Source organism: Sunxiuqinia sp. sy24 (assembly GCF_052677165.1).
Window position 1 is genome coordinate 1 of sequence record NZ_JBQYLH010000005.1, and the last position, 57,671, is coordinate 57,671.

At 44.7% G+C, this 57,671-nt stretch carries 41 protein-coding genes and 1 tRNA gene (1 of these 42 running past the window's edge); 17 read left to right on the forward strand and 25 right to left on the reverse strand.

Annotation, left to right across the window (positions count from 1 at the left end; translation table 11 throughout):
* Positions 1 to 503: 503 nt before the first annotated feature.
* On the reverse strand, positions 504 to 692 hold the full coding sequence (locus ACUNWA_RS05895; protein WP_445590964.1) for a hypothetical protein: 189 nt from the start codon (positions 690 to 692) through the stop codon (positions 504 to 506).
* 611 nt (positions 693 to 1,303) lie between these two features.
* Here ACUNWA_RS05895 and ACUNWA_RS05900 point away from each other — a divergent pair.
* The gene (locus tag ACUNWA_RS05900; protein ID WP_445590965.1) at positions 1,304 to 2,344 is read left to right on the forward strand and encodes a CNNM domain-containing protein; all 1,041 of its coding nucleotides are present in this window, start codon (positions 1,304 to 1,306) and stop codon (positions 2,342 to 2,344) included.
* 76 nt (positions 2,345 to 2,420) lie between these two features.
* Here the strand turns inward: ACUNWA_RS05900 and ACUNWA_RS05905 are convergent, their stop codons facing one another.
* From ACUNWA_RS05905 to ACUNWA_RS05935, 7 genes are all read right to left on the reverse strand, one after another.
* Complete coding sequence (locus ACUNWA_RS05905) at positions 2,421 to 4,349, reverse strand: peptide-N-glycosidase F-related protein (protein ID WP_445590966.1); 1,929 nt, start codon at positions 4,347 to 4,349, stop codon at positions 2,421 to 2,423.
* 83 nt (positions 4,350 to 4,432) lie between these two features.
* Positions 4,433 to 5,932: an alpha-L-fucosidase gene (locus ACUNWA_RS05910; RefSeq protein WP_445590967.1), complete on the reverse strand. Its 1,500-nt coding sequence runs from the start codon at positions 5,930 to 5,932 to the stop codon at positions 4,433 to 4,435.
* A gap of 39 nt (positions 5,933 to 5,971) precedes the next feature.
* Entirely contained in the window at positions 5,972 to 6,652 is a 681-nt protein-coding gene (locus ACUNWA_RS05915) for a TonB-dependent receptor plug domain-containing protein (protein ID WP_445590968.1), read from the reverse strand.
* A 126-nt stretch (positions 6,653 to 6,778) separates the two neighbouring features.
* The gene (locus ACUNWA_RS05920) at positions 6,779 to 8,620 is read right to left on the reverse strand and encodes a SusD/RagB family nutrient-binding outer membrane lipoprotein (protein WP_445590969.1); all 1,842 of its coding nucleotides are present in this window, start codon (positions 8,618 to 8,620) and stop codon (positions 6,779 to 6,781) included.
* Positions 8,621 to 8,640: 20 nt separating this feature from the next.
* The gene (locus ACUNWA_RS05925; RefSeq protein WP_445590970.1) at positions 8,641 to 12,018 is read right to left on the reverse strand and encodes a SusC/RagA family TonB-linked outer membrane protein; all 3,378 of its coding nucleotides are present in this window, start codon (positions 12,016 to 12,018) and stop codon (positions 8,641 to 8,643) included.
* A 49-nt stretch (positions 12,019 to 12,067) separates the two neighbouring features.
* Positions 12,068 to 13,318 (reverse strand): ROK family transcriptional regulator, encoded by a 1,251-nt coding sequence (locus ACUNWA_RS05930; protein ID WP_445590971.1) that lies wholly within the window; start codon positions 13,316 to 13,318, stop codon positions 12,068 to 12,070.
* 547 nt (positions 13,319 to 13,865) lie between these two features.
* Positions 13,866 to 16,328: a TonB-dependent receptor domain-containing protein gene (locus tag ACUNWA_RS05935; protein ID WP_445590972.1), complete on the reverse strand. Its 2,463-nt coding sequence runs from the start codon at positions 16,326 to 16,328 to the stop codon at positions 13,866 to 13,868.
* 216 nt (positions 16,329 to 16,544) lie between these two features.
* Between ACUNWA_RS05935 and ACUNWA_RS05940 the strand changes: the two genes are divergently transcribed.
* Positions 16,545 to 17,423 carry a sugar phosphate isomerase/epimerase family protein gene (locus tag ACUNWA_RS05940; protein WP_445590973.1) on the forward strand — a complete coding sequence of 293 codons (879 nt, stop codon included), beginning with the start codon at positions 16,545 to 16,547 and terminating at the stop codon, positions 17,421 to 17,423.
* 65 nt (positions 17,424 to 17,488) lie between these two features.
* Here ACUNWA_RS05940 and ACUNWA_RS05945 read toward each other — a convergent pair whose 3' ends face one another.
* The 7 genes from ACUNWA_RS05945 to ACUNWA_RS05975 all read right to left on the reverse strand — a co-directional run bounded on the left by ACUNWA_RS05945 (position 17,489) and on the right by ACUNWA_RS05975 (position 26,022).
* Positions 17,489 to 18,766 (reverse strand): AmpG family muropeptide MFS transporter, encoded by a 1,278-nt coding sequence (locus ACUNWA_RS05945; RefSeq protein WP_445590974.1) that lies wholly within the window; start codon positions 18,764 to 18,766, stop codon positions 17,489 to 17,491.
* A gap of 197 nt (positions 18,767 to 18,963) precedes the next feature.
* Positions 18,964 to 20,301, reverse strand: coding sequence for a SpoIID/LytB domain-containing protein (locus tag ACUNWA_RS05950; RefSeq protein WP_445590975.1), 1,338 nt, complete (start codon positions 20,299 to 20,301; stop codon positions 18,964 to 18,966).
* A gap of 22 nt (positions 20,302 to 20,323) precedes the next feature.
* Positions 20,324 to 21,283: a DUF4922 domain-containing protein gene (locus ACUNWA_RS05955; protein WP_445590976.1), complete on the reverse strand. Its 960-nt coding sequence runs from the start codon at positions 21,281 to 21,283 to the stop codon at positions 20,324 to 20,326.
* 14 nt (positions 21,284 to 21,297) lie between these two features.
* Entirely contained in the window at positions 21,298 to 22,746 is a 1,449-nt protein-coding gene (locus tag ACUNWA_RS05960; RefSeq protein ID WP_445590977.1) for a glycosyltransferase family 2 protein, read from the reverse strand.
* Between the two features lie 5 nt (positions 22,747 to 22,751).
* On the reverse strand, positions 22,752 to 24,251 hold the full coding sequence (locus ACUNWA_RS05965; RefSeq protein WP_445590978.1) for a glycoside hydrolase family 10 protein: 1,500 nt from the start codon (positions 24,249 to 24,251) through the stop codon (positions 22,752 to 22,754).
* A 742-nt stretch (positions 24,252 to 24,993) separates the two neighbouring features.
* Positions 24,994 to 25,067 (reverse strand) — tRNA-Asn (locus ACUNWA_RS05970).
* A 190-nt stretch (positions 25,068 to 25,257) separates the two neighbouring features.
* A complete protein-coding gene (locus ACUNWA_RS05975) occupies positions 25,258 to 26,022 on the reverse strand; it encodes a hypothetical protein (protein WP_445590979.1) in 765 nt (254 codons plus the stop codon).
* Between the two features lie 331 nt (positions 26,023 to 26,353).
* On the opposite strand from ACUNWA_RS05975, the gene ACUNWA_RS05980 reads away from it, so the two are divergent.
* The 5 genes from ACUNWA_RS05980 to ACUNWA_RS06000 all read left to right on the forward strand — a co-directional run bounded on the left by ACUNWA_RS05980 (position 26,354) and on the right by ACUNWA_RS06000 (position 32,615).
* Complete coding sequence (locus tag ACUNWA_RS05980) at positions 26,354 to 28,684, forward strand: efflux RND transporter permease subunit (protein ID WP_445590980.1); 2,331 nt, start codon at positions 26,354 to 26,356, stop codon at positions 28,682 to 28,684.
* 2 nt (positions 28,685 to 28,686) lie between these two features.
* Positions 28,687 to 29,679, forward strand: coding sequence for a polyprenyl synthetase family protein (locus ACUNWA_RS05985; protein ID WP_445590981.1), 993 nt, complete (start codon positions 28,687 to 28,689; stop codon positions 29,677 to 29,679).
* A gap of 116 nt (positions 29,680 to 29,795) precedes the next feature.
* A complete protein-coding gene (gene atpD, locus ACUNWA_RS05990) occupies positions 29,796 to 31,310 on the forward strand; it encodes a F0F1 ATP synthase subunit beta (RefSeq protein ID WP_445590982.1) in 1,515 nt (504 codons plus the stop codon).
* A gap of 11 nt (positions 31,311 to 31,321) precedes the next feature.
* Positions 31,322 to 31,564: an ATP synthase F1 subunit epsilon gene (atpC, locus tag ACUNWA_RS05995; RefSeq protein ID WP_445590983.1), complete on the forward strand. Its 243-nt coding sequence runs from the start codon at positions 31,322 to 31,324 to the stop codon at positions 31,562 to 31,564.
* Between the two features lie 67 nt (positions 31,565 to 31,631).
* Positions 31,632 to 32,615, forward strand: coding sequence for a glycosyltransferase family 9 protein (locus ACUNWA_RS06000; RefSeq protein ID WP_445590984.1), 984 nt, complete (start codon positions 31,632 to 31,634; stop codon positions 32,613 to 32,615).
* Here the strand turns inward: ACUNWA_RS06000 and ACUNWA_RS06005 are convergent.
* A complete protein-coding gene (locus ACUNWA_RS06005) occupies positions 32,612 to 33,796 on the reverse strand; it encodes a MalY/PatB family protein (protein WP_445590985.1) in 1,185 nt (394 codons plus the stop codon). The genes ACUNWA_RS06000 and ACUNWA_RS06005 overlap by 4 nt on opposite strands.
* A gap of 110 nt (positions 33,797 to 33,906) precedes the next feature.
* Positions 33,907 to 34,596 (reverse strand): 2-phosphosulfolactate phosphatase, encoded by a 690-nt coding sequence (locus ACUNWA_RS06010; RefSeq protein ID WP_445590986.1) that lies wholly within the window; start codon positions 34,594 to 34,596, stop codon positions 33,907 to 33,909.
* A gap of 214 nt (positions 34,597 to 34,810) precedes the next feature.
* Between ACUNWA_RS06010 and ACUNWA_RS06015 the strand changes: the two genes are divergently transcribed.
* Both ACUNWA_RS06015 and ACUNWA_RS06020 read left to right on the forward strand, forming a co-directional pair.
* Positions 34,811 to 35,401 carry a hypothetical protein gene (locus tag ACUNWA_RS06015; protein WP_445590987.1) on the forward strand — a complete coding sequence of 197 codons (591 nt, stop codon included), beginning with the start codon at positions 34,811 to 34,813 and terminating at the stop codon, positions 35,399 to 35,401.
* 94 nt (positions 35,402 to 35,495) lie between these two features.
* Positions 35,496 to 35,957, forward strand: a complete 462-nt coding sequence (locus ACUNWA_RS06020) for a GIY-YIG nuclease family protein (protein WP_445590988.1) — start codon at positions 35,496 to 35,498, stop codon at positions 35,955 to 35,957.
* Positions 35,958 to 36,083: 126 nt separating this feature from the next.
* Here the strand turns inward: ACUNWA_RS06020 and scpA are convergent, their stop codons facing one another.
* The 3 genes from scpA to mutA are packed head-to-tail and all read right to left on the reverse strand — an operon-like array spanning position 36,084 to position 40,553.
* Complete coding sequence (scpA, locus tag ACUNWA_RS06025; RefSeq protein ID WP_445590989.1) at positions 36,084 to 38,237, reverse strand: methylmalonyl-CoA mutase; 2,154 nt, start codon at positions 38,235 to 38,237, stop codon at positions 36,084 to 36,086.
* Positions 38,238 to 38,276: 39 nt separating this feature from the next.
* Positions 38,277 to 38,630, reverse strand: coding sequence for a four helix bundle protein (locus ACUNWA_RS06030; protein ID WP_445590990.1), 354 nt, complete (start codon positions 38,628 to 38,630; stop codon positions 38,277 to 38,279).
* Between the two features lie 42 nt (positions 38,631 to 38,672).
* Complete coding sequence (gene mutA, locus ACUNWA_RS06035) at positions 38,673 to 40,553, reverse strand: methylmalonyl-CoA mutase small subunit (RefSeq protein WP_445590991.1); 1,881 nt, start codon at positions 40,551 to 40,553, stop codon at positions 38,673 to 38,675.
* 630 nt (positions 40,554 to 41,183) lie between these two features.
* Between mutA and ACUNWA_RS06040 the strand changes: the two genes are divergently transcribed.
* Both ACUNWA_RS06040 and ACUNWA_RS06045 read left to right on the forward strand, forming a co-directional pair.
* A complete protein-coding gene (locus ACUNWA_RS06040) occupies positions 41,184 to 42,059 on the forward strand; it encodes an SDR family NAD(P)-dependent oxidoreductase (RefSeq protein ID WP_445590992.1) in 876 nt (291 codons plus the stop codon).
* Positions 41,989 to 42,978: an NAD-dependent epimerase/dehydratase family protein gene (locus ACUNWA_RS06045; protein ID WP_445590993.1), complete on the forward strand. Its 990-nt coding sequence runs from the start codon at positions 41,989 to 41,991 to the stop codon at positions 42,976 to 42,978. Before ACUNWA_RS06040 ends, ACUNWA_RS06045 begins: the two co-directional genes overlap by 71 nt.
* Before the next feature lie 127 nt (positions 42,979 to 43,105).
* Here the strand turns inward: ACUNWA_RS06045 and ACUNWA_RS06050 are convergent, their stop codons facing one another.
* The 3 genes from ACUNWA_RS06050 to ACUNWA_RS06060 form a co-directional block, all read right to left on the reverse strand.
* Complete coding sequence (locus ACUNWA_RS06050; protein WP_445590994.1) at positions 43,106 to 43,603, reverse strand: GtrA family protein; 498 nt, start codon at positions 43,601 to 43,603, stop codon at positions 43,106 to 43,108.
* Between the two features lie 233 nt (positions 43,604 to 43,836).
* A complete protein-coding gene (locus ACUNWA_RS06055; RefSeq protein WP_445590995.1) occupies positions 43,837 to 44,664 on the reverse strand; it encodes an MBL fold metallo-hydrolase in 828 nt (275 codons plus the stop codon).
* A 14-nt stretch (positions 44,665 to 44,678) separates the two neighbouring features.
* Entirely contained in the window at positions 44,679 to 45,779 is a 1,101-nt protein-coding gene (locus ACUNWA_RS06060) for a DUF3810 domain-containing protein (protein ID WP_445590996.1), read from the reverse strand.
* 130 nt (positions 45,780 to 45,909) lie between these two features.
* On the opposite strand from ACUNWA_RS06060, the gene ACUNWA_RS06065 reads away from it, so the two are divergent.
* Positions 45,910 to 47,328 carry a UDP-N-acetylmuramate--L-alanine ligase gene (locus tag ACUNWA_RS06065; RefSeq protein ID WP_445590997.1) on the forward strand — a complete coding sequence of 473 codons (1,419 nt, stop codon included), beginning with the start codon at positions 45,910 to 45,912 and terminating at the stop codon, positions 47,326 to 47,328.
* 16 nt (positions 47,329 to 47,344) lie between these two features.
* Positions 47,345 to 48,577: a dipeptidase gene (locus ACUNWA_RS06070; protein WP_445590998.1), complete on the forward strand. Its 1,233-nt coding sequence runs from the start codon at positions 47,345 to 47,347 to the stop codon at positions 48,575 to 48,577.
* Here the strand turns inward: ACUNWA_RS06070 and ACUNWA_RS06075 are convergent.
* Positions 48,574 to 48,774, reverse strand: a complete 201-nt coding sequence (locus tag ACUNWA_RS06075) for a hypothetical protein (RefSeq protein ID WP_445590999.1) — start codon at positions 48,772 to 48,774, stop codon at positions 48,574 to 48,576. The genes ACUNWA_RS06070 and ACUNWA_RS06075 overlap by 4 nt on opposite strands.
* Before the next feature lie 144 nt (positions 48,775 to 48,918).
* On the opposite strand from ACUNWA_RS06075, the gene ACUNWA_RS06080 reads away from it, so the two are divergent.
* The 3 genes from ACUNWA_RS06080 to ACUNWA_RS06090 all read left to right on the forward strand — a co-directional run bounded on the left by ACUNWA_RS06080 (position 48,919) and on the right by ACUNWA_RS06090 (position 56,223).
* Positions 48,919 to 51,210, forward strand: coding sequence for a LamG-like jellyroll fold domain-containing protein (locus ACUNWA_RS06080; RefSeq protein WP_445591000.1), 2,292 nt, complete (start codon positions 48,919 to 48,921; stop codon positions 51,208 to 51,210).
* 273 nt (positions 51,211 to 51,483) lie between these two features.
* Positions 51,484 to 52,752 (forward strand): Gfo/Idh/MocA family oxidoreductase, encoded by a 1,269-nt coding sequence (locus ACUNWA_RS06085; RefSeq protein WP_445591001.1) that lies wholly within the window; start codon positions 51,484 to 51,486, stop codon positions 52,750 to 52,752.
* Between the two features lie 81 nt (positions 52,753 to 52,833).
* Positions 52,834 to 56,223: a family 16 glycoside hydrolase gene (locus tag ACUNWA_RS06090; RefSeq protein WP_445591002.1), complete on the forward strand. Its 3,390-nt coding sequence runs from the start codon at positions 52,834 to 52,836 to the stop codon at positions 56,221 to 56,223.
* 295 nt (positions 56,224 to 56,518) lie between these two features.
* On the opposite strand, the gene ACUNWA_RS06095 is transcribed toward ACUNWA_RS06090, so the two are convergent.
* Positions 56,519 to 56,959 (reverse strand): DUF4395 domain-containing protein, encoded by a 441-nt coding sequence (locus ACUNWA_RS06095; protein WP_445591003.1) that lies wholly within the window; start codon positions 56,957 to 56,959, stop codon positions 56,519 to 56,521.
* Between the two features lie 325 nt (positions 56,960 to 57,284).
* On the opposite strand from ACUNWA_RS06095, the gene ACUNWA_RS06100 reads away from it, so the two are divergent.
* Positions 57,285 to 57,671, forward strand: the start of a protein-coding gene (locus tag ACUNWA_RS06100; RefSeq protein ID WP_445591004.1) for a glycyl-radical enzyme activating protein. The gene runs 411 nt beyond the window's last position; the window shows 387 of its 798 coding nt (coding positions 1-387); it begins with the start codon at positions 57,285 to 57,287; the stop codon falls past the right edge of the window.

The following is a 57,671-nucleotide window of genomic DNA, read 5'->3' on the forward strand; positions in this document are numbered from 1 at the left end:
TTCTTGCGGCTCTTCTATTTCTTGTTCAGTATGTCTTGTGTTGAACTCCCTCGCTCCCCTACTCCGGCAAGCCGTTTTAGTAGTTCGGGGCGGCAAAGATAGAAAGCTTTTCTGGCTTCTCAAAATTTTCAAAGCCTTTTTTCTATTCTTTTTTTTATGCCCTAAACCAGCTTTTCTTATTACGAAAACATCCCCTTAAGGTTGCCTGCTGATTTAATCAATCTGTCGATGAACTTGTCGCTCTTAAAGCGGCTGCAAAGCAAGGTCTTTTTTCTGAAACCAACAAAGCTTTTTTAGCTTTTATTTTTTTTATCTCAGATTGCTCGAAACCCTTTAAGAACGCGGCTTTTAGAGATTCCGACATGTGCCGTATTTCTCTCAAAGCGGGTGCAAATATAGGGAGCTTTTTTGTTCCCGCAAGCGCTTTGGGGTTTTATTTTTGGCCTTTTCTACCAAGTCAAAACAGAACCCCTTATTAACAACCACTTAACAACAAATAAAATTCACACCAAACTTGAGCAAAAGAGACGATCGCCCCACTCGCCTCCATTTAAGACCATCCGTTCTCTCAAAATACGGGCGTTTCGAATGAATAAGGGAGAACCGACATCAACCAGACAAAGACCTTGTCTTTCCACTTCCTTTAATATATTATACAACTCCCGCGCCTCCCAAAGCTGAGTTCGGCTCATTCCTGTCTAGACCAGTTTCTGGAAAGCATAATGTTTAAAGTCCCTCTTTTTGATCAGGATTCAACTGCAGATCAACCAATAAACAACAGGCAAACACAGCACTGGTCGTAATAAGAGATAGCCACTCCACCCATCACCTCAACATGCTGGTCACACAAACAGAGGGCATCACACTCCTCTTTTCAATCACGCACAGACCTGGCTATCAAACAGAAGACCAACTCATAGGAGTCACCACTCCTTTCAATAAATCCATATATCGGGCAAATTAGTCCATGAGCATATTCTAAATAGAGTGGCAGACAATCAAATTGCGAAACGGCATTTCCCAGGAGCCTCAATCAAATATGGTATTATAATATATCGTAAGCGCTAATCGAGTATTGCGAATGAAGCATCCAACATCACCCTCCTTAAGAATTCAGCAGCGCACCCCCAAGGAGCACCCATTGACTTTCATCCTGCGAACAGTGATCCAACTTCGTATCAAGCAAATACGGAGTCCCAAATAAATCAGTCATCGCCTCGATTTATATTTGTTTTAACTTTAGCGGTTGATCCCTCACTTTCTCCACGACAATTACTATCTTTTCGAAATCAAACTTTAAATCATGGGCATGCTACTCTTTTATCTTATTTTGGCGCTAGGAATATCATTCTTGTGTTCCGTTCTGGAATCCGTCTTATTATCCGTAAACTTTTCATTTATCTACTTAAAGGAAGAAGAAGGTAGCCATACCGCCACGAATCTGAAAAAAATCAAAAATCAAATCGACCGCCCCCTGGCAGCCATCCTCACCCTAAACACTGTTGCACATACGATTGGAGCAGCCGGCGTAGGAGCTGAAGCCACCAAGCTATTTGGCGAAGCATATTTTGGAATCATCTCTGCCATCCTCACTATTCTAATACTGGTGCTTTCTGAAATCATCCCAAAAACCATTGGAGCCCAATACTGGCGCAAGCTCGCCCTCCCTTCAACCCGCATCATTCAGGGGCTAATTTTCATTACCTATCCCTTGGTTCTCCTTAGCGAATACATTACACGTGCTATTTCAAAAAAACGCCCTCAACAGTCGGTTAGCCGCGAAGAAGTTGCCATGCTGGCTTCGCTCGGGCTAGACGAAGGTATTTTCAAAGAGACTGAAAGCAAGATCATTATCAATCTTATTCGCCTTCGGGATATTAAGGTAAGAGACATCATGACCCCACGAACCGTCATGCTTGCAGCACCTGAAGCCATGACTTTAGCTGATTTCTTTGGACAGGAAAGCTTCTTCCAGTTTTCACGGATTCCGATTTACCAGGAGAGTATTGACAAAATAACCGGATACATTTTAAAGCAGGATGTTATGGAAAAGCTGGCAGCCGGAGCCACACAAGATTTGCTTGAAACTCAGAAGCGCGAAATCATCGTTTGTTATGAAAGTGTAACCGTTCCGGTTCTGTTCGAGAAATTGCTTTTCAAGAAAGAACACATTGCTTTGATTATTAACGAATACGGCGGAACGGAAGGACTGGTGACGATGGAAGATGTTATCGAAACCATTCTTGGACTGGAAATTACCGACGAGAAAGATATCCAGACCGACATGCAACAACTGGCCCGCGACCGATGGAGCAAACGAACAAAAAACATCAACATCAAATAAAAAAAACAGCTATCGCATTTATATCGATAGCTGTTTTTTTAAAGGTAATATCTCCGGTAATTACCGGAGAAGCCATTTAATCATAGCTTCTGGAAGTCTTATTTACCCGAAGTTTCAGCTTGCTTTCTCCTTCAACAAACAGCTCAACCACATAGCGTCCATCTTCAAAATCAGCAAAATCAATATCGAATGTCTTATGTTCCACCTGTTTAAATGGGATCGTCTTAACAAGATCACCATCTGCCAAAATATGAATCTCACCATCCGAAGGCTTTTCGGTATTCACCATCAATTCTGTTTTTGACTTGAACATACGTGGATGAAGGATGTACAATTCTTGCTCAACGTTTTCGTCAATACGAGGCGTTTTCGAAGTTGTAAAATCCAGCTTCTCGCCAACTCCACAGTCACTTTCAAAACGATGCAGTACCTTCCCATCCAAATCGGACAAATATAGGTAACCATAGCCTTGCTTCGGCATAAACCAAAATTCCAACCCGTTATGAGCCGTATCCTGCAAGGCCAAACGGTATTTCCCTTCGGACAAGAATAAGGTATCGGAGTATAGCATGTTTGCTTCCGATCGCTCGGGCGTGCGTTCAAACACAACTTCTTGCTGATTATTGATTACCCGAATGGTATTGTCGCCAGGCGCATTGTTGGATTTATACGTCAGCACCATCTTTTCGGGCATTTCTTTGGGAGACACAAATTGCGCCTGCCGGCTATTATCTGCATCCCACTCATCTGTTGCGCCGCCAGCCAGGCTAACCTCTACTGCAAACACATTCTCGCCAAAGTTAAAATCAATTACTCCCGGCAACACAATCACCTGTTCCTCGTAAAAACCAAGTTCTCCGATCCAGGTAAAAGTTTTAAAATCGAATCCTTCGGTTCCATAAACAATATCCAAGGCCTGCACGGGCTCACTTCCCAAATTACGCACAACAATGCGCGGCTCAAAACACGAAGGATTCAAACGATTAAGCTCAACCGATTTGTTCGGCACCAGGATTTCTTCAATGGCCACATCATGCCGACTGTTTGGCTGTTTGTATTGAAAAAGCATGCTCTGAATCGACTCATTCGCCTGCACATTCCGCTGAGCCGTGTAAGGCTCCAACTCCAAATCAAGCGTATGGCTTGTTTGGGTAATTGGAAAATCAATCAAATCGGCTTTCTGCAAATCACCCGGACACCAATAGGCACGATCAAAAATCCAGGTTCCTCCTTGAGGATAAAGCGCATTGTCGGCACATTCTTTCCACATGTCGCGACGATCAATCACCGTTCCGTCTAAGACCACTTCGCGCCAACGGCTGCAAAACTCACTACATCCCCGCGGACGATCCATTCCATGCCCGGTATGCTGAATACGCAAGCGTCCCAACTTGGCTTCGGGATGCATTTCCATCTCAATTGGAGCCAAAGACTCAGTAATTGGTTTTGTGCTATCGCCATAGGCATAATTTCCGGCAAACACCTTATCGTAACGAACCAACTCCGCTACTGGCTTTCCAATGCTGATTTCAAAATCAATTGTCAATTCCCAGCCAACCTCTTTACTCTCATAACCAGAGTGCATATACTCTACCTCAACACTATCGCGCAATAAACTGGCAAAATCAGTTACGTCAACCCGCCATTTCCATTGCCAATCCTTTTTAAAGTTACTTCCATAGGGAGTTAACATCCGGCCAATTTCCAGGTCAAGCGATTCACCATTTACACCCCCAGCACGTCGAAGGGTGATGTGATCCAGGTAATCCCAATGCGCAATGTTAATAGAATCCGGATGTCCTAAAGTAACATCCATAAATACGCGCCGAACAGGCTCTTCCGCTCCCGGAAATACAGCCCATTGCTTAAAATAGCTACTCCCACTGGGCTCACACACAATGGTCTCCTGATCGTGAGAAGTGACCACGAGTGTTTGCGGTTCGATCTTTTGCGAACAACTCGCCAAGGCAATCAATCCTACATAAAGTAAAAAGCGATAAAACATATTTTTCTGTTTTTTAGTTGATGTTAATGGTAGCTTATCAGAGCAACACAAATGCCGACTCTGCTGCTAAGAGTATTCAGTTTCTATCGAAGCTTTTCTTCCGACATCTCAAACTGCAACACCCAGGCATAATCAATTGGTGGATTTTCACGCAGTTTTTCAGGAATTTGCACTAACATTCCATTTCCTGATGTCTTCCAAGTCAAACTCTCACCATCCCCTAAAAGGCTCACGTTACTCCCTTTTTGGGGCTGAAAAGCGTGTACGTAAATTTCAGCTGGCAATTGTTTTTGTCCTTCGGCCGGCAAATATATGGCATTAATTGTATTCGAGTCCTGTTTCCGTGTAAAACAAATGTTAGCTTCTTTGTATGGTGCAATTGCACGGGTATTGTAAATCGCTTCACCATTCACGTCAATCCAGTCACCCATTTGCTCCAACAACTCATAAGCTTCGGCATGCCAGGTTCCATCCGGCCCGGGAGCAATGTTGTAAAGCAAATTACCTCCTTTGGCAACGATATCAACCAACATGTGAATGGCTTTTCGTGGGCTCATATACTGAGCATCGGGTACATACGACCAGCCGCCTCCGGCAATAATGCACGATTCCCACGGAAAGGGCAACGCTTCTTCCGGAACTTTGTTTTCCGGAGTCAGGTAGTTTTGGTTCTTGCCTTCCACCGCACGGTCAACCACAATTAAGCCGGGTTGCTTCTCGCGCGCTTTTACGACTAGCTCATCCATTTTGATATCCTGATTAACAGCAAACGATTTCAAGAATCCGGATGAGGCTCGCATTCCTTTCCGAATCAGCGAATGCTGCATCTCCTCTTTGGATGACTTGGCGACCCAGCCACCATCTAACCACAGAATATCTATCTTGCCATAGTCGGTTAGTAGTTCCATAATTTGATTGTGGGTGAAGTCTACAAACTTCTGCCATTTCTCCGGATAGGCTTCCGGATCGTAGTTAACATTGCGGTTAAAGGGAGGGAAGTAAGGATCCCAATAATGGTCCGAATGCCAGTCGGGCTTTGAAAAGTACGCTCCAGCCCATAATCCCTGGCCTCTGAAAGCATCAAAAATTTCTTTGGCAATATTAGCTTTCGGATTGGTGTGGAACGCACACGCTTCATCCGTTACTTTGTAGTCGGTGTATTTTGAATCGAACATGCAAAAGCCATCATGATGCTTGGTTGTAAAAACAACATACTTCATGCCGGCATTGCTAGCCGCTTGAGCCCATTTTTCAGGATTGAAGTCCACCGGATTAAAGGTGTTTTTCAAGCCTTCGTATTCTTCTACATACTCGTAGTAGTTTTGTGGATTACTGCCTTTCTTGCGTTCGCACCAGCCATAATCTTCCGGACAAATTGACCAGGACTCCACAATTCCCCATTGACTGTATGAGCCCCAATGCATCAATAGTCCGAACTTCAAATCCTGCCATTCCTCCAATTTTTCGTTAACCAGTGGATCATCAACGGGGTAATACTTCTGGCCCTCAAATTCGTGTACCATTTGCCCTGCCGCACTCAACACCAGTAGCAGACCACAAAGGTTTGTTAGTAGTTTTTTCATTGTAAAAATTTGTTTATTGGTCCTTTTATTGAATTACTTCTACTGTTTTGTTTTCACAACAATCACACCACCCATCCCTCTTGAGCCATAACGCGCCGAAGCCGCAGCTCCTTTAATTACGGAGATTGATTTCACCTGGGTAGGTGGTATATTCACAAAAACAGGAAACTCAACGATCGTACCGTCAACCACGAGCAAGGCAGGAGTTGCTCCACTATTTATTGTTGTTGCTCCGCGAATAATGATCGCATTGTTTCCAATACTTACTCCGGAAATGCGACCTTCTATTGCCTCTAAAATGTCGCGGTAACTACTATAGCCGGAGTCGGCTTCCAATTGCTCGATGGCATAGCTTAGCTGCTTTCCGCTTATATGCCCGTAACCGGTTGCTATCTCAAAATTCTTATCTCCTTTCCGGAAACGCAAATCCACAAACACCGAATCGCCTTCAGCAAAGTTACGAAGGTTAACGTTTTCTGAGTAAAAACCATGAGCACTTATTCGCAGTTTTTCCTTGTCATTACAACGAAGCATGAAGCAGCCGTTTTCATCAGTCAACACTTCAGTATCTAAACCTTTACAGGTAACAGTAACATTGATTAACGGGACCGTTTCAAAAGCAGTTACTTTTCCTTTTACCGCTCGCTCTTGGGCGGTTCCCAGCAACGAGAAGGCAGCAAAAAAACAAAGAATTAAAAACAAAGATTTCAGTTTCATCATGCCGTTTTATTTATACGATTGTAAAACTTGGGCTGAAGGAAAGAAAAACCGCTGAACCAAAGGAACAGCGGTTTATTCATACCCATACTAGCCCAATGAACTATCTATGGTCAATCTGTTTATTCACTAATTTTTAGGTCCTGCTCCGTAGTTCGGATTCTCTTTATCGAACCACAACCTTTCCGAGTTTAAGGTAGTAGGTTCTGGAGTTCCGGTGGTAAACCCCTGCTCCTGAACTGCAGCCATCTTGTTGTCATAGTTAATATCATCTGCGGTTGGTGTACCAACAACAAAACGACGAGGAAGGACTACATCATTGCCCGAAGCTGTAACATCTTCCCAAGCCAGGTAACTACTACCTTTTTTCGGAATTCCCGAACGACGAACAGTTGTCCAGATATCATTAGGAGTATTCATGAAGTTGATATACTGCTGGATATACACTTTCTCCAAACCATCAGTGCCCAGGTTATAAGCATCCTGAGTCAACAGGTTTGTGATCTCGTCATCCCGCAACTTAGTTGCAGCGGCTTCAGCTTCATTCTCATCAATATAAACGGGATCTCCGTTGTAATATGGCATCTGCTGATGCTCAGCAAATCGATCGGCACGCGTTACCGACAACTCAACTCCCCAATTAAAATAATCCTGTGCACTTTCTGGCAGATTCGCCCCTAATAACTTAAACTCAGCTAAATAAAGGTTCGTTTCTGCCGCGGTACCCAAAATAACATACAATGGTGGGTCATTGTCTTTCAACTCAATAATACGTCCACCCGGTTTGGTTGGGTAGGTGTAGTTATAAGTTGTACGTGTCAGCTTTTCAGAATACAAGGAAGTAGCAATATAGGTTTTAGTTTCGATCTTGTTGGTTGAACCCTGATTAAAATAGATGTCGTTTGCTGGGTCCAAAACAGCATCGGGTGACAAAGGTGCACCGTGGTAACGTACCCAAGGTTCGCCATCACCTAACCAACCGGCAAAATTACCATCGCCATCCAGATCTACTAAAGGAGCAATGTATGGAGGAAGGTCTCTGCCTGCATCGATAAAGGCCTGAACAACTTCACCATTAAAGTGGTTTTTCTCAAACGTAAAACGTAAACGTGGATCTTTATTGGCTAACAAGAAATCAACTAACTCCTTACCAGCATAACCAATCCACATGCCATTACCTGTTCCGTAATATTTAATGTCTCTTTTATAAATAAAATCGTCATTCAGTTCATTCATATAGCCAACCGAAGAACTGGCTACCTGCTCTACAATCTGAATCGCTCTGGCCCTATCTTTATTTACTAAACGAGCTGCAATGCGAAGTTTTAGCAGGTTACAGTATTTGGCCCACTTCGAATAGTCGCCGCCATAGATACGATCCTGGTTGCCCATCGCAAACTGCTCTCCGGCCGTTAAGCCGGCAATAGCCTCATCCAATTCGGACAGCCAGATATTGAACAAAGTCTCCTGACTGTCAACGACTGGCGTTAATAGTGGCGGATTAGTATACGGAGCCAAACCTGCTTCAGTATAAACCAACGATCCGGTTTGATCAGTAATGGTTAAAGCCGTTGCAATCTGAACGGGAAAGGTCAATCCACGTAAAGCCTGATAGGCTACTTGCTCTTCTTCAGGCAGGGCATCAATACGCGCTCTGATGTCCATCGTTTGTGGCATCAGTGAACCGTAAAGATTTTGACCTCCTGCAGGTCCCATTTCATTATAAGTTACACCATTTCCTCCTTGCGCACTTCCTACCTGCACCCACGGATGGATATACTGGAAGTTGCTGTAGAACCAAATTGTATAGTCGTTGCCATACATCTGCTCAATCGCTTTAGTCATTGAGTATCTCAAATCTGGCTCTGATAATGTTGAAGGGTCGGTATTAAGTTTAGCAAACTCTTCCTTATCGCACCCAATAGCGAGAATAAATATCAGAGCAAATATTAATTTATATGTTGTTTTCATATTTACCATTTTTTAGTTTTTTAGAAATCAATACTGAGTGACATAGTGTACGTCGCAGTATATGGAGTAAAGTTGCGTTCGAAGTACGAATAGTTACTTGTTGTACCCCTGAAACTTTCCGGGTTCAGATCATTTGGCATCGAGTTGTACAAGTACAGCAGGTTACGTGCATTTAACGAAACATACAGGTTTTGTGCTTTAACCTTCTGTGCTAAACGCTTGGGCAGATTGTAACCAATGGAGATATTACGCAAAGCAATGTATTTGACTTCGCTTACCCAATCCTTGTTAACAACACCACTACCCCATGAGTTGGTCAAATAAGTATAGAAACCTGCGTGGGTTGGCTCTACGTGGCCCGCATCATAAGCTTCCTGGTAGGTCATTCCACCCACATCAACTGTTGCACCACTAGGAGCCGTTACTGTTTGCCCTTCGGCGAATACACCTTCAGGAATCATACCATCATGGAATACCTGTCCTTTCGTATCGTCGTACTCACTAGTCCAGGTGATACCTCCATGTTCGGGGTCACGCCATCTTAAAGATGTTTCCATAATACCGTAGGATGTACCGTAACGGTTCGAATATGAAGCAATATGTCCACCAAAACGAGCATCCAACAATACGGACACGTTAAAGTTTTTATAGCGGAAGTTATTGTCCAAAGATCCTTCAAAGTCTGGGTTTATTTTTCCCACTTCCTGTACTTCGTAACTTCTGGTATAACCGGCTCCCCGATAGCTATCGAGCCACCTCAGTACTTTATTCCCATTTTCATCCAATAGCGGATTGATATCTGACATTAACACACCATACTCACCATCTTCGAATGCCACCGATGCAACACGATAGTTTCCATAAGCTTCAGATCCTGCCAAACGTTTGTATTCTCCCACTTCATCAATCAGGTTCGAAATCTTAGTTTCATTGTTCCAATAGTTAAAAGTGGATTTCCACTCGAAATCCCGAGTTCGAACAGGAGTAATACCAATTGATACTTCCAACCCTTTATTGGTCATGGTACCCACATTCGTCAGCATCTGGTTCAATCCTGACTCAGCAGGAAGAGGGACGGTTGAAATCTGGTTATTAATCTTTTCATTATAGTAGGCAACATCAGCACTCAAGCGGTTTTTGAATAAACGAATATCCACACCAACTTCAAAGGAGTTCTTTAACTCGGGTTTGATACTTGGATCAACCAAAGTTGTACTTTTACTATTCAGATAAGCAAAATTACCACCTTCAATTTCCCATGTTCCTGAACCATAACCATTGTTAATCGTGTAAGGTGATGTATCGTTACCCACCTGTGCCCAGGATGCTCTCAATTTACCAAAGGAGAACATGGTCGGCATGTCGAATGTTTCAGTAAAAATCCAGGAAGAACTTACTGATGGATAGAAGTAGGAAAAGTTACCTGTTCCATCGGTGTAAACCAATGCCGAAGACCAGTCATTACGGCCTGTAACATCAAGGAATAGCTGATCTTTCCAACTCCCGCTGAACAAGAAATACAATGAATTTACTTGTTGTGTCGAACCAATGCCTGCAGCCGTGTTTAAGGTTCTCTTCGAGTTACCCATAAAGAATTTTCCAGGAACTTTCAATCCACCGTCAGTCCAGGTGCGGTTATAGGAAGTTTCACGTTCCCAAAGCTCTCCTCCAATCATAAGGTTGGTTGAGAAGTCATTAAGATCCTTTTTCAGGTTAACAACCAACTTCCCGGTGCGGCTCACATCACGGTCGTGACGGATTTCATAGCTTCCACCATCATTAGCATAACCATTACCTAAATTCTTATTTTCGTAAAATGTGGTATAATGATTCATGTTACCTTCTGCCATAACCGACATCCAATCGGTAATATCAGCCGTTAAGCGAACGATTGGGCGCGTCACCTGTTCTTCCCGTACTTGCTTGTCGAGGTTATAGTCATGCCATGTTCCATTTCCGGGAACATTAGCATACAAGTCGCCATAATTGCTGTTTGGCACACCACCATGAGAGGCCTGGTAAACGTCACGTTGTTTCCATCGTTTGGTATCATACCATCCAGCCCAGCTTCCTGTGGCGTAACTCAAGGACAAGGAGTTGCCCGGATTTGTTACGAGTGAATTCGTGAATGACATGGATGCATCGGCACGTAACCAATTTGCCAAATCATACGATCCTTTAAAAAGCAACGAGTATCTTTCGAACTCATCGGTTGGGGATGTTCCTTCACGGTAGTTATAGGCATTCGAAAGATAGAAGCTTCCTTTGTCGCTGGCACCACTAAGCGCTACAGCCGTATTGGAATTTACACCAACATCATAGGCATCTTTCATGCTGTTTTTATATCCCACGTAGTTTCTCATTACCCCATCATAGTCTTCTATTGGGCGACCATCGTATTTAGGCCCCCATAAGAAACCGGCATTCGGATTTCCAATCTTGGTTACCGTTTGTACGCCATCCACCTCACGAGTATAAAACTGGGAGTAGTCAAACCGATAGTAGTTTCCATCGGCATCTTTTTCACCATACCCAATCGCACCAATCAAGTCACCAGGACCAAATTCATACTGAAGATTAGGCTGCTTGTAAACATGGTCGATACCGATGGATTGGGTTACTTTTACACCAATTCCTTTTCTGCCACGACCATCTTTTGTTTTAATAACCACCGCACCATTAATACCACGCGAACCGTAAAGAGCAGTTGCCGCGGCTCCTTTCAATACTGACACGGACTCGTAATCACTGGGATTCATGTTTTTCAGGATATTACCAAAATCGTTCGCGTTAGCAGCCCACTCACTGGCGTTGGACACGGAATTCTCAACAATAACACCATCAATAACGAAAATAGGCTGGTTGTTATTGGAATTCAATACCGAAACACCCCTAATCTGGATTTTAGCGTTTCCCACTAAACCTCCATCAGAGGCTCCAATACTTAAACCTGCGGACTTCCCCTGAAGGGCCTGAACCGGGTTTATGGTGTTCGTCTGCACAATATCGTCCCCGCTAACTTCCGTCATGGCATACCCCAGGGCTTTGGACTCTCTTTTAATACCCAAAGCCGTAACCACTACTTCGTCAATTCCAATTTGGTCGGCTTCCATCAGAACATCAATTGTCTGGCGACCATCAACATTCACTTCCACCGTGGTCATCCCCACAAAAGAAAAGTCAAGCACTGCGTCAGAAGGCACCTGAATGGTGTACTTCCCATCGATGTCTGTAATCGTACCTCTACTGGTACCTTTTTCCAGGACTGTTACTCCAGGGATCCCCTCCCCGTCTGCATCCCTTACTGTACCGCTCACACCCATTTGGGCATAAGCTTGTCCGAATAGCATGAGTGCCAAACAGACTGTACTCAAAAATGTCAAGATAAATTTTCTCATAGAACTAAGATTTAGATTAATTTGTGCAGCGAGACTGCACGTGTTAAGACTAAGTTTTTACTTGTACCGATTTATAGTTAGACTGAATTAAAGCCTGATTAAACAGATAGTTATAATACATCGCCGTAACCCCCAATAAGCCAGCCCCCTTATTCTGCTTTGAAACAATGACCTGTGCTTGTTGACTAATATTTTCGAGGCAATAGCGATTGAGTGCTTGCTGTACAGGAACTAAAACGTATTGATTAGCTTCCGCCAGATCGCCACTCAGAACAATCACTTCCGGGTTCAATAGTTGGATCAAAATGGCCAGCCCTTTTCCCATGGCCAGACCAACTTTATTTAATAGTGAAATAGCAAACTCATCACCGCGCTTAGCAGCTTTAATAATATCCTTTGGGCTAAGGGCTTGCAGGTCCTCCTGAAATAGGTGAGTTAGTTGGGAAACTTTATTTTGTCGAATTCCTTCTTTAGCCATTCGCACCAAAGCCGTTGCCGACGCAACAGTCTCCAAACACCCCCTCTTTCCACAAATACAAAGCTCTCCTCCTTCTTCCAGCTTAATATGACTAAACTCTCCTGCAAATCCGGTAGCTCCACTAAAGCACTCACCATTGAGAATCATGCCTAGCCCGAGTCCCCAACTCCAATTCACAACCAAGGCATTCTCAACATCATTGGCTTCGCCAAACATGTACTCGCCATAAGCTTGCGCCCGTGCATCATTTTCAATAAGTACATCTTTATTAAAACGAGCCATTAGCCTCGCTTCAATATTGTTGTACTCAGCATCCTTAACCGTGTAATTTATTCCCTTTTCTGAATCAACCAAGCCTGGCATGCCAACAGCAACACCAATGACATGATCAAATGCAATATGAGACTCCTCTAATAAAATCTGAGCGGCATCATAAATCTTTTCTTCCAACTCCGGGTCATTGATATCTGTTTCAACAAGGGTGACCCGAGTGACTTGCTTATGTCGTGGATTAAATACGGTCACTTTCGAATGGAAACGCCCCATTTCACAAGCAATGACAAAAATTGTATTTTCGACTAATCCATACAGCGCTGGCTTACGACCACCATTCGATTCTCCTAAACCATAAAACTTCACATAGCCCTCCTGAATAAGTTCATCAATCAAGCTTCGCATGGTGGGATTGCTAACTCCCACCGAATGACTTAAGTCTGCAGCAGACATGATATCTGCACCGTAAAGCATCTTGAGAACCTCTTTCTTTAGCCGGTATTTTTTCAACTCAGTTCCAAGAAATTCAGTTATATTAGATTTTTTCAAGAGAACCATCTTGTCTAGTGATTTTTCATTATCGAGAAGCAAGTTCCGTAGATTTATCCATATACGCACAATACTTTTGCTTTTTTTTTTCAAAGTATGCTCTACAATATATTTTACTCTTCTTCAGCACACTGGCAAACATTCCTCCAACTAAGACTAAGCTAAGGCAACACCGCAATAAAAAGAATACCTATAATACCTCTAAAGTCGCCGAAAACACTGAACGAACGGAAAAGAAAAAGGAAACAAATCAATTGCAGTTAGACCGCCAAGCTAAAAGCAGTTAGATTTAGCTGAAACAAAATCCATGTTTGCCTAATTGGGAAAAAGGTTTAAAAACATGAATACATCGACGCAACAGAAAGCTAAAACACTATAAATGAAAACCAAGCAAGCTACAAAATGATAAAAAAGCGACACCTCGACACAGACTTTTCTCTATAAAAGCATTCGACGGGGCTAAGCTCACTGCCGAAAATAAAACTGATGCGTACAAAAAAGGAGGTCGACTGACCTCCTTTACGAATTAAAGCGAAATGTAAAAAAACTAAAATCCACCATCGTCATAGTCCATTTCGCGCGTTCCGTCGCCACCGCTCCGGTCTAACTTATAGTTGTTGATTTTGTAACTTAGTGTTAAAGTCAGCACTTGCGACTCACGTTCGCGTTTATACACATTATAGAAGTCTACTCCCCTTGAGCTACGCTCAAATTTCATGGTTCCAAACACATCACGCAGACTCAACGTAGCTGTCAATTTCTTTTTCAGCAGATCCTGACGGTAAGAAAGGTTGGTAAAAAAGAAGCTCGAACTCTCTCCCTGTGCTGAAACCGATGGACCTCGATAATAACTTGTCAACTGGAAGCGGGAATCTGAATTCAGCTTAACGGTTGTATTCAAGCGCCCCGTGTAGTTGGTACTTTTACGATCAATCGACTCGCCCAACACTTCACCTTCCAAACGGTAGCGGTAAATGGAAAAGCTGGCATTGAAGATCAACCAATCCTTGATATTCAGGTTACCCATAATTTCAGAGCCTAGCGAATAATCATTATTCATGTTTTCCGTGTTGATATAGAAAATGCCATCATCGCCCAACTCGGTAACCTGGGTAATCAAATTGTTGGTCACCCGATAAAATCCTTCGAGCGAAACAAACGACTTCCCATAACTTTTCATAAGGCCCAATTCGTAAGAATCGGTGTACTCCGGCTTCAGTTCCGGATTACCATACCGAATGGTGTACCGGTTATAATAATTGGGGAATGGGTCCAGATCTCGACCTCCCGGCCGATCAATTCGGCGACTGTAGCTTGTCATTAGCTGAGTTTCATTCAAAAACTCGTAAGAAAAATGAGCCGTTGGAAAAATATCAAAGCGGTTTATCTCAGCGGGGGCTTCTGCTTTTTCATGTGCAATACTACGGTTGACATACTCGCCACGCAGGCCAAACTGGTAGCTGAAGCTTCCAACGTTATTAGCAAATGTAGAATAGCCACCGATAATATCGCGCTTGAAGTGCTGCGAGCTGGAATAGGCCGCATTATCAATATAATCATTGCTTTCATCATTCCAGTCGTTGAAAGAGTAATCTTCAAATTCACGATCAATACGTGCTTGCAGTCCGGCCTCGAACCGCCCTTCATCACCTACAGGCTGAGTATAATCCAGCTCAAGCCGGTATTCATCTTCATCCTCCTCTTCAACCGTTTTCACTCTGGCCAGGTAACCACCGGTACGCTCAAAGTCAGCATCGGTAATGTATTCATCTTCAAACTCAAAATCATCGCCCACACTGTTCGAGTAGTAAAACAAGGCGTCCAACTTATGGGTCCCATCCTCATTAAACTTCTGCTGAAAGTTAATGTTCGTATTCCAATAGGTTCCTTCTCTTTTCGAATCGTCAAATTCAACCGAGTAAACATCCAAATTCGCTGGATCGGTATATTCGTGAATCTGACTTTCACCTCCTCTTTTGCGGCCGTATTCGCCGTAAGTTCCCGAGACAGTCAGGGTTGACAAATCAGTCAGAAACAAATCGACTCCCCCCTTAAAGCGGTGCCCACTACGTCCATAGTCACGGGTTCCATCCGCAACTAAATACTTCGTGGTATCCTTCAGGTAGGTTTCCCGATAAGAGTCTCCAGACCCGTAAAAGGTCTCATCGCTAAAGTCGGCTCCAAAAAACAAGTTCGTTTTCTTGGTCTTATAATTTAAGGTCAAGTCGGTACGGTATTTATCGCGGGTTCCCACCATGGCATTCACAATCCCGTTGAATCCGGAAAGGACATTCTTTTTCATCACCACATTAATAATACCAGCCATCCCGTCGGGATCATACTTGGCTGAAGGATTAGTGATAATTTCGATGTTCTCGATGACTGAAGCTGGCAACTGGCGCAAAGCGTCGCTGCCTTCCAGCACACTCGGTTTTCCATCAATAAGAACGGTGAAACTTCCCGAACCACGCAAGCTCACATTTCCCTCGATATCAACTTCAACCGAAGGTGTATTTTCAAGAACATCGACCGCAGTTCCTCCAGCAGCATTAATATCCTGGCTCACATTAATCACCTTCTTGTCAATCTTATACTGAATTCGAGAACGATCGGCCACCACGTTCACCGCCCCAATTTCCTGGGTTGATGGATCCAACTCAATAACGCCCAAATCGACTTTATGATTGCCCGCATTGATTCGGATATTATTAATTCGTATTTTGTTGAATCCGATAAAATTAGCCTCAACGTAATACGTCCCAAAATCAATCTTTCGGATCACGAATTCGCCATTGATATCGGTTATCCCTCCAGAAATAAGCGAAGAATCCTGCGGATTAAAGATGGAAACATTAGCGTATTCCATACTTTGCTTTGTATCAGCATCAACAATCTGTCCTCTCACAATTGCCTTTACCTCCATACTATTCACAACAGCCTCAGGCGGCTGTGCTCCAGCCGTAAGATTCAACAAAACCAGTATGCCAAGGAGTATCTTTCCAAAATTCATTTTTCTTTCTTTATAGTTTCTATGCTCTACGACATCTTTCACGCAAGATGGTTTAAAGACTTCAAGGTGTTTTACTGTTAATGTTTGTAAACAGCTGCCTTCCCCGCCTCTTCATTGTAAACTGGAGTTCATATATTTCGAACCTCAAAAATCTTTTTAGCTATATTTGTCTCAACAACTAATTTTCATCAACGATAATCTATTAAATCATTTAGAATGACACATGTAAATCTAAAAGCAAAAAGTACTTTGCTTGCGTTAATTCTCATCGCGTTTTCTTCATCCGTTTTTGCCGGAGAAAAAGCCAGTTCAAAAAAAGAAAAGGAAATCGGCATCCAACTTTGGTCTGTTCGCGAAGACATGGGCAAAGATGCAGCCGGCACCATTGCCAAGCTTGGCGAAATTGGCTATTCATTTGTAGAAGCTGCTGGTTACAGCGATGGCAAATTTTATGGCATGGAGCCAGCTGAATTTAAAGCCCTGCTCGAAAAAAATGGCATGTCGATGAGAGGATCTCATACCGGGATTAACCTGCCCAAAGATGGGGAATGGGACAAAGCCATGGCATGGTGGGATACTTGTATTGCAGCCCACAAGGCTGCTGGAGCGAAATGGATCGTTAAACCATCGATGGGACGCGATGCCTACGAAGACCTGGATGTGCTGAAACAATATTGCGACTATTACAACAAAGTAGGTGAAAAATGCAATGCTGCCGGCATCCGCTTTGGCTACCACAACCATGCCCAGGAATTTGAAACAGTACTTGACGGAAACATCTTCTATGATGTTTTATTGGAGAACACCGATCCCGACAAAGTGATGTTCGAACTGGACTTGTACTGGATTCAGGAAGGCGGTAAAGAAGCTGTTGATTATTTCAAGAAATACCCTGGCCGATTTGAATTGTACCACGTAAAAGATGTGGAAGAATTAGGCGCCAGTGGCGAAATGGATTTCAAACCCGCCTTCAAAATGGCTAAAAAAGCCGGCATGACAGATTACATCGTAGAAGTTGAGCGCTACAACTATGCGCCAATTATCAGTGTTGAAAAGAGTTTCGAATTCCTCAACAACGCCAAATACACGAAATAAGTGGTTGTTTAACAACCTTTAGAATACAAAAAAACAGCCGTTGAGAACTTCAACGGCTGTTTTTTTTAAGCTTCCTTAGTTCCAAATTTTGGATCAATTTTCAAAAAGTTGATAATAATGAATCCCGGGATGGTACAGATCATCACCCACACAAAGAAGTACTGGTAACCTATCAACTCCTGAATCCAGCCACTAATCATCCCCGGCAACATCATTCCTAAAGCCATAAAGCCAGTACACAGGGCATAGTGTGCTGTTTTGTGCTTGCCTTCCGACAGGTAAATCATAAAAAGCATGTAGGCCGTAAAACCAAACCCGTAGCCAAATTGCTCAACCACAACCGATGCCGTAATGATGCCCAGGTTTTGCGTTTGCACAAAAGCCAAAAATACATACACCAGGTTGGGAAGGTTCATAGCCAGCACCATGGGCCAAAGCCATGTTTTTATCCCATGACGCGAAACAGCAATTCCTCCTAGAATTCCACCCAAGGTCAGTGCGATAATTCCGGCCGTCCCGTATACAAAGCCGATGTTACTGGTCGTTAACGCCAATCCTCCTTCGGCTAAATCGTCTAACAAAAACGGAGATGCCAGCTTTACTAATTGCGCTTCACCCAAGCGAAAAACAAGAATAAAAACCAGAGCCACTCCAATACCTTCTTTCTTGAAAAAAGAAGTGAAGGTTTCGACAAATTCACCCATAATTTCCTTGATACTTTGATGCTCCCGTTTAACATCGCTCGTTGGGTACGGCAAGATAAACAGATGCCACAAGCAGAAAGCGGCAAAAAGAGCGGCAAAAATAAAAAAGGTAATGCTCCACGCCCACGAAGTATTTTCAGCAATACTCTCCATATGTCCGGCCAGAATCACCAACGGCCCTTGTCCGGCCAGCATAGCAAAGCGATAAAAGGTATTACGGATTCCGACAAAAAAAGCCTGATCGTGTTTCGATAAGCCCAACATGTAAAATCCGTCAGCAGCAATATCATGGGTGGCCGAGCTAAATGCCATCAGCCAAAGAAAAGCCAGACTGTACTGGAAAAAATTAGCCATAGGCAAAGTAAAAGCGACTCCAGCCAACCCTCCACCAACAAGCAACTGCATGCTGATAATCCAAAACCGCTTGGTGCGTAGGTTATCCACAATCGGACTCCAAATGGGCTTGATCACCCAAGGCAGATACAGCCAGCTAGTATACAAAGCGATATCGGTATTCGAGATATCCAGCCGCTTATACATAATCACCGATACGGTCATTACAAAAACGTAGGGTAAGCCTTCGGCGAAATACAACGAAGGGATCCATGCCCAGGCATTACGTGTCGTCGGTTTTTTCATGAAGAAAGTTATTCGTTAGGATGAAATCGTAAAATAGTAATTTTTATTGTTTTATTGGCTGATCATTCCGGCTTACTGCCAAAGATACCATTAGCGACTTTCGTCCCGTCCAGATAAGCAACAGCATTATACTTGCAGGGCCTGTCTCGCTTAATTCATGAAGTTCATCTATATCAGCAACCAGATTAAACAGAAGCTCAATAGCGTTTTCTCAACTGCGCGCCGCGAAAGTAATGTTTCAAAATGGCTTGGTAGTCATATCCTTTTTCGCCCATAACGGCGGCACCAATCTGGCAAAGGCCCACACCATGGCCCCAGCCAGCTCCGGTTAACTGAATATCCTGCGGAATCCCCTCCTTTTCATCCAGATGATCAACCACAAAAGCAGAACTATACAAGTGCGACTCGGACAAAGCACGCCTAATTTCCAGCTCTTTGCCAATGGTCATCGTCCGTTTAGTACCAACAATCTTCAATTTAATTAATCGGGAGGAATGGCCCCGCTCAACCGGATTGAGACGAATAATCTCCCCAAAGTCAATCCCCGTTTTTTTGCGAATCAAAGCTGAAAGCTCCTCCTGCGAGTAGTTCACCTGCCAACGATAAAAGTCGGCAGTTGCCTGATCAAAATCGGGAAGCACCTGCGCCAGCACCTTTTGATCGGAGGTATTACAGAAAGATGGCGGGCTATTTCGAATCCATTCTTCTGCCTCTTCCTCCTGCCGTAAATCCACACAAGTCGTTCCGGCATCCTCCGAATCAACCACCTTCGTTAAGTAACTGTGATAAACCGGCTCCCACACCTTTTCGAAATTCTCTGAAACACCACCACAACATTTCGAAAAACGAGCATCGCAAATTTCATCATTCAACAACAGCACTTCGCCAAAGGTTTCGTCAATTGCCTGGCTGGCCTTATCACTTATAATTTTGGTGATTCCCTGGTAACGCTGACAATGATCGTCGGCACACACATCAAATAAGGTATGGTCTTCGCGATCGTACCAGCGAATCAATTCATCGTCGGTTTGTGCGCTGGTTTGATAAACAGTGGACTGGGCTTTGAGCTGTTTGCTTTTTTCAATTTGAGCCAGCAACCAGCTCCTGGAAATGACGGAATGCGCTTTTAGCAGCTCGGGCGAACTGGTGGCACTCATCTCCGAAGAAATGACCGAACGCAGGTATTCTTCGAGTGGCACCCGGTTGACAGCCCGCACCTTGCCCGCCTCAACCAGCAATTTCAGGTCTCCACGAAAACGTTGATTTTCCTTTTGCTCCCAGTGAAAATCAATGCCGATAATGACGTCTTCCAACAAAAAGGAATCCGCCGGAGAGTTGGCTTGAAAAATAAACTCACGTCCTTTCAGGCTTGTTCCGTCCGCAGCGGTCAACTCAATTTCATCGTTCAGCATACTTGCTTCGAAGCGCGATTCCCGAAACCCCTTGGGCAAACCATAATTGCCGTCTAACTCAAAAGTGATCTTTTTTTCGGCCAGAATACCGACTTCAATTTCAGGTTGCTTGTTCATCATCATTCGTTTTTTTTCGGGCCTGTCACTAAGGCCTTTGTTTTATCTTAGCTTTTAACTCCTCAAAATCCGCATCATTAATTGATACTTGTCCGTAAATGTCTCGTACGTCACATGCAGTCAGCTGTTTAAAATCTTTCTTCCGGGGTAAAATAACCAGCCCGCCCATTTCTACCGAAGCCGGACTCATCAGAATCTGGCTGGCCCCTTCAGCAAAAAACTGTCTGGGACGTTGCTGATCTCTCGGGAAAAGAATCAGTTCCCATTGATTCGCCCGGTAATTGGCCAGCAAATTCATCATTGGCTCACCTTCCTGCCCCCTTTCATTCAAAAAGCCTCGGATCCTATCCATATGAAAAACCAACGCTTCTTTTGATTCCGACCGTAAATAACACAGCTTGCGCAAGTACTTTTTCCCCACCGCTGTGATGCTCGTCTTTTCATCCTTAAAAAGCAACTCTCCCCATCGACTCGCTATTGGCCCAATTTCAGAATCAACAGGCATCCGGTTTCGATTGCCCGCTTGAAAGTGAAAATGATCGGGTGCGGAAGCCCCACATTTCGGACCATTGTAGAAAACCGTGAATTCCGGCAACTGACGACTCAAATCCAATAGATCGCTAAAATAAGGTGTAATTTCCTGGGGTGAATGACGATTCAAGGGAATGGTCAGGTGTTTCTCAAAAATCGGGAAAGGGTTAATCAACACGGTGTAGTCTTCACCAAACGAAACACCTTGCTGCTCGGGTGGACGACTATCCGCACACAAGAAACACGCCCGTTGCTGAATGGATTTGAAATCGGTTTTGGCTGCCGATGAGCGAATTCGTTCGGGGTTAAACTGAAGTTGAATTTGAAATCCATCAAACGAAATCGTTCGCGACTCCACTTGCTTCAATCCCAAATAATTAGCTTGGGCCAACGGCCATCCTTGCTTTTGCTGCTCCAGCAAAGCATTTACTGAACGTTCAAAGTCCGATTGCTCCATTCCACATTTCTTCGTTAAGACTGATTAGCTTGCTGCCGGGCTTTGAGCTCAAAGGTGCGCAAACTATCTTTGTAAGCGTTATGCGCATTTTGCTTGCCAATATCCAGCGACGCGTCCGAATTGTCTTCCCAGCGGCGGCAGCGATAAATGGCTTGGTAAATCCGTCCGATTTTCCAAGTCCTTGAGATAGCCAACCCAACAGCATAATCTTCACCATAACTGGTATTTGGAATTCGAATTTCCCGCAAGATGGGTGTATAAAAAGCGCGTGGTGCCCCCAATCCGTTAATGCGCAAAGCGTTGTTTGGTCCATTCTCGGGGGTCCACTCGTTGTGGTCAATCAGTCCCGGAGGAATTTCTTCCAGCGCAAAGTTGCACATCTGGTACGAACCGATGACCATCGCACATTTTTCTTCGTAAAACTTGTCAACGACCTGCTGCAAGGTCGTTTCATCGAAATACAAATCATCGCTGTCCAACTGAACAGCAAAACGACCGCACTGCGGATGAAAAACCGCCTCGTTCCAACAACCGCCAATTCCCAAGTCAGTTGAATCCGGAATCACATGAATTAATCGTTCATCCAAATATCCCTTCAGCAACTCAGTTGTTCCATCTGTGGAATGATTATCCACCACAATGAGGTTGAACGGGAAATTCGTTTTTTGAGAAAGCACGGAATCCACCGCATCGCGAATGGTTTTGATGCGGTTACGAACGGGAATGACCACAGTCGCCTCTACCGGGAACTCACCCGCAAAATCCACTGATTTGAAATTAGACGGCAAAAATCCGCCTATTTCCTTCAGATGATCAGTACAGGCTTGTTCCATTTCCACCTGCTTTTCGCGGGCATTGCCACTCACATAGTCAAATTGCTTTTCACCCGACTGGCGCGTATCGGTTTCGGTCATGCTGAATAGAAACTCCGGCACCCGACAAATTTCGCCCATTCGTGAAGCCAGCAAGCGCAAAGCATAGTAGCCGGCATATTGATAATCCGGATGCTTCTCCGAACAAAAGAAGTTCAACACATCTTTCCGATAAAACTGGACCGGCCCAAAATTAAAATCATCACGCAAACTCCCCGCCTGATAATCAATCACCGGATGATTTGAGCGAATGCCTTCCTTCAGCTCAAAATAGTCGGCATAAAGCATGGCGGCCTCGCTTGCTTCAGCCAGTTGCTTCATGCGCTCCAGAGCATAGTGCCCTATCCCCAGCGGAGTAGGTTGTAAGGCCAGAAGCGCATAGGATCCACTTGTTTTTGCAGCTATTTGTTCAATACATTCCGTAGCAAAAAGCTGATTCGCCACCAAGGTTTCAGCTCCGTCAAGCGCGACAGCTTCCCGAGTCAGGACAAAGACCGATTGAACAAGAGGCGAGGCTTTCAGCTTATGGATGGCTTGCTGAGTTTCTTTTGTCCCATTAAAGGCAATGAAACAATCTATTTTTTGATTCATAAATACTACAATTTTATAATAACGGGGTCAGAAACAGGACTTTCATTATGCAGGCGGTCTAACGCCGAAACCCGGAATTCATAAATATCCTCGTTATTCTTCTTGTCGAAATGAAGTTTTCGTTCTTTAGTGATATCATAGATAAACCGGGGATCATCGGCATTGAATTTTTCACCTGCCTTATTTCGATACACAATGTAGCGAACCGCTTTATCCAGCTCGGTCTCCAATTTATCCGGCTTCCATTTCAGTGTTTTCCCCCAGCCTTTTTTCACTTTCCGGGGTTTAATCGGTGGCTGGTTATCAATCCAATCCATTTCGGGAACAAGTGCCGGATAGCTATAGAGTTTGGTTTCCAGACTATCCTGAAAGCCAATAATATCGCGGTAAAAATGTTTAGCACTGTAGAAAGCGCCTCCTTCAATTTCAGGTATTTGTCGAATCAACCGTATCTGATCCGGAAGTTGACTGCCTTGCCGCCATTCTAAAATTCCCGAACCCGAATCACATTTATACAGTGCATGACCAATATACATGGCCCGTTCGCAGGCATGCAGTTTCCACCAATTAGCCAAAGTTTCAAAATCGACCGCCGGATGTCCGATATGCCAATAGAGTTGTGGAAGCAGGTAATCGAGCCACCCCTTTTCCATCCACTTGATCACATCAGCATACAAATGATCGTAATTGGTATTTCCGGCTGAAGTCTGCGATCCGCGCTCATCATTGGCAATGTTACGCCAAACGCCAAAGGGGCTGATTCCGAATTTAACCCAAGGCTTCACGGACTTAATTGCGATACTGAGCTTCTCAATCGTCAAATCAACATTTTCGCGTCGCCAGTCTTCCAGCTGGTTTTCCGTATATTCGCCTTTGTACTTTTCAAAAGAGACCGAATCAGGAAATGCTTCGCCAATAATTGGGTAGGGGTAAAAATAATCGTCAAAATGCACGGCGTCAACATCATACCGGCGTACCACATCAATCACCACATCGGTAATAAACTGGCGTGTTTCAGGAAGCCCCGGATCAAAATAAAGCGAATTGCCATACTTGACGACCCAGTCCGGATTTTGAAACGCAACATGATTGGCCGCAAGGGGTTCATCATATTTCAATGCCACCCGAAACGGGTTAAACCACGCATGAAATTCCATGTTCCGCTTATGACATTCGTCAATCCAAAACTGCAAAGGATCATAGCCCGGATCGCCTCCCGGTGTACCCGTCAAATAACGGGACCACGGTTCAATTTCGGAAGGATAAAACGTATCGCCCGCAGGTCTCATCTGAAAAATGACAGCATTTAAGCCAACTTCCTGAAGTTTATCGAGTAACACAAGTGCCTCGTATTGCTGACGGGCAATGGTCAGTCCCGGCTTCGACGGCCAATCGATGTTAGCGACCGTAGCAACCCAAGCTGCCCTGAATTCCCGCTTGGGGCTTTGCTGTGAAAAGCCTGATAGAAAACATAAAACCAATACTAGACTTAGTTTTGCACGCATAAGTTAGATTTTAAAACCATTTTGTTCGAGCCCTAAAATTAGGCCTATTCTCTAATATTCTATGCCCGAAGAATAATCAATCCGGATCGTTCAGAACAGGCGCTCGCTCAGGAAGCCTCTAAACTACTGATATTGCAGCAACTAATCAAGTGCCGATTCTCGCTAAATTTTCTTTTCATGACCTACAGCATATCTTTCTCCAATGAAATTCGCCTCTATGTAGTCTATTGGATCAGGTATCTATTGAGAAAAGAAAGCTTTTCGTTACAAGCTCGCGGCTCCTGCAATGCGGAATTAGTTTAACCTACCCGACAAACAACAGAAGCGACAAGCTCTTTCTCCAATATTAAGTCGCTGTTAAGCAAGTGTAATTCCAAGTAGATTAATCAAAAATATCCTTGCTCATCTTTTATTTTTTTTGATATCTTTGAATCGAAATCGAAATGTACTTGTTTTACGACAAGTATATTAGTAGCAAGCTGGGAGTTCGTTGTCTTTCGGGGCAACACACCACAATTCCCGGTAAGCTCATGGTTTATTAGGTTTAGTTGGTTTAGGTTAGTTCCCCGAGAGATCGGGGCGGAAAAGGCAGTCAGAGGACTGCCTTTTTGTCTTTATAGACTTTACACTTCACAAAAAAGGATCTGAAATGAATCAGGGCCACTATCTGTATTTCACATGAAAGAAGATCTAAATTCAGGACAAAAAAAAAAGCCGATTCATTTTTGAATCGGCTTTTCAGCTCCCCAGGTAGGACTTGAACCTACGACCTACGGATTAACAGTCCGCCGCTCTAACCAACTGAGCTACTAGGGAATTTTTACGTTTAGAACTTGTTGCTTTGTGTTTCAAAAGCGATGCAAAAATAGGAGCTTTTTTGGAAAGAAAAAACAAAAACGAAAAAAAATATTCATTTTAATCGATATTTTTTTCCGACCAAAGCCCTTTGAAATAAGCCCAATCAGCCAACAAACACCTAAAGAAACTGATTATCACCAGCATTACTTTAAAAGTGTCGCACCAAAGCCGAACGCCACCAAGAATAATATTTTCCTTCCAATTCTTTTTCCGAAGGGAACGGATAAAACAAATAGTGCTTCTGGTCGCCGACAAAGAATCCCGTCTGAATGGTTCGATATGGAATATCATCGCGTAAAAACCGCAAAACCGTCTTCGTTTGACGACCGGAAGATTCTTTCAGTTTCTTAATACACTCCCGAAGGTGATCGGGGTTTGGATAAGGCAAATCGCTCAATACCGCATCCGGGTTGGTAACCCATTCATTCAATTTCAAATCAACCAAAAATACTTTGGGAGCCGAAACCGGCTGATTGAGATCGGTTAGCCGCCGGATGAAATCGACAGGCGAAAGCTTGCTGGCCACTCGCGTGGTGAGTGGAATTAATTGTTGGTACAAATGAATTTCCTTCGATGTTTTAGGAATATAATCATGTGCAGCCATTTCCAGCACTTTCCCATCATCGGTCACCAGATAGAGGTTGCGCAGGGATCGCAAGGGGATACTTTCGAAACACCGGTAAATAGATAAATAAACCGAGCGCTTAGGCTCGCCATCATCATAAGGCTTCATTTTTAAATTAATGTAGTCCTGATGCAACTTTGTCTGATCAGGATCAAATTCGAAGAAAACTACCTGCCCATGGATTTGCTTTTGAGTGCCAACCGAAAGGTAATTCCCAAAGTCAAGCGGACTCAGATGAGAAACGATAATAGATTCGGGGGTGGCAACCAGGTAAAAATACTTTTTCATAGCTTTCTGATTTACTGTAATTTTTTATGTCTTCTACCCGTTATTCCATCAACACCAGCACAAACATTGAATGAAATAACACGAACAAAAAATTCGTACACGAACACCTATTGCATTTGATTTGTATATTCTTTTAGCCAGAAAGCAGGCTTGAAAATAAAAAATGGGAAACAATTCAAATCACAGATTCTCCTTACTTTCGTAATCCCATTTTATTACCTATTTTCGCCATAATTTTATACGAGAATTTATTATGTGGGTTTGGCTCTCCGGTATTATACTTAGAAACAGGCGTTTACTACTTTCAATCTTAGGTCTTGTTACCATCTTTATGGCCTATCAGGCAACTAAAGTTGAGATGTCGTACGAAGCAGCACAGCTGCTCCCGAAAAAAGATAGTGCCTATGTTGATTATCAAAAATTCAGGGAAATTTTTGGAGAAGAAGGCAATCTGATTGTCGTAGGTGTTGAAGATCCGGACTTTTTCAAACTGGATCATTTTGAGAATTGGCACAAGTTAGTAACAGAACTCGACCAAATTGACGGGGTTGAAAATCTACTGTCGGTATCCAATGCTTATAATTTAAATAAGAATCAGGAAAAGCGCAGTTTTGAGATTGGTGAGATTTTCCCGGAAGAAATTGCCTCGCAGCAACAGCTCGACAGCCTAGCGTCTGTCTTTCACAGCCTGCCTTTCTACCGCGGCTTGCTCTACAATCAGGAGTCCGACTTTTACTTGCTGGCCATATCGGTCAACAAAGACAAGATGAAGTCGAAGCAAAGGGAGAAACTGGTTATGTCTATCAAAAAAAACTGTGAATCCTTTTCCGAAGAAACCGGCTTAGACCTGCACTACTCGGGACTTCCATACATCCGGGTTATCAACTCCATCAAAATAAAGAAGGAAATTTACCTGTTCAGTGCCTTGGCTCTGCTACTATGTATTATTACCCTTTTTCTGTTTTTCCGATCATTCAAAGCGGTTCTTTTCCCTATTCTGATTGTTATTACCGGAGTAATATGGGCACTGGGAACCATGGCGCTGTTTGGCTTTAAAATCACGCTGCTCACCGGGATGATTCCCTCCCTGCTCATTGTGATTGGAATACCGAACAGTATTTACATGCTAAACAAGTACCACCACGAGTTCCGAAATCATGGCAACAATATTAAGGCACTGCAGCGGGTCATCATCAAAATCGGTAATGCCACCTTTTTAACCAACCTGACAACCGCATCGGGTTTCGCCACCTTTGTAATTACCAACAGTGAAATTTTAAGACAGTTCGGAGTTATTGCAGCCTTGAACATCCTCACCTTGTTTGTTCTTTCACTACTGCTGATTCCCATTCTTTTCAGCTTCGCCAAACCACCCGGGCAACGACACATTAAGCACCTGGAAAGCAAGCTTTTCAAATTCATCGTTATCCGGTTGGAAACCATCTCTCAGAAGCACCGCAAGCTGGTTTATATTTCCACCATCGGTGTTTTACTCCTCGGATTCTACGGCATCTCGCTTATCAAGAGTTCGGGATACATGGTGGACGACATCCCTGAAAGCGATATCATTTACAAAGACCTGAAATACTTTGAGAAACAGATTGATGGATTAATGCCATTGGAGATCATCATCGACACCCAGCGCCCCAACGGGGTGATGAACCTCAGCAACTTCCAACGCATTGAGCGACTGGAAGAACGACTGGAAAATTATGACGAGTTATCTTCGTCAATGTCGCTACTCAACATCTTGAAATTCTCGAAACAAGCCTTCTATAACGGCAACGAGCGCTACTACAGCCTACCCAACAATCAGGAAAAGAACTTCATTCTGGCCTACGCCACCAAGGGCGAAGAAGATGAGGCAGCCGGGGTCAGCGCTTTGCACTCCTTTTTGGACAGCACCAAACAAGTTACCCGAATCAGCATTCGGATGCACGATGTTGGAACCAAACGCATGGAAGAGCTTTACACCGATTTCAAGCAAGAAGTGGATTCTGTGTTTCCACCCCAAAAGTTTGATGTGACCGTAACGGGATCGAGTATCACCTTTTTCAAAGGCACCCAATACCTGGTAAAAAACCTGTTTAGCAGCCTAACCCTAGCCATCCTACTGATTGCCACCTTTATGGCTGTCATGTTCTATTCGTGGCGAATGGTATTGATGTCCTTAATTCCAAACATCATTCCGCTGATATTTACCGCAGCCATTATGGGCTTTGTCGATATCCCCATCAAAGCATCCACTATCCTGGTGTTTAGTATTGCTTTTGGTATTTCGGTTGACAACACCATTCACTTTCTGGCCAAGTACCGGCAAGAACTAACAGCTACCGGCTGGAATATTCAGGAGTCGGTCAAGCTGGCCCTTCGCGAAACAGGGGTAAGCATGATCTACACCTTTGTGGTTCTATTCTTCGGATTCGGTGTTTACAGTGTTTCACAGTTTGGAGGAACAGCCGCCTTAGGAGTTCTGGTGTCGCTAACCCTGTTTGTAGCCATCATGTCAAACCTGATTTTACTTCCCTCGCTTTTAGCCGGGCTCGAAAAATACACCACAACAAAATCATTCCACGAGCCCCTGCTCCAGATTTATGATGAAGAGGAAGATATTGAGCTGGACGAGCTGGAAATCGAGGGAACAAACCAAGACGAAAAATAAGCATGAAAGCAATGTATTCAATCCCGGAACTTCAAGAGATGCTTGTTGAACAACTCAACAAAGAAGCCGGCCTAATCGGAAAAACTCAACCGATAAACCTGTACCAACCCATTGAATATACGCTACACATGGGCGGGAAACGCCTGCGTCCGGTAATGCTTTTAATGGCTTGCGATTTATTTGGAGGCGATGTGAACGTCGCCTTGCAAGCCGCGCTAGCTGTTGAAGTGTTTCACAACTTCACCCTGTTGCACGACGACATCATGGACAAGGCGGAAATCCGACGCAACCAACCTGCCGTTCACAAAAAATACAATGAGAATGTGGCGATTCTTTCGGGCGACGCCATGTCTATCATGGCTTACCAGTACCTGCTAAAAACCGAGCATTCTGCCATTCAGCAGGTAGCCCAATTATTTTCGAGAACGGCCATGGAAGTTTGCGAAGGCCAGCAATACGACATGGACTTTGAAAACCAGGCCAATGTCAGCATCGAAGATTACCTGGAAATGATCCGCCTAAAAACAGCGGCACTCATTGCCGGAGCCCTGAAAATGGGAGCTCTTCTGGCCGACGCGCCCGAAGCAGATGCGGAGCGCATCTATCGCTTTGGCATCAAGCTCGGATTGGCTTTCCAACTTCAAGATGACCTGCTGGATGTTTTTGCTGATCAAGCCAAATTCGGCAAGAAGATCGGTGGCGACATTCTTTCCAACAAGAAAACATTTCTCCTGCTGAAAGCCCTTGAAATTGCATCGCCCGAGCAGCGTGCTGAATTAGAACACTGGATCAATAAAACAGACTTCGATCCGCAAGAAAAAGTGGCTGCGGTTAAAAAAGTATATATCAAGTTGAACCTTCAGGAAATCAGCAGCCAAAAATCAGACGAATACTACCAGGCAGCGCTTCATGAACTACAAGCCATTGAGCTTGAAAACAATCGGAAGGCTCCCTTGCTTTTGTTAGCTAAAACCATCATGGAACGTGAACATTAAGCCTTAAAGAGCGTTTGCTATTGTTGTAAAAACAACAGACAATATAAACCACATTAAATTTGTTCAATTAAGCTGGTTTTTGTAATTTCCGGCTCCACAGAAGTAAACTTTTTATCATGAGTCAAAATATCGGTAAAGTAGTACAGGTTATTGGACCTGTAGTTGATATCAGCTTCGACCAGGAAGGTAGTGAACTCCCCAGTATCTATGATGCCTTAGAAATTGTTCGCGAAGATCAAGCCAACTTGGTTGTCGAGTGCCAGCAACACGTTGGTGAAAATACCGTCCGAGCCATTTCAATGGATTCCACTGACGGAATTCGACGCGGGATGAATGTAATTGCCACTGGTTCGGCAATCACCATGCCTCAAGGACAAATTGCCCTTGGGCGCCTACTGAATGTAACCGGCGACGCGGTGGACGGCATGAAAAGCCTCCCCAAAGAAGGATTGGATATTCATAACAAACCACCAAAATACGAAGACCTGACCACGGAAACGGAAGTCCTTTTCACTGGGATTAAAGTTATCGACCTGATTGAGCCCTACGCCAAAGGAGGTAAAATTGGTTTATTCGGAGGTGCCGGTGTCGGTAAAACCGTATTGATTCAGGAATTGATTAATAACATCGCCTTGGCGCACAGCGGACTTTCCGTTTTTGCCGGAGTGGGAGAACGTACCCGTGAAGGAAACGATTTGCTCCGCGAAATGATCGAAGCAAAAATTGTTGACTATGGTGACGAGTTCCGCAAATCGATGGAAGAAGGCGGATGGGACCTTTCAAAAGTAGATCCGGAAGCCCTCAAAAAATCGAAACTGGCTCTGGTGTTTGGACAGATGAACGAACCCCCCGGTGCCCGTGCACGTGTTGCCCTTTCAGGACTGACCATTGCCGAAAGTCTGCGTGATGGTGATGGCAGCAGCAGCCCCGGCGGCCGCGACATCCTGTTCTTTGTCGACAACGTATTCCGTTTCACACAGGCAGGCTCTGAAGTCTCAGCCTTGCTGGGAAGGATGCCTTCAGCCGTAGGTTACCAACCTACTCTGGCCTCAGAAATGGGGGAAATGCAGGAACGGATTACCTCAACCAAAAACGGGTCGATCACCTCAGTACAGGCTGTTTACGTACCTGCTGATGACTTGACCGACCCTGCGCCAGCAACAACCTTTGCTCACCTGGATGCGACAACGGTTTTGAGTCGTAAAATTTCAGAGCTGGGTATCTATCCGGCTGTCGATCCATTGGATTCGAGTTCACGGATTTTATCAGCTGATATTGTTGGCGATGAGCATTACAACTGCGCACAGCAGGTAAAAGAAATTCTACAGCGATACAAAGAACTTCAAGACATCATTGCCATTCTTGGAATGGATGAACTATCGGAAGAAGACAAACTGGTTGTTCACCGTGCCCGACGGGTACAGCGATTCCTATCTCAGCCCTTCTTTGTCGCTGAACAATTTACCGGATTGAAAGGAAAGCTGGTTTCCATTGAAGACACCATCAAAGGGTTCAATATGATTATGAATGGCGAAGTGGATCAATATCCCGAATCGGCCTTCAACCTGGTTGGAACCATTGAAGAAGCCATTGAAAAAGGTGAGAAAATGCTGGCTGAGGCCGAAGCTTAAAAACAACAACCATGTTTCTTGAAATCATAACACCATCGACAAAAGTTTTCTCAGGCGAAGTAAGCCTGGTAAAACTACCGGGCAGCAAAGGCTCCTTTGCTGTTCTGAAAAACCACGCCCCCATCATCTCGACCCTGGAAGCAGGAAAAATCAAGATCGTTGAAAAAGGTGACAAGGTGAGCTATTTTGACATTAACGGCGGTGTGGTAGAAGTAAAAAAGAACAAGATTATTGTGCTAACTGAATCAGCATAAAAATATTAACTGTTATTAGATGAAATACCCTGAAAGATGAATATCTTCAGGGTATTATTTTTTACCATTGGCGACCAAAATATTAATCATACGGTTTAGTTCCATCGGCGACATTGTCCTAACCAGTCCGGTGGTGCGTTGCTTAAAAAAGCAGCTACCACAGACTGAGATTCATTTTCTTACCAAAGAGAAACATGAAAACTTGCTTCAGGCCAATCCTTACATCGACCGCATTCACCTGCTCAAATCAAACCTAACCGAACTAGTTCAGCAACTTCAGCAGGAAGATTACGACTACATTGTTGACTTACACCACAACCTGCGCAGCCAGTTTATCAAGCGAAACCTGCGGAAAAAGACCTTTACCCTGCAAAAACTAAACATTAAAAAATGGCTGTTGGTCACCTTCAAAATCAACATCTTGCCGAAACTGCACATTGTTGACCGCATGATGGCAACGGTCGCCACTCTCGGCATTAAAAACGACCTTCAAGGACTGGATCATTTTATTCCGGAAAAGGAAAACTACCCGCTGGACAATTTGCCGGATAAATTTAGGAAAGGCTATGTAGCCCTTGTTTTAGCCGGAACCTATTACACCAAACGACTCCCCGCCGAGAAGCATCTGGAGCTGATCCACCAAACGGATGTCCGCTACATCTTGCTTGGAGGGAAGAACGAGTTGAAACTGGCCCAACAGATTGAAGTTCACGCGCCCGGCAGAGTTTTCAATTTATGCCATAAACTGAGTTTGAATCAATCGGCTTCGCTGGTTCGTGATGCCCGCCTGGTTGTTGCCAACGACACAGGGTTGATGCACATTGCAGCGGCTTTTCAAAAGAAAGTCCTTTCGATTTGGGGAAGCACAACGCCCAACCTGGGCATGACACCCTACCTGCCCAACCCCCATTCACAAATGCAAAAAGTTGACGGACTAAGCTGCCAACCCTGCTCTAAAATCGGACGACAATACTGCCCTAAAAAACATTTCCGCTGCATGCTTGCGCACGATACAGCGGAAATGGCTCATTGGATTAAGTTAAATTTTTAGGCAAACGCTTGTTGAATCCGAATCAAGGCCTGCTCCAGCGTTGTTCTCGGACAGGCAATATTGATACGCATGTAACCTTGCCCCTGCGTTCCAAACTGAACGCCCCGGTTTAAACCAACGCCAGCATTAATTAGCTGGTCATTCAACTCATCATCCGTCAATTTGCAAGCCGAAAAATCGAGCCAGATCAGATAGGTAGCTTCTGGCTTCATCGGAACAATTTGAGGCACATTCTCTTTCAGGAAAGTCTCCAGGAACCGATAGTTTTCCTGCAAATAATCCACCATCTGATCTACCCATCCGGCACCGTTGCGATAAGCCGTTTCCAAAGCCAGCGAACCAAAAATATTTCCCATATGCAAATGCGGCACCTGCAAACTGCGATTGTAACGCACCAGCAAACGCTTATTCGGAATAACAACAAAAGAGGTCGTCAAACCCGCAATGTTAAACGTTTTACTTCCTGACATCAGCACCACGCAATTATCAGCAATCTCATCCGAAATGGTAGGTAATGGAATATGTTTGTGTCCATCAAAAACCAAGTCACTGTGGATTTCATCGGAAATAATCAACACGTTATTTTCAAGGCAGATGGTAGCCAGTTCCTCCAATTCCTCCCGAGTCCAAACCGTGCCGCCAGGATTTTGAGGATTGCACAGCAGCAACATCTTGGTATTGGGCGTAATCTTCTGCTTGAGATCTTCCAAGTCAAACGTATAGCGGCCATTCTCTAGTTTCAGCGGGTTTTCAACAAGCTTCCGGCCGGTGCCTTTAATAGAATCAAAAAACGGGAAATACACCGGTGGCTGCAAAATCACTTCATCGCCAACCTTGGAATAGGTTTCGATGGCCAAGGTCAATCCAGCCACAACGCCTGGACTAAACGAAAGCCATTCTTTCTCAATCTTCCAATTGTGCCGCTGCTCCAGCCAATTCAGAATAGCATCCGAATAAGAATCGCCACGAAACGTGTAAGCCAAAACCTCATGCTCTAGCCTTTTGCGCAACGCATCCATCACAAAGTCTGGAGTTTTAAAATCCATGTCGGCCACCCAGAGTGGCAATACATCCATAGTTCCAAACACTTGCTCACGGGCATCATATTTCAGACTGTTGGTATTGGTCCGGTCAACCAGTTCATCAAAATTGTATTTCTTCATATCTTTTTTCCTATCCATTCATTTCATTATTGCAAACAGGATCTTCTTGCCATTCATTTTTTCTTTTAAGCACAAAGTGCTCAAAAAAACCCGGAAATCAACCCCGGCTCACAATTCGTATAAGAACCCTAAAGTTCGATTTTTTTCAGAAAATACAAATTCTCTTCGCGTTCAACTTTCAATACAAAATTAAAACAATCCAGGTCCAGGCATAAATCAAAATCAACAGCAGGCGCCCATGTTTGTTTCTCCGGAACAAAAAAACGGGCACCAGCCCCATGTCGCAATCGCTCCACCATCGCCTGAAAATCGACCGGTTCATTCAAAAGCTTCGCCTTAATATACTCAGCCAAAAAAGTATCCTCATCTGTCGGATATTGACAGGAATAACCCATACAAACCAGCGAAAGCTTTTGAGGCTGCTGTTGCCGAATATACTTAATAATAGCCCCGGCGTTAACAAAACTTCCGGTTATAATTTCATCAGCACCTGTTGCATTTACAATCCCCTGAGTGCCACTACTCGTAGTGTGTACCATCGTTTTTCCTGCAAGCTGAGCTGCGACCAATTGCGAGGGCGAATTGCCAAAATCGAAGCCTTCGGGTTTTTGCTCTTTCCGCTCGCCAACCAGCAAATAGCTTGGGTTTTGCTTTTTTAATTGATAAGCCCGATCGATCTGCCCCACAGGATAAATCCGCTTCACCCCGCCATCAAAAGCATAACAAGCCACCGAAAAGGCGCGGAAAACATCAATAATAACGGTCAAGCCCTGCGCCTGTCGAGCACCTTCCAGTAATTGCAAAATCTGTATCTCCATGAAATCTAATATTACATTCAATATATGGCACGCTTATTGATAAAAACACCTTCACCCCATAATACCCTATAAACATGACCGCTAGGCGATATCTACGCTCATCAATATTATTGGTTAATCCGGTCTCATAAAATTAACCTACCCTTAACTCATGTTTTACAACATACGCTGTAAAACATCTTACTTTTGTAAGCAACATTTAAAATTCAAAACTATGAAAACATTTAGAACAACTAGCATAATGCTTGCACTAACCGTCATTGCAAATATCGCCTTGGCTACAGGAACCTTGCGTGTAAACATTCTGCCCATTAATGCCGATCGTGCTCTTGTCGCCATTTCAAACAATGCCGAAACAAAATTCCAAATCAGCATCAAAGATGCAGCAGGCGGCGTTGTTTATTTCAAAGAGACCGAAGGCACTCAGGCTGACTATCGTAAAGTTTACGATTTCTCGAAACTGGAAACCGGAGACTACACCTTATCGGTTGACGTTGACAATGTGAAAGGAGTGCGTGATTTTTCAATAGACAACGGATCAATCATTGTAGGAAAAGAAAAAACATTGGCTGCCCCCTACTTTTCATTTAACAACGATGTCCTACGAGTTGCCTTCTTGAATCATACCGGCGACAAAACCAGCCTTTACATCTACTCCGGCGAAGAATTGGTTTACAGCAAAGCATTGGAAAATTCTTTCTCTGTAAACGAAGGACTTAACCTTTCTAAATTAACTACAGGAAATTACCAAGTAGTATTGGCTTCAGGAAATGAAATTTATGACTACGCAGTTGCTGTAAAATAAGAAGTCCCAAAACTTTTTTTCCAATGCGGTTATCCACAAGAGACCGCATTTTTTATGCCCTAAACTCTTACCTTTAACCAACAAACCTCCACACATGCATAAAGGCTTCGTTTACATCTTGTCCAACAAAAACCGAACGACCTTCTATATTGGTGTCACTTCAGACATTAAACGACAAATACTCGAACACAAAACAGGCATCGGATCTGCCTTTACAAAAAAGTACAACCTGACTGATTTGATGTATTATGAGAAAATAGAAGGTATGAACGAATGCATCAATCGGGAAAAGCAACTCAAAAATTGGCATCGCGATTGGAAAATCAATCTGATTAGAGAAGACAATCCTGAAATGAAAGATCTATCCAGTGATTGGTTTCTTCGGCGAAATGGAGAGCGTATTTTGAAAAGCTCAATCGAAACTCGCAGACAGATCCCGAAACAAGTTCGGGATGACTCTATTTCCTGGATCTGGAGCGGAGTGAAGCGTCATGCCGAACTTGTTTCGGCATCTACATCGATCATAGAAAGGCATTTTTTAGCCAACAGGCCCTGAAGCAAGACCAGAATGACGCTTTCCTAAGAAATCCAACCAAAGAAAAAGCCACTCCCTTCGGAAGTGGCTTTCAGTATAATTGAGTTCAAGTTACTCGTAACTTCTGCACGCGCAACTCAAGACTTTCTATTCTTCGTGCGTTGAAATCAAAATCTCAAGGATCTTTTTACCGGCAGCTGATACACTTGTACCAGGTCCGAAGATCGCAACAACACCAGCATCGTAAAGGTATTTATAATCCTGAGCAGGAATTACACCACCGGCAATGACCATGATGTCTTCTCGACCCAGTTTTTTCAACTCAGCAATTACAGCAGGCACCAATGTTTTATGCCCGGCAGCCAGAGAAGAAACACCCATCACGTGTACGTCATTTTCAACAGCCTGCTTGGCAGCTTCTTCGGGTGTTTGGAACAGCGGTCCCATATCCACATCGAAACCAAGGTCGGCATAACCGGTTGCTACTACTTTGGCGCCGCGGTCGTGACCATCCTGCCCCATTTTGGCAATCATGATCCGTGGCTGACGGCCTTCCAAGTCGGCAAATTTCTTCGCCAGCTCTTGCGCTTCAACGAAGGTTTTGTCTTGTTTACTTTCTGATGAATACACGCCTGATATTGTTCTGATTACAGCTTTATAACGTCCTACGACTGTTTCGCAGGCATCTGAAATTTCACCTAACGAAGCACGTTTTTGCGCGGCTTTAACCGAAAGGTCAAGCAAGTTACCCTCGCCTGTTTCGGCACATTTGGTAATGGCCGCCAAGGCTTGTTTCACTTCTTCTTCGTTACGCTCACCACGCAGTTTTTTCAACCGCTCAATTTGCGACAAGCGAACAGCCGTATTGTCAATGTCCAAAATATCAATCGGATCTTCTTTTTCCAATCGGTATTTGTTCACGCCAACAATGGTTTGAGCACCGCTGTCAATTCTTCCCTGAGCACGGGCAGCAGCCTCTTCAATCCGCATCTTTGGAACGCCGGTTTCAACGGCTTTCGACATACCGCCCAGTTTCTCAACCTCTTCAATCAAGGCCCAGGCTTTGGTGTACAACTCTTGCGTCAATGACTCAACATAGTACGAACCAGCCCATGGATCGGCTCCACGGCAAATTTCGGTTTCCTGCTGAATGTAAAGCTGTGTGTTACGTGCAATACGTGCTGAGAAATCAGTTGGCAAAGCAATTGCTTCGTCCAGTGCATTGGTGTGCAACGATTGGGTGTGTCCCAAGGTCGCAGCCATCGCTTCGACAGCCGTACGGCCTACGTTATTGAATGGATCTTGCTCAGTCAATGACCAACCCGATGTTTGCGAGTGCGTACGCAAAGCCATCGATTTTGGATTTTTAGGATTGAATTGTTTCACCAATTTCGCCCAAATCATACGTGCAGCACGCATCTTGGCAATCTCCATGAAGTGATTCATTCCAACCGCCCAGAAGAAAGACAAACGTGGTGCAAAGGCATCCACATCCAATCCGGCTTTGATCCCAGTACGCAGGTATTCCAAACCATCAGCCAGGGTGTAAGCCATTTCAATATCGGCTGTAGCACCGGCTTCCTGCATGTGGTAACCCGAAATAGAGATGGAGTTAAACTTCGGCATTTTTTGCGAAGTGAACTCAAAGATGTCAGCAATCGCTTTCATCGAGAATTCGGGAGGGTAGATATAGGTGTTACGCACCATGAATTCTTTCAGAATGTCATTCTGAATAGTTCCTGACAGTTGATCCAGCGTAGCGCCTTGCTCCAATGCTGTTACAATATAAAACGCCATTACGGGAAGTACGGCTCCGTTCATGGTCATCGATACAGACATTTTATCCAATGGAATCTGGTCGAACAGGATTTTCATATCCAGGATCGAGTCGATAGCCACACCAGCTTTACCCACATCACCAACTACACGCGGGTGATCAGAATCGTAGCCCCGGTGCGTGGCCAGGTCAAAAGCGACTGAAAGCCCTTTTTGTCCGGCCGCCAGGTTACGACGGTAAAACGCGTTTGACTCTTCAGCCGTAGAGAATCCGGCATACTGACGGATGGTCCAGGGACGCATGGCGTACATGGCTGAGTAAGGTCCGCGAAGGAATGGTGGCAAACCGGCAGCATAATCCAAATGCTCCATGCCTTCCAAATCTTCTTTGGTATACACTGGCTTCACCGGAATTTGCTCCGGAGTCACCCAGTCTTTTTCAATTTTATTTTGAGCAGCCCACTCGCCCGCGTTTGGCTGGGGAGTTGCTGTCTTTATATTGATATTTTTAAAATTTGGTTTCATAATTTGTAAGATTTTTTAGACTGTCAGATTTCTTGATATTCAGACTTTCAGAATACTTTTAAACTTGACAATTATTCGGATTAACGATTTAATATCTTGATAAACTTTTTCGTAATCTTCAGAAATAATAAAGTTCAAATCATTCGCAAGGATAATCTGAGTTTCCAACTCAAATAAAGAGCCAATAGCATATTCAAGAAAACGTTGAAAATCCTTATCGCCATTTCTGCCTGTTCCTTCTGCAATATTTGAAGGAATTGAGACAGCAGCTCTTCTAATCTGTGATGTGAGTCCATACATCTCTTCCTTTGGAAATTTTGCAGTTAGAGAATAGACTTCTTTAACCAGTTTCCTGGCTTCCTGCCAAATTTTTAATTCGAGATAATTATGCATGGTCTTCTGTCTGAAAATCCGAATATCAGAATATCTATTAGTCTAATTAATACCTAACTTGCTTTGATACGCCTTCAATTCTTCCAGCAAATTGCTTTTCACATGAATGAAGTTCTCAATGCCTTTGGATTTTAACTCATCAGCGCATGTCGGAGCGCCGGCAACAACAAAGATTGCTTCACCTTTGATGGCATCGAAAGCAGCAGGAGCCATTTCAGCATATTCATCATCAGAGCTACAAATCACCACGATATCAGCGTCCGCTTCTTTTGCAGCAGCAACACCTTCTTCAACCGTAGCAAAACCGTTGTTGTCTTTCACTTCATAACCGGCAACAGCAAAGAAGTTACAAGCAAACTGAGCCCGTGCTTTGCGGAAATTAAGGTTACCCACAGTAAGCATGAAAACCAATGGGCGTTTGTTGCTTACAGAATATTTATCAGTAGCTACACGGACGGCTTCAAAAGCTTGTGCTCCGCGATAAGGCTTGATGGTTTCAATCTCAGCATCGTGAGCCGTCAAATCAGTCGGAAGCAAAGCATCCTCAACCAATTCTGCTTTTTCTAAACGCTCAGTAAAGTTCGGGAATTGATTCACGCCTAACAGATTTTCTCGGCGGGTAGCCACGTTTAAATCGCGCTTGGCAGCCATTTCTTTCACTTTCGTTTGAGTGAAACCAGCTTTTGCTGCAGCCAGGAAACCACCGTTATCCTGAACTTCGAGGAACAACTTCCAAGCTTCATCAGCGATAGAAGCAGTTAGCTCTTCAATATAATATGAACCAGCACCAGCATCTACAATCTTGTCGAAGTGAGATTCTTCTTTCAACAGCAATTGTTGATTGCGGGAAATACGGTCAGAGAATGTCGTTGAATCTTCGTAGATCGCGTTAAAAGGAAGTACGGTGATGGAATCAGCTCCACCCAACGCTGCACTCATGGCTTCGGTTTGGGTACGCAGCATATTCACATAAGGATCGTAGAATGTTTTGTTCCAGCTTCCTGTTTCAGCATGAACTTTCATTTTACAACCGCACTCACACTTGGGTTCGTAAGCTTTTACAATTTGAGCCCACAACAGGCGACCAGCACGAAGCTTTGCAATTTCCATGAAGTAATTGGCACTAACGCTCAAATTGAATTTGATGTTTTTTGCAACCTCTTCAACTGCAACACCAGCCTCGCTTAAGCTTGAAAGATACTCAGCACCTTGAGCCAAAGATAATGCTAACTCCTGTACAACAGAAGCTCCGGCATTTCCATAGTTCTTACCATTAACTGCCAATACCCGGTAGTTGGGCAATTCGGCTGTTTTGGCAATCAGATTTTGCGCTTGCGTCATCGCATGATCAACGCCTTTTTTAAACCGACCGTAAAGCAGGTAGTTGCCAAAAGGATCGTAAGACACGGAAGCTTCTACGTTTTTAGAATCCCATTTACCTGCCTGCACATACTCAGCAAACAATTCGGCGATCCGGCAAACCGGGCATTGACAAACAAAATTCACTTCTACCGACTCCAGACAGATGTCTTTCAACAAAACACCAAGATCGGCTACCGTCAATTCGGCACAGTCTTCAAAAACAAAGCCCAACGAAGTGACACCTTTCATCAAAACGTCAAGTGCTTTTTTGTTGGACTCTTCCAAATCTTTTACGATGATATTCTGACGAACATACCAATCGTTGTTGTTCGTTTTCGTACCTCGTACATAAGGAAACTCACCCGGAAGTGCATCCAGATATCCTAGTTTTTCAAGGTCTTCCTGCCGATAGTAAGGCTGAACGGAAAAACCTTCATTAGTCCTCCAAACCAGCTTGCGGTCAAAGTCGGCACCTTTTAAATCGGCTACCACTTTTTCTTTCCAAGCCTCTGTACTGACAGGAGGAAACTCATTAAATAGTTTAATATATTTTTCTGCCATAATGTAACTGTTAAGAAAATCAGGCTGCAAAATTAGTCTTTTTACATAAGGAGTGCTCAAAAATTCACAAGTTTTTAACCTTTAACTAACAAATATCAGATTTTGATTTTCAGCATTTTAGATATACAGCTAGCCAGACACCTCGAAAACACGTCTTATTTTTAATGGATATAAATAATTCCACTTTTGAAAAACAATAGCAAAATATCAAGTTCGTGACTACGAAACCAATAAAAATAATGGATCTGAGCTTTCGCAACACACAAATGTTTTGAAGGAGAAAACAAATAAAAAGGCTTCATCCATCCTCAAGCATACAACTATAAATGCTTTTTCTTTTAAACAATGAGATTCCCACCAATTCCAGTACCTTTAACGTTTAAAACGTGTAGCATTGTCCACAATGTGGAATCGCTGACTCAAAGAAATGACTACGAAGCAGGACTAATAAAAATAATTAACAGCAGAGCAACTGGTGTTTCATTCAACCAATTAGCATCTAAAAACGAGTCTGCCCCTGCCTTTCCATTCTTTTTGCCTGATATTTGCTACCCTTCAGATGAGCAACAGAAAATGAATTTAGACGGTAACGAATGTCCAGCTAACATTCAAAAACGATAAAAAAAGACCATGAAAGACCAAACCCCGCTATATGCCTTAATTACAGGATCAAGCACAGGACTAGGAAAAGCATTTGCCCAGGAATGCGCTCAACGAGGCATGAACCTCATTCTGGTTTCACTTCCGAATGAGAACCTAAAATCATTGTGTAAAAAGCTAGAGCATGACTATAAAATAAAAGCCTTCTGCAAAGAAACAGACTTAACCAATCTTCAATCGGTTATAGAGTTCGCCCAATGGGTAACCGACAATTTTTCGGTCAACGTCCTTGTCAACAATGCGGGAATTGGAGGCACCCAGCATTTTACCGACTCCACAACAGCATATCTCGACAACATGATTCAGCTCAACATTCGGGCAATGACCATGTTGACCCGACTGCTGCTGCCTGAGCTCAAAAAATACCGTAAAGCCTATCTTCTGAATGTTGCCAGCCTGGCGGCTTTTTCTCCGGTTCCGTATAAAACAATCTACCCGGCCACTAAGGCGTTCATCCATCATTTCACCCGTGGATTGGAAGCCGAATTGCAAGACACGAATATTCAGGTAAGCGTGCTGAATCCCGGCCCCATTATGACCAACTCGGATGTCCGCGAACGTATTGACGCGCAGAGTTTCTACGTCAAACTTTCCATCATGACTCCCGAAGAGATTGCGCAAATTGCCCTAAAAAAAATGCTGCGCGGCAAATCAGTCATTATTCCGGGCTTCATGAACCGGCTCAATGCCTTCTTTATCCGTGCAGTTTCGGAGAATTTCAGAATCTTTGTCGGCACCCAAATCTTCAAACGCGAAAACCGGAAAACCCAAAACAATGCAAGTACTACTAACAGGAGCAAACAGCCTACTTGGAAGCAACCTGACCAGAAAACTGCTGCAAGCTAACTACGAAGTCAAAGCCTTGGTTCGCGAAAACAGCAATCTCCTCTCGTTGGAAGGCGCAAATCCAGCGTTCGTTAAAGGGAATTTCATGGATGCTGACCTTTTGCGAAAAGCACTTACCGGCTGCAAAATTGTGGTTCATGTGGCAGCCAACACCTCGCAATGGCCATCGGCCTACGAACACTACAAAGTAACAAATGTAGACGGCGTTCGGCTGATGCTGGAAGAGAGCCAAAAAGCCGGCGTGGAACGTTTTATTTTGGTTGGATCAGCCAACGCGTTTGGCCCGGGCACCAAGAATACCCCGGGAGATGAAACAACACCATTCACCAGCTTGCAATACCAGTCGGGCTACATGCGCAGCAAGTTTGAAGCTCAACAACTGGCCCTCGCCTTTCATCAAAAACACCACTTCCCGGTAACGGTCGTTAACCCCACCTTTATGCTGGGAAAGTACGATGCCAAGCCAAGCTCGGGTCAAATGCTCTTGATGGCGTACGGAACAAAGCTGATGCCTGTCCCTCCGGGAGGTAAGAATTTTATTCATGTTGAAGATGTGGCTAACGGAATTGTCAGCGCAATTGAAAAAGGCAGGAACGGCCAATGCTATCTGCTGGCCAACAAAAACCTAAACTATCAGGAATTTTTTGGTAAAATGCAAGCATTGTGTGGTTGGCCCAAACAGCTGGTTAAAGTCCCCAAACCCTTGCTAACCCTTGCCGGGCAAGCCGGAACGCAGTATGAAAAGTTGAGTGGCAAGCCAGCCAAACTCAACAGCATCAACGCCAAATTACTTCAGGCCAACAATTATTATTCGCCGGCAAAAGCCGTCAGCGAATTGCAACTACCGCAAACCCCTATAGAAGAAGCGATCAAAGAGGCATTAGCGTGGTTTCAAGAGAATGGGTATTTGAGAAAATAAAAAGCTTCAAAGCAAAAGTTGTCCTCTGAAACAACCTGGAATTAAGCTGGACGCCTAGCTGAAAACCTAGAATTGGCAAGTTTGAGTTGGAATGAGAAAAATCCATCGCCTCATAAGTTCCGCTATTCTATGACTTAAACGTAAAAAACCGTTGCAGCAGATAACTCACAATAATGACGATTCCTGTTGTTATAATCTTTGAAACCGTGGGAAAGAAATGAAACTGCTCAACCAGAAGCCTCAGCAATACATAGTTGAGAATAATATTGAGCATAGCCACCGAAAAATACCGGACAAGCTGAATCCGCCCACGAATGATTGAATCCGGAAAGACCAGACCGCGCATCAACATAAACCCCAAAGGAAAAGTAATTAAGAAAGCGATGATAAAAGCCGCAATGTGCGGACTGATTGCTACCTGCGACGACAAATGGACGATCTGTTTGTCGATAATAAAGTTGTATGAAATAAAATACAGAAAAATATCCAACAAGGTATTTGCCCCTCCCACCGCCAGATAACGAAAGGTCTGCAAGTCCAGGATAGGACGAAACAGCGGATAAAACCAGTCGATTTTATCGAGCACAAAAGTCTTCGCTTTTATGTAGTTGATCGGTTCAGACATGAAACAGCATAAAATTCATAAACGCTAAAGCGATGCGCCAGCGCACACCCTTTTTGGTCTTGTATTCCACTTTTTTTGATTGGATTTAAGGCTCCAAAATTAATAAAAAAACCTACGCTTCGGAATTACATCAACTAAGGACCTCCTCAAAACACAAACATCATCCCACATTACACTCACACTATCAACCCAATACTACTTCCTCATCAACGATCGCAAGCAAAGGAACAAAGCTAAAATGAAAATGTCTCTTTCAGCTTCGGCCCTTTAGAAGTCCACTCCACCGTAGCACACTCGGTATAAAAGTCATGCTCAAAAAACAGAATGTAATCGTTGTCTGCAACCTCTTTCAAAAAAGACGCTTTTTCCTCCATCGCCGTAACCGGGTACAAATCGTACGAAGCCAGCCACACAAGAGGAATATGCGCTTTTGTAGGAATAAAATCGGACATATACACATACGTTTTGCCATCCGACTCAATAAAAGGAATCATTTGTCCCGGCGTATGCCCATCGAAAAACCGCACGCCGAATCCGGGGAAAAGCTCCCCTTCCTGCTCCACCAACTGCAGGTTCCCTTCGGTTTTCAGGAAATTCAAAATCTCCGGATAAAAAGCGGCCTGCTCCCGGACACTGGCCTCGGGCACATGCTCCCACTGCCGCTGACTACACCAGTGCGTGGCATTCGGAAACAACAATTTCAAATGACCATTCTCCTCCAATACGGCACCATTGCAGTGATCCCAATGCAGATGGGTAAATACAACATCGGTGATATCTTCCACCGAAAAACCATGTTCCTGAAGCGATTGGGGCAGCACATCGGTTTGCTCATGCCCGTTGTTTTGTTTTACTTTCTCCGGATAATGATTGCCTACGCCAGCTTCTATTAAAATGTTCCGATCGCCTTGCTTCACCAACAAACAGCGCATGGTCAGCCGGGTTACATTATTTTCATCAGCCGGATAAACCCGCGACCACAAAGGTTTCGGAATCACACTAAAAAGAGCACCGCCATCGCACGAAAAATGGCCGGCATGTAGAGGTATTAATTTATTCATTTCTTTCATCCTTTTTACGGTTTTAACAACTGGTTCACCCGTTGGGTTGCAAGCGAATCGACTGAAAAGTCCATGACGAACTTCACAACACCGGTATAATCCTCAATGCCTTTTTCTACTTTATTGGTTTTCAGGTAGGCATCATTCACTTTCGAAGCGTATTGGTCAATCGTCACATTACGCAAACTCAGCCAGTGCTCCCGAATACGCCGAAAGTCGGCCTTCACCGGCTCCTCAATCTGTTTCACCAACTCGGCATAAGCTTCCAACTGGTAGCCTTCGTATATAAAGTAACGCAGCAAATACAGGTTGGCACTGTACTGCAACAGCTGGTCCGAACTTTGGGAACAGACCATCCAGGCATAAAAGTTAGCCTCCGCTTCGCTTGTTATTCCCAGCTGATGTGCTTTCTCATGAGCCAACACCAGGGGATACTCCACCGGCAGCAAATGCCTGTTAAGCTGCACTTCGTTGAAAAACGGGCCATAATAACCCGAGATGCCCGCTTTGGCAAAAAAGCCGCTGAAGGTAATGGCTTTGGCACGTCGCATGCCCGCCGCATAGTTGATTTCCAGAAACGGGGCCAGTTGCTCGTACGATGCCTCAACCCGTTCATCAACCCAATCAAAGTCTACTGAATCAACCAACAGATAGGACTTATTGGTTTGGCTAATCAAATCCTCCCAAACAGCAACAAAAACGTCCGTGTCGGCCACACTCTCGGCTATCTGCAAGCGCTCATTCAAGTCGAGTCGGTAATAGTTGAAACCCCAGAGCCAATAAAACAACACATAAAAAAGCGCCAATGTGTTCAGCCAAAAGCGGACAAAACCACGCCAATTTATACGTCGAAAGATTAGGGCGAGCAAGCTAACGCCCCCAAGCAAAATCAGGGCGACATACAATAAGTCATCCAACGAAAAATGAAACCAGCAACTAAAAGCCGACAAGAACGTAGCGATGTGCGGATAAATGCCGCGTGCATAAACAGCCTCGGTTCCAGTCGGAAAAGCAGCCAGCAACTCGGTCAGTAAAAAAGTAAGCACCGCCAGCCACAGGGCTAGCCATCGCTTTCCAAAAATTCGTTTCAGTCGCTCTTTCCTATTCACTTGCATCTTTCTTTTTTCAGAAATTCAAAAATACACGAAATCGGCCGAACCCGGAAATGACAAGATTTTCTTTTCTGAAAAGGAATACTTGAACTACTTTCGCTATTTTTAACGCTCAATGCTTAACACAGACTTCATGCACATCCACTTTATAGCCATTGGCGGAAGCGCCATGCACAACCTGGCCATTGCCCTTCACAAAAAAGGATACCAAATTACCGGAAGCGATGACGAGATTTTTGAACCATCGCGCAGCCGGCTCAACAATTACGGTTTGCTTCCTCAGCAACAAGGCTGGCAATCCGAGCTGATCACCCATCAAATTGATGCCATTATTCTGGGCATGCACGCCCACCCCGATAATCCGGAGCTGAAAAGAGCGCAGGAACTTGGACTAAAAATCTATTCGTACCCCGAGTACCTGTACGAGCAAACCAAAGATAAAACCCGTGTGGTGATTGGCGGTTCGCACGGAAAAACAAGCATTACCTCCATGGTTATGCATGTGCTGAAAAGTAACCAGATCGATTTCGACTACATGGTTGGTGCCAAGCTCGATGGCTTTGAAACGATGGTTTCGCTAAAAGAAAACACGAAAATAGCGGTATTTGAAGGCGACGAATACCTGTCGTCCCCCATCGACCGGCGACCCAAGTTTCATTTGTATCATCCACACATTGCCCTGTTGAGCGGCATTGCCTGGGATCACATCAACGTGTTTCCAACTTTTGACAATTATGTGGATCAGTTCCGCATTTTCGCCAGGCAGGTAGAACAAAACGGCTCGCTCATTTATTTTGAAGGAGACGAAAAACTACAACACATTGCCAAGCAAGCCCGGCAGGATGTATCCACCATTGCCTACCGCGAACATGAGTCAACCGTAGAGGATGGCGTTACCTACCTGAATTACGGAGATCGCCGCATCCGCTTGCAGGTGTTTGGCGACCATAACCTGCAAAACATAACGGGGGCTAAACATATTTGCGATCAACTGGGCCTGACTGATGAGCAATTTTACCGTGCCATGACCTCGTTTAAAGGAGCTGCACGCCGACTCGAAACGCTTGCCGAAACGAACGACTGCACTGTCTTTTACGACTTTGCCCATTCGCCCTCCAAGTTAAAAGCCACCACGGCAGCCGTAAAGAAACAGTTCCGCAACCGAAAACTGGTTGCCGTCATGGAGCTACACACCTACAGCTCGCTCAAAAAAGAATTCCTGCTCCAATACCAGGGTTGCATGGACGAAGCCGATGAAGCTTACGTTTTTTTCAACCCAAGAACCATTGAACACAAACGACTTAGCCCCATTACAGAAGAAGAAGTAGCCGAGGCTTTTGCTTCCGAAGGCTTGCAGGTGTTTACCGATCCGGAAGCCTTGTTTCAGCAATTGCGGGCAAAAACCTGGGAGCATCAAAACCTGCTGATTATGACCTCCGGCAATTTCTCCGGACAAGACCTGAACGCATTCGCCATCGAAATTACGGGTAACCCGGTAAAGTTTGAACGAAAAGATAACTGGCTGCAACATCCGGATGGTATGATGAGCTAAAAACAACTGCACACCAATGAAACACTTAATCGTACTAGCCCTTTTCAGTTTGCTTGCTCTGATGGGAAAGGCAGAAGAAAAAGACCAGCGACTGTGGAAAAAGGCCCTGCGCATTCACAAGCGTGCCCTAACCATCGACACGCATTGCGACACGCCCATGGAAATGCTAAAGCCGGGCTTCAAGCTGGGTGAGCAACACGAAAGGACGGAGAGTCTGGTAGATCTTCCCCGCATGAAAGCAGGCGGACTGGATGCCCTATTCTTTGCGGTGTTTACCGGACAGCAACCACGTACCGCTGAAAATTACCGGCAAACCTATCAACTGGCCAAACAAATGCTCGACTCGATTCAAGCGGCGACCATCAAGCATGCCGACTTAGCCATGCTAGCCCTCACGGCAGACCATGCCGAACGAATTGCCCAGACAGGAAAACGCGCCATCTACATCGGAATGGAAAATGGCTTTCCCTTGGGTAAAGACCTCAACCGGGTGCAGGAATTTTACACTCGTGGCGTACGCTACACCACGCTTTGCCATTCGTTTCACAACGACATCTGCGATTCCTCGAGCGATGCAGCAGAACCCGAACACCACGGCGTTAGCGACTTTGGGCGCATGGTTATTCATGAAATGAACCGACTGGGCATGATGGTCGATGTTTCTCATCTATCGGATGATTCTTTTTTTGATGTGATGAACATGAGCCAGGCTCCGGTAATCGCTTCGCACAGCAGTGTGCGTGCCATTTGCAAGCACGACCGCAACATGAGCGATGAAATGATCAAAAAATTGGCCGAGCAAGGTGGCGTCATTCAAATCTGCCTGCTCGACGACTACATCAAAGAACCCGACACCACCACTCAACGCTATGCCATTCAAAACCAATTGATGCATGTCTATCGTACCGAATTCCATGCGATGAACGAACAGCAAAAGGAGGCTTTCAACCAGAAGTGGGACGACATGAAAAAAAATTATCCCAAGAAACTGCCTACCGTTAGTGATCTGGTTGACCACATCGACCACGTGGTGAATTTGGTAGGCGTAGATTATGTCGGTATCGGCAGCGACTTTGATGGAGGTGGTGGCCTGGCCGACTGTGCCGATGTCAGCCAGTTTCCAAACATAACCTACGAATTGCTGAAACGTGGTTATTCTGAACGAGACATCAAAAAGATATGGGGTGAGAACCTGATTCGCGTCTTCCGGGAAGTGGAGAAAACCGCTGGAACATTGGCTAATAACTAGAAGAAACGGGAACTTACTGTTTTCAGACCTGCCAAAGCTGGCGTGGCATGCAGTAAACCGCGGCTAAACAGGACGTAACCAAGGCGGAATGCCTCACAACCGCAGCAACACAGCATCATTCCACGAAATATTGTAAAAAACCGCAGCGGAATGCCATCCGACCAGGTTAAATCGCGTTCCGCTCTGGTTTTTTGCATTCCGCTCTGGTTGAGTCCGGACTTGCCTTGGTTTTTTGCATTCCGCAGCGGTTTTACCCATTTTTGATCAATTAAATTTGACACATACGGGAAAACATCAAGCAGCTTTTTATAGATTTGTAGGAATACCAATTGAATATTTTCTTGACACCTAAATTTCGAAAATACGATCTAATCTTTGCTATCCTGCTATGCCTGATAAGTAGCTTTACGCAGGCCAGTTCGGTGTGGTATAAGCAAATGCCCGATAGTACGCGTACAGCCATTCGGCTAAAGGCTCACTTGCTGATTCAACTCAATGAATTAAGCGATTCGGAAGTGAATAGTCTTAGCAAAGCAAACATTCCTTTTGCTTTCTATGCCGAAGATCTGACCAACCCGGAACGCCAGTCAAAAATTGAGGCCTTAACCAAGCGCCAGGAGTTAATTCCGGTAGTTACCCGCCTTGAAGAAGAACCATCCTACGAAACCAACAAGCAACTGGTACTGATAGAAACCCGCTTACTGGACCAGCTTAGCCTCGATCAGCAAGTTAACGACAGCTTGTTCAGCCATTCCTTGTTCAGTAACAACGAGCTGCTGCTGGTAAGGCCCGGAGCAGCTGAAAACAAAATGGATCGGCTCATCGCGCTTTGGAGCCAATGTGGCAAACTCCCCAACTTTATTCTTCCGGACTATTCCAATCTTGAGGCCTCTGCTCAGTGGGTTCAATCGCTGAATGCTACCGGACAGTTTACGGGAGTAATTTCATCCAATGGCAAGCTACTGGAAAAGGTTTCGTGGAAGGCCTATCCCAACCGCCAAAGCAATGGGTACTTCTGCTTCCCGCTAACGCCTGCCCACCTCGAACCATTTATCCCTTACAAAGCAGGCTATCGGTTCTCACCCGATATTATTTACGATTCGCCAGCCAACAGAGGCTACTTGAAAGAATTTAAGGCTGTTAACCTAAGCCCCGACTTTGAGCTGACTGATCACTTTGTATTCAACAAAAAACCGCTCAACTTATTGCGAGAAAACGAAAAAGAAATCATCAACAATGAAGTCGAATTCATCGCTGATGGGCAACGTGGCAACTGTGCCTGGTTTCCGGGCAGGGCCTACCTCGATGCCGGCATTCAAAGCAAGGAAAGCCTGCACCCCAACTTCAGCATAACAGCTTGGATTAAACCCACACAACTGAATACCAACAACAGCATCTTGGGTAAAGGCCGCGATTTTGTGCTAAAGCTTCACAACGGGCAGCTAACCTACACCATGCAAGGAATTAAGGACTATATTTCCACTTCGTCGGAAGTGCCTACAAACGAATGGACTTTTATCTCGGTGGTACACTCGGCCTATGAAAACCAGATTCGTTTTTACCTCAATGGAGAGCTCACCGAACAGGTAGATCTGCTTACGCCCTATACCGAATCGGACTATACACTACTCATTGGCAGCAATTTGTGGGAAGAGTTCTTTGTCGGCTACATGGACGAGATCAAAATCTGGAGCCGTGAACTCAATGAAGATGAAATTCGATTACAATACCAACTATCGCATAACCAGGATCAGCAAAAAGCAGGCATTTGGCTCTGGGTGCTGATCCCGCTATCCATGTTGATTGCGGCCTACTTTTTTGTCAGCAAAAGAAAGCCCAGGCAAACTCCCACGAAACTTAAAAAAGAAGAAAAAACCAAAGAGCCCGCGCTTAACCACGAACAAATATATTGTTTGGGCGGATTAAAAGTCATCAACCCGGAAGGGGTGGATGTAAGTCAGAAGTTTTCACCTAAGATTAAACAACTGTTTGTGTTAGTTTTTCTGAATAGCGCAAACGGATACCGCGGAATATCCACCAGCGAGCTTTCCGGAATATTATGGCCCGGTATGAGCACGCAGAAAGCCAAAAACACCCGCGGAACAAACATTCAAAACCTGAAAGCAGCGCTGGCTTCCTGCCCCGGTATTAACCTGGTATTTAAAGATCGGCTCTGGCAAATTGAACTGGGTGACACCTGCTATTCCGAATACAGTGATGTACTCGGCAAGCTAAGCACGATCGAGCAACATGCAACAGATCAGGATGCGCTAGAAACACTTCCGGAGTTGCTAAACATCTTGAGCCGCGGAACACTGTTACCCGACATGTCAGAATCCTGGCTAGATCCCTACATCAGTAAAATGAGTGACCGGATCATTGAAATGGGGCTCGGCTTATTCGAATCACTCGATGAGAAACAAGAAACCTCCTCCCTGCTTGCACTGGCCGAGGTGATCAGCCTGAATGATCCCCTCAACGAGCCGGCCTTACGTAAAAAGCTGCAACTGCTAACCAACCAGGGAAAACTCAGTCTGGCCCATTCGGTTTATGATCATTTTATCAAAGTATATCAGGAAATGTATCAGGAAAACTACCCGGTCAATTTCAAAGGGCTCACCGCTGAAAAATAGTAGCATCAACGAAGTGCCTTCGCTTCTTCCGGAGCCGAGCAAACCGATAGGCCAACTGGTGGTTTTTTCAATAAGAACCGGCTTGTTCTAAACGAAAAAACAAGACCGACATCACGCTTCATGTCCTTCCCAAAAGCTCGAACTTAAAAATAAAAAACGCCTGCTTCCCTTTTTTTATCGGGCGTTACCCCGTTTGTTACCCCTGCTATTATACCGACGACTCTTTCTTTGTCTAAACAATTCAATAAAATCAGAACTAAATCCATAAATACAATGAACAACAAAATGAACAACCGCCGCGATTTCCTAAAAAAGTCGCTGATTGCAGCAGCGGGAGTAACAATTATCCCAAGGCACGTTATGGGCGGACCAGGCTTCCTGGCACCCAGTGATCAACTCACCAAAGCCATTATTGGTGTCGGCGGAATGGGAAGAGGCCACATCAACTATGAAGGCACCCGCCTGTTGGCCGTTTGCGATGTCGACAAAAATCACCTCAAAGATGTCTTGAACATGGTCAAGCCTGAAGTACAGGGATACCATGATTTCCGCGAAGTACTTCAACGACCTGATATTGATATTGTACACATTGCCACACCTCCACACTGGCATGGAATTATGTCGGTTATGGCCGCACAAGCCGGCAAAGATGTTTGGTGTGAGAAACCAATGACCCGCACCATTGGTGAAGGTAAACGCGTGGTGGAAGCCATCAACGCCACTGGAAAAATGTTCCGTTTAAATACCTGGTTCCGTTTCAAAGACAATTTTTACGGATTGGGAACGCCAGTAAAACCGATTAAAAAAGCCGTAGAAAGCGGTGTTTTGGGCTGGCCATTGAAAGTTACCATCAGCGGAGTGACCGGCTTCAACTGGAAATTCTACTGGGTAGGTAAACCTAATCTGGCGCCACAAGCTGTTCCTGAAGCACTGGATTACGATATGTGGTTAGGACCTGCACCTGAAAAACCGTACAATGCACACCGGGTGCACCAAACATTCCGTGGATACTGGGATTATGATGGCGGTGGCTTAGGCGACATGGGACAGCATTACATCGACCCGGTTCAGTACTTCCTGGGTAAAGACAACACCAGCCCGGTAAAAGTTGAAGTGGACGCTCCGCAACAACACGATGACGCCATTGGTACCTGGAGGAAAATTACTTACACTTACGATGATGGCTGCCAGATTATTCTGGATGGCGAAAACAAAGACAAAAATGCCGCTTACATCGAAGGTCCAAACGGAAAAATCTTCAACGGATTCAAATCCGATATTCCTAATCTGAAAGAACTGATTGACAGGATGCCAGATCCGGAACCTCAAATCACCACCTTCAGCGAATCGGTACGCACCCGTGAAAAATTCGCACTAAACGAAGAAAACGGACACCGCTCAGCAACCATTGTCAATATGGGTGTGATTGCCCTTCGCTTAGGAAGAACCCTGGAGTTTGATCCGGTGAACCAGGTTTTCATCAACGATGATGAGGCCAACCGACTGATCAACCAACCCATGCGCGGTGAATGGCAGATTTGAGAACGGACAACAAACAACATCACCGTAAAGTCAACTAACATAGAAAAGCAACTTAGTTTTTAAACGAAAATTTAAAACGGAATGAATCACTTAAAAAATATACTTACAACCTTACTGATAAGCTTGCTGCTTATTCCTGCTTTTGCGCAGGACAGGCGCACGCTGGAAACCAAGGTAGCCGATATCCTGGCTCGTTTTCCCGCCGAAAACGCCAAAGAAACAACAAAGTTAACTCAGCAAATTATCGACCTGAACTCGGAAGGGATTGCCAGCTTCTGCGATATGATTATTCCTCCCGGAACCGGCGATGACACACAAGCGCGCTATGCCATCACCAGCCTAGCCAAATGTCCGGTAAAAGCGGGCTCAGCAGACAGCAAATTGATTGAGCAGAATCTGATCAATGCTCTTGAAGAAGCAAACGACAGCGAAGTAAAAGCCTTTTTCATGCGCCAGCTGGCCTACTGCGGACAAGCAGAAACGGTAAGTGCGCTGGGGAAATACCTGGATAATGAAACATTGGTTTCACCAGCCATTGCTACACTGACCAGCATTGGCACTGACGAGGCTGCTGCCCTTATTCTCAATGCAGCAAAAACAAAAAGCGGCGAACAGCAAGTTGAGTTCATCAAAGCACTGGGTGTATTAAACTACCAACCAGCTGAGTCATTTTTGATCAGCCTTGCCGAATCAGCAAGCGACGAGCCGCTTAAACAAACATATGCCGCTTTGGCGCGCATTGGTGGCGAAGCTTCAGCTAAAACGTTCAGTGCAGCAGCCAAAAAAGTATCGTTTGCCGCAGATGAAGCCGAAACCATGCTTTCTTACCTGGAATATGCCTGTAAGCTTCGGCTAAACGGGCACACCAAGCTAAGTAACAAACTGGCAGCAACAGCGCTCAAAAAATTCAGTGCGCAGGATCAGCTGCATTTCCGCTCGACTGCCTTAAAAACACTGCGCGCCAATCAAGGAGAAAAAGCCTTTAAACTGTTGGCTAAAGAGTTTAAGAATGATGACAAAGCCTATCGCATGGCTGTATTGACTTTTGCTCAGCAAAGAATAACGGAAGCAGAAGTTAACCAGTGGGTTGACTTGTTCCCTAAGCAGTCGTCTGAGCAACAAACAGAGCTGCTTTACTTCCTGGCACACCGCCCCGAAGCCGGCGTGCTCAACCAGGTAATTTTGCCTTCACTGGCCTCAGCCAACCAGGCGGTTCGCGAAGAGGCAGTCTTGGCCTTGGCCATCAACCAACAAGCAAAAGCCATCCCTGCTTTACTCAGCCAGCTGAAGCAAGCCACCGATAAAGCAGAGTTCGCGGCCATCAAGGAAGCACTGCTTGTTGCAACTTCTGTAGACAATTGCGACCAACTGGCCGTCCAACTAGATGAGCAAAGTGCCGATGCGAAAGTCATCCTGATCGAAGTGCTGGCAGCCCGTCGTGCCCACAGCTATTTCAATCAGGTTGAAGCGCTTTGCAAAAGCTCAAACAGTGCGGTTAGCCAAGCGGCTTACCAAGCATTGGCGCGGGTGGCCCAAGCCGAAAATACAAGCAGCCTGTTAAACCTGCTGCAACAAACATCATCAACCGATGGAATTAAAGCCGTTCAGCAAGCCCTGATCGCCCTATACAATTCAACAGATGCTCCTTCTGCAACATTAACCCTCGATGCAATGAAATCAGGCAAGCAGACGGAGAAACTGGTTCCCGTATTGCCTTTCCTGAATGATCAAAACGCACTGAAAAGTGTTACATCGTTGTTAAACGACGGAAATGCAAACGAGCAAAAAGCGGCTTTTACAGCACTCACCAACTGGTCTGATGCTTCAGCCCTGCCAGCACTTTTCAATGTTTTCAGCGACAATTCAAAAGCGGCCTTCAAACAAGAAGCACTTGCTGCTTTCCTGAAACTAACGCGCCAAGCCAATATTCCAGCCGATCAAAAATTATTGTGGCTCGATAAAGTGATGGTTCAATGCACCACGAACGCCGAAAAACAACAAGTCATTCGCGCAGCCGGAAACGTAAAAACATTCCTTGCACTAACTTTTGTTGCCAACTACCTGGATGACACCGCCCTGAGTGGCACTGCCGCCAGTGCAGCCATGAAAATTGCGCTGCCAACACCTGGCGAACAAAACGGATTAAGCGGAACGTTTGTCCGTGAAACACTCACCAAGGTCAAAGCTAAAATTTCAGGCGCCGACAGCCAGTACTTCAAAATTGACATTCAGGAGTATTTGGACAAGATGCCACAAGAAACAGGTTATGTTTCTCTTTTCAACGGCAAAGATCTGAGCGGATGGCAAGGGCTGGTGAAAAACCCAATTGCCAGAGCTAAAATGTCGGAAAAAGAACTGGCTGCAGCGCAAGTGAAAGCCAACACTCGCATGCACGAAAACTGGTCGGTAAAAGACAACATGATTGTTTTTGATGGCAAAGGCGACAACCTGTGCACGGTTAAAAACTACGGCGATTTTGAAATGATTGTTGACTGGAGAATCACCAAAGAAGGAGACTCCGGCATTTACCTGCGTGGTACGCCACAAGTTCAAATCTGGGATACGTCGCTGGTTAAAGTGGGCGCCCAAGTGGGTTCAGGCGGACTTTACAACAACAGCAAACACCGAAGCACCCCATTGGTGGTGGCTGACAACCCCGTTGGTGACTGGAACACTTTCCGCATTAAAATGGTAGGCGAAAAAGTAACCGTTTACCTGAACGGTGTTCTGGTAGTAGACAATGTAACCATGGAAAACTATTGGGATCGCAGCCTTCCAATTTTCAGCGAAGGTCCTATCGAACTGCAGGCCCATGGCAACGACCTGACGTTCCGTAACGTTTATGTTCGTGAGCTGAATGCCGAAACTCCAGGCCTAACGGAAGCTGAAAAAGCTGAAGGCTTTGTATCACTTTTCAACGGCAAAGACCTGGATAAGTGGGTTGGAAATAAAACAGACTACCGGGCTGAAGATGGCCTGCTGGTCGTTCGTCCGGCCGAAGGAGGTCATGGCAACCTGTACACCGCCAAAGACTATTCGAACTTCATTTTCCGCTTTGAATTTCAATTGACACCGGGTGCAAACAACGGACTTGGCATTCATGCTCCGCTGGAAGGCGATGTGGCTTATGTGGGTAAAGAATTGCAAATTCTGGACAATACCGCTCCCATTTACGCCAACCTGAAACCTTACCAATACCATGGTTCGGTTTACGGCACAATTGCCGCCAAACGTGGATTCCTGAAACCTGTTGGTGAATGGAACTACCAGGAAGTGATTGTTAACGGAGATGACATTAAAATTACGCTGAACGGCGAAGTCATTCTGGAAGGAAACATCAAAGAAGCTTCGAAAAACGGAACAGCTGACCAGAAAAATCACCCCGGATTGAAACGCCATACCGGCCGTATCTGCTTCCTGGGTCATGGTTCAGATCTGAAATTCAAAAACATCCGCATTAAGGAGTTGTAATAAACAGTCAACCAAGTAAACGACTAATAAATCAAGCGTCTCCGGATTAAACCACGGAGGCGCTTTTTTCATTCCCCTAAATCAGCGCCGAAAGAACACCTACCCTCCAGAACGGAAACATAACCCCTCAATCAATCAATCATTACATATCTACCACTTCCTGCGAACCAACATGCATGTGAAGAAAAGTAGCATTACCCGTCATCATCCGTTTATCCGCGGACCAAGGGGCATAAAAAAACCGGCCTGAAGCCGGTTCTTTCGAGAAAAAACTATTCTTTGTTGGTGTTGAAAACTAATTCTTATAAAATGGCAATACCAGATAAGTATAAATGGTACAGCCGGCACAAAAGCCTACGGCAAATTCAAGAGCTGCAAAAAAGACCAAAACACCGGCAACGCTGGAAGCTGCAGTCGTGAGCTGAAAGGCAAATAACACGGCAAATACCAGCGACATGGCAAAGCCCATGCGTGCTGCAAAAATCTTTGGCGCTTTATCAATCGCCTTGGCTGGCAGCTTTAGCAACTGGGTAATCCAATAGGCCATGCAACTCAATGGGCTAAATTTCATCTTGGTAAACGCACGAATAAAAAAGTCAGCAGCAACAAAAGCCATCAACACGGCCGTCTGCAATGCAAATGAAACAATGACAGTCAGAATCACCAATAAAGCCGTAACTCGTGGCACCTGCTCATTGATTCGTTCATCCGATATGGGGCAAAATAAATTCTTCATAATTTCTCTCCTCTTCTAATTAGCGTTCCCTGGGAACAACACCATTTAGGACAAAAATATCTTTTTATTTGTTTTATTTAAAACTGTTCTAAATAACATCGGATAGACTTAATAGTTTCTTTACATTCACAAAAAAAGCTAATTTGCATCTGTTGTTTAAATTTCGACACCGATGAAGTTCAAAATCAAACATTTCTCCAACCTCTACCATCAGTTCGGCAAAGGACTTTACGAATGCTGGATCAATTGATTTTGCGCCTGCCATAGCGCAGTCGGAAAACCACCCCTTATCCTGTTTTTCAAACTTCACTAAAAAGCATCTCCCATGGATGGGATTATATTCGATATTAAACGTTTCGCGGTGCATGACGGCCCCGGCATACGAACCACCGTATTTTTAAAAGGTTGTCCGCTGAACTGTCAGTGGTGCCACAACCCCGAAAGCATTGCCCCCAAACCGGTCTACGCTCCAAGAACCGTTCATCTAAATGGACATCAATTTACCGAAAACGAGCAGGTTGGTTATACCGTAAGTCCGAATCAATTACTGGCAGAACTTCAAAAGGAGCAGATCTTTATGGAGGAATCCGGTGGCGGCGTAACCTTCTCAGGCGGCGAACCCTTACTTCAAGGCCCGTTTCTGAATAAAATGCTTCGGCTATGCCAAAGCCACGGCATGCACACCGCCCTAGACACAAGCTTATTTTCAAGC

Bases quoted from the DNA above. Each gene is read 5' to 3' on its own strand.
- ACUNWA_RS05895 (WP_445590964.1), bottom strand. From the start codon at position 692: ATGAGCCGAACTCAGCTTTGGGAGGCGCGGGAGTTGTATAATATATTA.
- ACUNWA_RS05900 (WP_445590965.1), top strand. From the start codon at position 1,304: ATGGGCATGCTACTCTTTTATCTTATTTTGGCGCTAGGAATATCATTC.
- ACUNWA_RS05905 (WP_445590966.1), bottom strand. From the start codon at position 4,349: ATGTTTTATCGCTTTTTACTTTATGTAGGATTGATTGCCTTGGCGAGT.
- ACUNWA_RS05910 (WP_445590967.1), bottom strand. From the start codon at position 5,932: ATGAAAAAACTACTAACAAACCTTTGTGGTCTGCTACTGGTGTTGAGT.
- ACUNWA_RS05915 (WP_445590968.1), bottom strand. From the start codon at position 6,652: ATGATGAAACTGAAATCTTTGTTTTTAATTCTTTGTTTTTTTGCTGCC.
- ACUNWA_RS05920 (WP_445590969.1), bottom strand. From the start codon at position 8,620: ATGAAAACAACATATAAATTAATATTTGCTCTGATATTTATTCTCGCT.
- ACUNWA_RS05925 (WP_445590970.1), bottom strand. From the start codon at position 12,018: ATGAGAAAATTTATCTTGACATTTTTGAGTACAGTCTGTTTGGCACTC.
- ACUNWA_RS05935 (WP_445590972.1), bottom strand. From the start codon at position 16,328: ATGAATTTTGGAAAGATACTCCTTGGCATACTGGTTTTGTTGAATCTT.
- ACUNWA_RS05940 (WP_445590973.1), top strand. From the start codon at position 16,545: ATGACACATGTAAATCTAAAAGCAAAAAGTACTTTGCTTGCGTTAATT.
- ACUNWA_RS05945 (WP_445590974.1), bottom strand. From the start codon at position 18,766: ATGAAAAAACCGACGACACGTAATGCCTGGGCATGGATCCCTTCGTTG.
- ACUNWA_RS05950 (WP_445590975.1), bottom strand. From the start codon at position 20,301: ATGATGATGAACAAGCAACCTGAAATTGAAGTCGGTATTCTGGCCGAA.
- ACUNWA_RS05955 (WP_445590976.1), bottom strand. From the start codon at position 21,283: ATGGAGCAATCGGACTTTGAACGTTCAGTAAATGCTTTGCTGGAGCAG.
- ACUNWA_RS05960 (WP_445590977.1), bottom strand. From the start codon at position 22,746: ATGAATCAAAAAATAGATTGTTTCATTGCCTTTAATGGGACAAAAGAA.
- ACUNWA_RS05965 (WP_445590978.1), bottom strand. From the start codon at position 24,251: ATGCGTGCAAAACTAAGTCTAGTATTGGTTTTATGTTTTCTATCAGGC.
- ACUNWA_RS05975 (WP_445590979.1), bottom strand. From the start codon at position 26,022: ATGAAAAAGTATTTTTACCTGGTTGCCACCCCCGAATCTATTATCGTT.
- ACUNWA_RS05980 (WP_445590980.1), top strand. From the start codon at position 26,354: ATGGCCTATCAGGCAACTAAAGTTGAGATGTCGTACGAAGCAGCACAG.
- ACUNWA_RS05985 (WP_445590981.1), top strand. From the start codon at position 28,687: ATGAAAGCAATGTATTCAATCCCGGAACTTCAAGAGATGCTTGTTGAA.
- atpD (WP_445590982.1), top strand. From the start codon at position 29,796: ATGAGTCAAAATATCGGTAAAGTAGTACAGGTTATTGGACCTGTAGTT.
- atpC (WP_445590983.1), top strand. From the start codon at position 31,322: ATGTTTCTTGAAATCATAACACCATCGACAAAAGTTTTCTCAGGCGAA.
- ACUNWA_RS06005 (WP_445590985.1), bottom strand. From the start codon at position 33,796: ATGGATAGGAAAAAAGATATGAAGAAATACAATTTTGATGAACTGGTT.
- ACUNWA_RS06010 (WP_445590986.1), bottom strand. From the start codon at position 34,596: ATGGAGATACAGATTTTGCAATTACTGGAAGGTGCTCGACAGGCGCAG.
- ACUNWA_RS06015 (WP_445590987.1), top strand. From the start codon at position 34,811: ATGAAAACATTTAGAACAACTAGCATAATGCTTGCACTAACCGTCATT.
- ACUNWA_RS06020 (WP_445590988.1), top strand. From the start codon at position 35,496: ATGCATAAAGGCTTCGTTTACATCTTGTCCAACAAAAACCGAACGACC.
- scpA (WP_445590989.1), bottom strand. From the start codon at position 38,237: ATGAAACCAAATTTTAAAAATATCAATATAAAGACAGCAACTCCCCAG.
- ACUNWA_RS06030 (WP_445590990.1), bottom strand. From the start codon at position 38,630: ATGCATAATTATCTCGAATTAAAAATTTGGCAGGAAGCCAGGAAACTG.
- mutA (WP_445590991.1), bottom strand. From the start codon at position 40,553: ATGGCAGAAAAATATATTAAACTATTTAATGAGTTTCCTCCTGTCAGT.
- ACUNWA_RS06040 (WP_445590992.1), top strand. From the start codon at position 41,184: ATGAAAGACCAAACCCCGCTATATGCCTTAATTACAGGATCAAGCACA.
- ACUNWA_RS06045 (WP_445590993.1), top strand. From the start codon at position 41,989: ATGCAAGTACTACTAACAGGAGCAAACAGCCTACTTGGAAGCAACCTG.
- ACUNWA_RS06050 (WP_445590994.1), bottom strand. From the start codon at position 43,603: ATGTCTGAACCGATCAACTACATAAAAGCGAAGACTTTTGTGCTCGAT.
- ACUNWA_RS06055 (WP_445590995.1), bottom strand. From the start codon at position 44,664: ATGAATAAATTAATACCTCTACATGCCGGCCATTTTTCGTGCGATGGC.
- ACUNWA_RS06060 (WP_445590996.1), bottom strand. From the start codon at position 45,779: ATGCAAGTGAATAGGAAAGAGCGACTGAAACGAATTTTTGGAAAGCGA.
- ACUNWA_RS06065 (WP_445590997.1), top strand. From the start codon at position 45,910: ATGCACATCCACTTTATAGCCATTGGCGGAAGCGCCATGCACAACCTG.
- ACUNWA_RS06070 (WP_445590998.1), top strand. From the start codon at position 47,345: ATGAAACACTTAATCGTACTAGCCCTTTTCAGTTTGCTTGCTCTGATG.
- ACUNWA_RS06075 (WP_445590999.1), bottom strand. From the start codon at position 48,774: ATGCAAAAAACCAGAGCGGAACGCGATTTAACCTGGTCGGATGGCATT.
- ACUNWA_RS06085 (WP_445591001.1), top strand. From the start codon at position 51,484: ATGAACAACAAAATGAACAACCGCCGCGATTTCCTAAAAAAGTCGCTG.
- ACUNWA_RS06090 (WP_445591002.1), top strand. From the start codon at position 52,834: ATGAATCACTTAAAAAATATACTTACAACCTTACTGATAAGCTTGCTG.
- ACUNWA_RS06095 (WP_445591003.1), bottom strand. From the start codon at position 56,959: ATGAAGAATTTATTTTGCCCCATATCGGATGAACGAATCAATGAGCAG.